At 74.8% G+C, this 55,343-nt stretch carries 53 protein-coding genes, 1 tRNA gene and 2 pseudogenes (2 of these 56 cut by a window edge); 22 read left to right on the plus strand and 34 right to left on the minus strand.

Annotation, left to right across the window (positions count from 1 at the left end; genetic code table 11):
• Positions 1-292, plus strand: partial view of an SDR family NAD(P)-dependent oxidoreductase gene (locus tag PUR56_RS28950; protein WP_329951103.1) — the 3' portion only. 545 nt of this gene lie to the left of the window's left edge; 292 of the gene's 837 nt are visible here — the last part of the coding sequence; the start codon falls outside the window, past its left edge; its stop codon occupies positions 290-292.
• A 40-nt stretch (positions 293-332) separates the two neighbouring features.
• Here the strand turns inward: PUR56_RS28950 and PUR56_RS28955 are convergent, their stop codons facing one another.
• On the minus strand, positions 333-1,181 hold the full coding sequence (locus PUR56_RS28955; protein ID WP_380362985.1) for an SAM-dependent methyltransferase: 849 nt from the start codon (positions 1,179-1,181) through the stop codon (positions 333-335).
• 324 nt (positions 1,182-1,505) lie between these two features.
• Here PUR56_RS28955 and PUR56_RS28960 point away from each other — a divergent pair.
• Both PUR56_RS28960 and PUR56_RS28965 read left to right on the plus strand, forming a co-directional pair.
• Positions 1,506-1,895, plus strand: a pseudogene (locus tag PUR56_RS28960) (hemin transporter); the annotation flags it as partial.
• 129 nt (positions 1,896-2,024) lie between these two features.
• A pseudogene (locus tag PUR56_RS28965) lies at positions 2,025-2,351 on the plus strand (LutC/YkgG family protein); the annotation flags it as partial.
• 10 nt (positions 2,352-2,361) lie between these two features.
• Here PUR56_RS28965 and PUR56_RS28970 read toward each other — a convergent pair.
• Together PUR56_RS28970 and ddaH are read right to left on the minus strand one after the other, a co-directional pair.
• The gene (locus PUR56_RS28970) at positions 2,362-2,772 is read right to left on the minus strand and encodes a PPOX class F420-dependent oxidoreductase (protein ID WP_329951104.1); all 411 of its coding nucleotides are present in this window, start codon (positions 2,770-2,772) and stop codon (positions 2,362-2,364) included.
• 185 nt (positions 2,773-2,957) lie between these two features.
• Positions 2,958-3,785, minus strand: a complete 828-nt coding sequence (gene ddaH / locus PUR56_RS28975) for a dimethylargininase (RefSeq protein WP_329881819.1) — start codon at positions 3,783-3,785, stop codon at positions 2,958-2,960.
• 515 nt (positions 3,786-4,300) lie between these two features.
• Here ddaH and PUR56_RS28980 point away from each other — a divergent pair.
• Entirely contained in the window at positions 4,301-5,083 is a 783-nt protein-coding gene (locus tag PUR56_RS28980) for an SGNH/GDSL hydrolase family protein (protein WP_329951105.1), read from the plus strand.
• A 118-nt stretch (positions 5,084-5,201) separates the two neighbouring features.
• Here the strand turns inward: PUR56_RS28980 and PUR56_RS28985 are convergent, their stop codons facing one another.
• Positions 5,202-5,609 carry a ribosomal maturation YjgA family protein gene (locus PUR56_RS28985; protein WP_329951106.1) on the minus strand — a complete coding sequence of 136 codons (408 nt, stop codon included), beginning with the start codon at positions 5,607-5,609 and terminating at the stop codon, positions 5,202-5,204.
• A 295-nt stretch (positions 5,610-5,904) separates the two neighbouring features.
• Here PUR56_RS28985 and PUR56_RS28990 point away from each other — a divergent pair, with 295 nt between their 5' ends.
• Positions 5,905-7,359 carry a DUF2252 domain-containing protein gene (locus PUR56_RS28990; protein ID WP_329951107.1) on the plus strand — a complete coding sequence of 485 codons (1,455 nt, stop codon included), beginning with the start codon at positions 5,905-5,907 and terminating at the stop codon, positions 7,357-7,359.
• Positions 7,360-7,418: 59 nt separating this feature from the next.
• Here the strand turns inward: PUR56_RS28990 and PUR56_RS28995 are convergent, their stop codons facing one another.
• From PUR56_RS28995 to PUR56_RS29005, 3 genes are read right to left on the minus strand one after another with little or no spacing between them, the layout of a single operon-like run.
• Positions 7,419-8,114 (minus strand): alpha/beta fold hydrolase, encoded by a 696-nt coding sequence (locus tag PUR56_RS28995; protein ID WP_329881815.1) that lies wholly within the window; start codon positions 8,112-8,114, stop codon positions 7,419-7,421.
• Between the two features lie 59 nt (positions 8,115-8,173).
• Positions 8,174-9,772 carry an MFS transporter gene (locus PUR56_RS29000; protein WP_329951108.1) on the minus strand — a complete coding sequence of 533 codons (1,599 nt, stop codon included), beginning with the start codon at positions 9,770-9,772 and terminating at the stop codon, positions 8,174-8,176.
• On the minus strand, positions 9,769-10,332 hold the full coding sequence (locus PUR56_RS29005; protein ID WP_329881813.1) for a helix-turn-helix domain-containing protein: 564 nt from the start codon (positions 10,330-10,332) through the stop codon (positions 9,769-9,771). Before PUR56_RS29005 ends, PUR56_RS29000 begins: the two co-directional genes overlap by 4 nt.
• A 231-nt stretch (positions 10,333-10,563) precedes the next feature.
• Between PUR56_RS29005 and PUR56_RS29010 the strand changes: the two genes are divergently transcribed.
• Both PUR56_RS29010 and PUR56_RS29015 read left to right on the plus strand, forming a co-directional pair.
• Complete coding sequence (locus PUR56_RS29010; RefSeq protein ID WP_329951109.1) at positions 10,564-11,856, plus strand: DUF5685 family protein; 1,293 nt, start codon at positions 10,564-10,566, stop codon at positions 11,854-11,856.
• A 160-nt stretch (positions 11,857-12,016) separates the two neighbouring features.
• Positions 12,017-13,201 (plus strand): alpha/beta hydrolase family protein, encoded by a 1,185-nt coding sequence (locus PUR56_RS29015; RefSeq protein ID WP_329951110.1) that lies wholly within the window; start codon positions 12,017-12,019, stop codon positions 13,199-13,201.
• On the opposite strand, the gene PUR56_RS29020 is transcribed toward PUR56_RS29015, so the two are convergent.
• The 6 genes from PUR56_RS29020 to PUR56_RS29045 form a co-directional block, all read right to left on the minus strand.
• Positions 13,174-13,362 (minus strand): hypothetical protein, encoded by a 189-nt coding sequence (locus tag PUR56_RS29020; RefSeq protein ID WP_329951111.1) that lies wholly within the window; start codon positions 13,360-13,362, stop codon positions 13,174-13,176. The two genes, PUR56_RS29015 and PUR56_RS29020, sit on opposite strands and share 28 nt — an antisense overlap.
• A complete protein-coding gene (locus tag PUR56_RS29025) occupies positions 13,355-13,519 on the minus strand; it encodes a hypothetical protein (RefSeq protein WP_329951112.1) in 165 nt (54 codons plus the stop codon). Before PUR56_RS29025 ends, PUR56_RS29020 begins: the two co-directional genes overlap by 8 nt.
• Positions 13,520-13,601: 82 nt before the next feature.
• Complete coding sequence (locus PUR56_RS29030; RefSeq protein WP_329951113.1) at positions 13,602-14,864, minus strand: cytochrome P450 family protein; 1,263 nt, start codon at positions 14,862-14,864, stop codon at positions 13,602-13,604.
• A gap of 234 nt (positions 14,865-15,098) precedes the next feature.
• On the minus strand, positions 15,099-15,500 hold the full coding sequence (locus tag PUR56_RS29035; RefSeq protein WP_329951114.1) for a pyridoxamine 5'-phosphate oxidase family protein: 402 nt from the start codon (positions 15,498-15,500) through the stop codon (positions 15,099-15,101).
• A gap of 222 nt (positions 15,501-15,722) precedes the next feature.
• Positions 15,723-16,358, minus strand: a complete 636-nt coding sequence (locus PUR56_RS29040) for an MBL fold metallo-hydrolase (protein ID WP_329881806.1) — start codon at positions 16,356-16,358, stop codon at positions 15,723-15,725.
• Positions 16,355-17,440: an S-(hydroxymethyl)mycothiol dehydrogenase gene (locus PUR56_RS29045; protein ID WP_329881805.1), complete on the minus strand. Its 1,086-nt coding sequence runs from the start codon at positions 17,438-17,440 to the stop codon at positions 16,355-16,357. The genes PUR56_RS29040 and PUR56_RS29045 overlap by 4 nt, the downstream gene beginning before the upstream one ends.
• 446 nt (positions 17,441-17,886) lie before the next feature.
• Here PUR56_RS29045 and PUR56_RS29050 point away from each other — a divergent pair, with 446 nt between their 5' ends.
• Positions 17,887-19,128 carry a cytochrome P450 gene (locus PUR56_RS29050; protein WP_329951115.1) on the plus strand — a complete coding sequence of 414 codons (1,242 nt, stop codon included), beginning with the start codon at positions 17,887-17,889 and terminating at the stop codon, positions 19,126-19,128.
• Positions 19,125-19,583, plus strand: a complete 459-nt coding sequence (locus PUR56_RS29055; protein ID WP_329951116.1) for a ferredoxin — start codon at positions 19,125-19,127, stop codon at positions 19,581-19,583. The genes PUR56_RS29050 and PUR56_RS29055 overlap by 4 nt, the downstream gene beginning before the upstream one ends.
• Positions 19,584-19,671: 88 nt before the next feature.
• Here PUR56_RS29055 and PUR56_RS29060 read toward each other — a convergent pair whose 3' ends face one another.
• Complete coding sequence (locus PUR56_RS29060; protein WP_329951117.1) at positions 19,672-20,901, minus strand: aminoglycoside phosphotransferase family protein; 1,230 nt, start codon at positions 20,899-20,901, stop codon at positions 19,672-19,674.
• 132 nt (positions 20,902-21,033) lie between these two features.
• On the opposite strand from PUR56_RS29060, the gene PUR56_RS29065 reads away from it, so the two are divergent.
• Positions 21,034-21,594 carry a hypothetical protein gene (locus PUR56_RS29065; protein WP_329951118.1) on the plus strand — a complete coding sequence of 187 codons (561 nt, stop codon included), beginning with the start codon at positions 21,034-21,036 and terminating at the stop codon, positions 21,592-21,594.
• A gap of 113 nt (positions 21,595-21,707) precedes the next feature.
• On the opposite strand, the gene PUR56_RS29070 is transcribed toward PUR56_RS29065, so the two are convergent.
• Entirely contained in the window at positions 21,708-22,649 is a 942-nt protein-coding gene (locus PUR56_RS29070; RefSeq protein WP_329951119.1) for a PhzF family phenazine biosynthesis protein, read from the minus strand.
• A 135-nt stretch (positions 22,650-22,784) separates the two neighbouring features.
• Positions 22,785-23,882, minus strand: coding sequence for a DUF5937 family protein (locus tag PUR56_RS29075; RefSeq protein WP_329951120.1), 1,098 nt, complete (start codon positions 23,880-23,882; stop codon positions 22,785-22,787).
• Between the two features lie 100 nt (positions 23,883-23,982).
• Here PUR56_RS29075 and PUR56_RS29080 point away from each other — a divergent pair, with 100 nt between their 5' ends.
• From PUR56_RS29080 to PUR56_RS29095, 4 genes are all read left to right on the plus strand, one after another.
• On the plus strand, positions 23,983-25,383 hold the full coding sequence (locus PUR56_RS29080; RefSeq protein WP_329951121.1) for an MFS transporter: 1,401 nt from the start codon (positions 23,983-23,985) through the stop codon (positions 25,381-25,383).
• 175 nt (positions 25,384-25,558) lie between these two features.
• Complete coding sequence (locus tag PUR56_RS29085; protein WP_329951122.1) at positions 25,559-26,362, plus strand: MBL fold metallo-hydrolase; 804 nt, start codon at positions 25,559-25,561, stop codon at positions 26,360-26,362.
• A 6-nt stretch (positions 26,363-26,368) separates the two neighbouring features.
• A complete protein-coding gene (locus PUR56_RS29090) occupies positions 26,369-26,800 on the plus strand; it encodes a nuclear transport factor 2 family protein (RefSeq protein WP_329951123.1) in 432 nt (143 codons plus the stop codon).
• Between the two features lie 187 nt (positions 26,801-26,987).
• Entirely contained in the window at positions 26,988-28,274 is a 1,287-nt protein-coding gene (locus tag PUR56_RS29095) for an NAD(P)/FAD-dependent oxidoreductase (RefSeq protein WP_329951124.1), read from the plus strand.
• Between the two features lie 156 nt (positions 28,275-28,430).
• Here the strand turns inward: PUR56_RS29095 and PUR56_RS29100 are convergent, their stop codons facing one another.
• The 3 genes from PUR56_RS29100 to PUR56_RS29110 all read right to left on the minus strand — a co-directional run bounded on the left by PUR56_RS29100 (position 28,431) and on the right by PUR56_RS29110 (position 30,816).
• Positions 28,431-28,601 carry a hypothetical protein gene (locus tag PUR56_RS29100; RefSeq protein WP_329951125.1) on the minus strand — a complete coding sequence of 57 codons (171 nt, stop codon included), beginning with the start codon at positions 28,599-28,601 and terminating at the stop codon, positions 28,431-28,433.
• A 286-nt stretch (positions 28,602-28,887) separates the two neighbouring features.
• Positions 28,888-29,289 (minus strand): DUF7848 domain-containing protein, encoded by a 402-nt coding sequence (locus tag PUR56_RS43625; protein ID WP_443034586.1) that lies wholly within the window; start codon positions 29,287-29,289, stop codon positions 28,888-28,890.
• Positions 29,290-29,601: 312 nt separating this feature from the next.
• Complete coding sequence (locus tag PUR56_RS29110) at positions 29,602-30,816, minus strand: helix-turn-helix domain-containing protein (protein ID WP_329951126.1); 1,215 nt, start codon at positions 30,814-30,816, stop codon at positions 29,602-29,604.
• Positions 30,817-31,204: 388 nt separating this feature from the next.
• Here PUR56_RS29110 and PUR56_RS29115 point away from each other — a divergent pair, with 388 nt between their 5' ends.
• Together PUR56_RS29115 and PUR56_RS29120 are read left to right on the plus strand one after the other, a co-directional pair.
• Positions 31,205-31,801, plus strand: coding sequence for a hypothetical protein (locus PUR56_RS29115; RefSeq protein WP_329951127.1), 597 nt, complete (start codon positions 31,205-31,207; stop codon positions 31,799-31,801).
• Positions 31,802-32,027: 226 nt separating this feature from the next.
• Positions 32,028-32,762 (plus strand): XRE family transcriptional regulator, encoded by a 735-nt coding sequence (locus PUR56_RS29120; RefSeq protein ID WP_329951174.1) that lies wholly within the window; start codon positions 32,028-32,030, stop codon positions 32,760-32,762.
• Between the two features lie 17 nt (positions 32,763-32,779).
• On the opposite strand, the gene PUR56_RS29125 is transcribed toward PUR56_RS29120, so the two are convergent.
• The 6 genes from PUR56_RS29125 to PUR56_RS29150 form a co-directional block, all read right to left on the minus strand.
• On the minus strand, positions 32,780-32,980 hold the full coding sequence (locus PUR56_RS29125; RefSeq protein ID WP_329881789.1) for a hypothetical protein: 201 nt from the start codon (positions 32,978-32,980) through the stop codon (positions 32,780-32,782).
• A 61-nt stretch (positions 32,981-33,041) separates the two neighbouring features.
• Positions 33,042-33,266 (minus strand): hypothetical protein, encoded by a 225-nt coding sequence (locus tag PUR56_RS29130; protein WP_329881788.1) that lies wholly within the window; start codon positions 33,264-33,266, stop codon positions 33,042-33,044.
• 33 nt (positions 33,267-33,299) lie between these two features.
• Positions 33,300-33,371 (minus strand) — tRNA-Pro (locus tag PUR56_RS29135).
• A 153-nt stretch (positions 33,372-33,524) separates the two neighbouring features.
• Positions 33,525-35,138 carry an alpha/beta hydrolase gene (locus PUR56_RS29140; protein WP_329951128.1) on the minus strand — a complete coding sequence of 538 codons (1,614 nt, stop codon included), beginning with the start codon at positions 35,136-35,138 and terminating at the stop codon, positions 33,525-33,527.
• Positions 35,139-35,360: 222 nt separating this feature from the next.
• On the minus strand, positions 35,361-35,489 hold the full coding sequence (locus PUR56_RS29145; protein WP_329951129.1) for a hypothetical protein: 129 nt from the start codon (positions 35,487-35,489) through the stop codon (positions 35,361-35,363).
• A gap of 448 nt (positions 35,490-35,937) precedes the next feature.
• Positions 35,938-37,227 (minus strand): MFS transporter, encoded by a 1,290-nt coding sequence (locus PUR56_RS29150; RefSeq protein ID WP_329951130.1) that lies wholly within the window; start codon positions 37,225-37,227, stop codon positions 35,938-35,940.
• A gap of 401 nt (positions 37,228-37,628) precedes the next feature.
• On the opposite strand from PUR56_RS29150, the gene PUR56_RS29155 reads away from it, so the two are divergent.
• The 3 genes from PUR56_RS29155 (at position 37,629) to PUR56_RS29165 (ending at position 41,973) form a co-directional block, all read left to right on the plus strand.
• Positions 37,629-40,097: a molybdopterin cofactor-binding domain-containing protein gene (locus PUR56_RS29155; protein WP_329951131.1), complete on the plus strand. Its 2,469-nt coding sequence runs from the start codon at positions 37,629-37,631 to the stop codon at positions 40,095-40,097.
• Positions 40,098-40,196: 99 nt separating this feature from the next.
• Entirely contained in the window at positions 40,197-40,664 is a 468-nt protein-coding gene (locus PUR56_RS29160; protein ID WP_329951132.1) for a (2Fe-2S)-binding protein, read from the plus strand.
• Between the two features lie 118 nt (positions 40,665-40,782).
• Positions 40,783-41,973, plus strand: coding sequence for an alpha/beta hydrolase family protein (locus PUR56_RS29165; protein WP_329951133.1), 1,191 nt, complete (start codon positions 40,783-40,785; stop codon positions 41,971-41,973).
• 91 nt (positions 41,974-42,064) lie between these two features.
• On the opposite strand, the gene PUR56_RS29170 is transcribed toward PUR56_RS29165, so the two are convergent.
• The 6 genes from PUR56_RS29170 to PUR56_RS29195 all read right to left on the minus strand — a co-directional run bounded on the left by PUR56_RS29170 (position 42,065) and on the right by PUR56_RS29195 (position 50,657).
• Complete coding sequence (locus tag PUR56_RS29170) at positions 42,065-42,664, minus strand: TIGR03086 family metal-binding protein (protein WP_329951134.1); 600 nt, start codon at positions 42,662-42,664, stop codon at positions 42,065-42,067.
• 151 nt (positions 42,665-42,815) lie between these two features.
• Entirely contained in the window at positions 42,816-43,571 is a 756-nt protein-coding gene (locus PUR56_RS29175; protein WP_329951135.1) for an SDR family NAD(P)-dependent oxidoreductase, read from the minus strand.
• 516 nt (positions 43,572-44,087) lie between these two features.
• Positions 44,088-44,852 (minus strand): transglycosylase family protein, encoded by a 765-nt coding sequence (locus PUR56_RS29180; protein WP_329951136.1) that lies wholly within the window; start codon positions 44,850-44,852, stop codon positions 44,088-44,090.
• 670 nt (positions 44,853-45,522) lie between these two features.
• Positions 45,523-46,191 carry a response regulator transcription factor gene (locus tag PUR56_RS29185; protein ID WP_329881779.1) on the minus strand — a complete coding sequence of 223 codons (669 nt, stop codon included), beginning with the start codon at positions 46,189-46,191 and terminating at the stop codon, positions 45,523-45,525.
• 183 nt (positions 46,192-46,374) lie between these two features.
• Positions 46,375-48,099, minus strand: a complete 1,725-nt coding sequence (locus tag PUR56_RS29190; protein WP_329951137.1) for a sensor histidine kinase — start codon at positions 48,097-48,099, stop codon at positions 46,375-46,377.
• Positions 48,100-48,203: 104 nt separating this feature from the next.
• Entirely contained in the window at positions 48,204-50,657 is a 2,454-nt protein-coding gene (locus tag PUR56_RS29195; RefSeq protein ID WP_329951138.1) for a SpoIIE family protein phosphatase, read from the minus strand.
• A gap of 248 nt (positions 50,658-50,905) precedes the next feature.
• Here PUR56_RS29195 and PUR56_RS29200 point away from each other — a divergent pair, with 248 nt between their 5' ends.
• From PUR56_RS29200 to PUR56_RS29210, 3 genes are all read left to right on the plus strand, one after another.
• Positions 50,906-51,247, plus strand: coding sequence for a DUF4326 domain-containing protein (locus PUR56_RS29200; protein WP_329881776.1), 342 nt, complete (start codon positions 50,906-50,908; stop codon positions 51,245-51,247).
• Positions 51,248-51,347: 100 nt separating this feature from the next.
• Positions 51,348-52,658 carry an outer membrane protein assembly factor BamB family protein gene (locus tag PUR56_RS29205; protein WP_329951139.1) on the plus strand — a complete coding sequence of 437 codons (1,311 nt, stop codon included), beginning with the start codon at positions 51,348-51,350 and terminating at the stop codon, positions 52,656-52,658.
• Positions 52,659-52,734: 76 nt separating this feature from the next.
• Complete coding sequence (locus PUR56_RS29210) at positions 52,735-53,370, plus strand: uridine kinase (RefSeq protein ID WP_329951175.1); 636 nt, start codon at positions 52,735-52,737, stop codon at positions 53,368-53,370.
• Between the two features lie 15 nt (positions 53,371-53,385).
• Here the strand turns inward: PUR56_RS29210 and PUR56_RS29215 are convergent, their stop codons facing one another.
• The 3 genes from PUR56_RS29215 to PUR56_RS29225 form a co-directional block, all read right to left on the minus strand.
• Positions 53,386-54,213 carry a DNA-formamidopyrimidine glycosylase family protein gene (locus tag PUR56_RS29215; protein WP_329881774.1) on the minus strand — a complete coding sequence of 276 codons (828 nt, stop codon included), beginning with the start codon at positions 54,211-54,213 and terminating at the stop codon, positions 53,386-53,388.
• 42 nt (positions 54,214-54,255) lie between these two features.
• Complete coding sequence (locus tag PUR56_RS29220; protein ID WP_329951140.1) at positions 54,256-54,720, minus strand: universal stress protein; 465 nt, start codon at positions 54,718-54,720, stop codon at positions 54,256-54,258.
• Positions 54,721-55,002: 282 nt separating this feature from the next.
• On the minus strand, positions 55,003-55,343 hold the end of the coding sequence (locus PUR56_RS29225) for a zinc metalloprotease (protein ID WP_329951141.1). It continues 673 nt past the right edge of the window; 341 of the gene's 1,014 nt are visible here — the last part of the coding sequence; its start codon lies beyond the right edge, outside the window; its stop codon occupies positions 55,003-55,005.

Consider the following 55,343-nt stretch of genomic DNA (forward strand, 5'->3'; position numbering starts at 1 on the left):
CTGCGCGACCAAGGCCGCCGTGCACACCCTGCTCCGGTCGCTGCGCTACCGGGCCGAGGACGAGACCCCGTGGCTCCGGGTCCAGGAGGTGGTGCTGCCCCTGGTGGACACGCCGATGACGGCCGGCCGCGAGGGCGCCGCCCGCAAGATCCCGCCGGCCCTGGCCGCCCGGGCCGTCGTCCGCGGGCTGGAGCGCGGCCGGCCGGTGATCGCGGTCGGCGTCTCACGGACGCTGCTCGCACTGCTGCGGGTCCACCCGGGGACGGCCTACCGGATCCTGCGGAACAGCTGAGGCGAACGCGCCGCCTCCCCCGGCCCGGCGGCGCCGCGGTTCAGCGCTTGACGGCCACGCCCCCGTACATCGCGATGCTCGCGTCCCGCACCGGCGCGGCGTCCGGGTCCGGGTTCCAGTGGTGGACCAGCGTGACCCCGGGGTCGAGCAGGTCGTAGCCGTCGAAGAAGGCGAGGGTCTCGGCCTTGTCCCGGATCTGGAGCGGGATGCCCCGGGCGTTGTACTCGCGACCGACGCCGCCGACGCCGACCGGGTCGGTGTCGCCGGTGAAGACGGTCAGGGCGAGGAAGCTGCCGGGGGCGAGCCGGTCCATCAGCCGGCGGACGATGCCCTGCGGGTCGTCCCCGTCCAGCACGAAGTGCACGATCGCGATCAGCGAGAGCGCCACCGGCCGGGAGAGGTCGAGCACTTCGCGCAGGCGCGGCGAGTCCAGGATCGAGTCGACGTCGCGCAGGTCGGCGTCCAGGTAGGCGGTGCGGCCCTCCGGGGTGCTGGACATCAGGGCGCGCGCGTGGGTCAGCACGATCGGGTCGTTGTCGACGTAGACGACCCGCGCATCCGGCGCGACGCCCTGGGCGATCTCGTGCACGTTGGGCGAGGTGGGGATGCCCGTCCCGATGTCCAGGAACTGCCGCACGCCGTGCTTCTCCGCCAGGTGGCGGACGACGCGCTCCATGAAGGTGCGGGTCGTCCGCATCGAGACCGGGAGGGCCGGCCAGGCCTTGACGGAGGCGTGGGCGGCGACCCGGTCGGGCTCGAAGTTGGTCTTGCCGCCGATGAGGTAGTCGTAGACCCGCGCCGAGTGCGGGACGTCCATCCGCAGGTCGACGCCCGTCCACCCGGTCTGTTCCCCGCCCCGGTCCCCCGATACCCAGTCAGCGCGCGACATCCTCGCCCTCCCCTTCGACCCCGTTGTCGTTTCCGTGTCACCCGTGCCCGGCCCCGGCGATCAGCCGGGCGGCGGACCCATGGTGCGCATGGTAACCGTAATCCGCAGGTGGTGGCCGCGAGTTCCGGGCCCCGGGGCGGGCCCCCGGGCGGCCCCTCGGACGGGCCGCCGAGCGGCCTCCGGCCCGCTTCTGCGGCCACGTCGGCCCCCTGCGCCGCACCGACCCGACCCGCACCGCCCCCACCACCGTCCGGATCACTTCCCTGATCGCTGCCCTGATCGCTGCCCGCGCGGGCAGCGGGCCCGGCCCGCACCCCGTGTGCAGCGTCGGCCGGCATCGGCAACACCCCGATCACCGCCATGCTGGCCCACCTGGCCGCCACCGGCTCCACCCGCCGGGTGGTCACCGTCCACGGCGACCGCGACCAGCTCTCGCACGCCTTCCGCGCCGACCTCACCCGGCTCACCGCCAAGCTCCCGGCCGGCACCGCGCACGTCTTCTACGAGCGGCCGCTCGGCGACTGGCCCGCCGACCGCACCGGCCTGGTCGACCTGTCGACGGTCGAGGTCCCGACCGGGACCACCGCCTACCTGTGCGGCCCGCTGCCCTTCCTCCGCTCGGTGCGGGGGCAGCTGCTGGCGGCGGGCGTCCCCGCCGCCGACATCCACTACGAGGTGTTCGGTCCGGACCTCTGGCTCGGCCGGGACGCCTGAGCACGACCGCCCCGCCCGGCCCCGCTCCGGCGCCGCGCCCCCGCGGCGTGGTGCCCTGCCGCCCGGCCGGCCCGCTCGGTACGATCACCGACGGGCCGGCCGGTCCGGCGCCGGGGCGGCCCCGGCGGAGCCCTCACCGCCGCACGGCTGGACGCCGTCGACAGCGTGGTGACCGGCTGCGCCCTGGCGATCGCCGAGACCGGCACGCTCGTCCTGGACGGCGGCCCGGGGCAGGGCCGCCGGCTGCTCAGCCTCGTCCCGGACCACCACGTCTGCGTCGTCCTGGCGCCCGGCCAGGTGGTCGCGTCCGTCCCGCTCGCCCTCCCCCGACTCGACCCGGCCCGACCTCAGACCTGGATCTCCGGCCCGTCCGCCACCAGCGACATCGAGCTGAACCGGGTGGAGGGCGTGCACGGTCCGCGCACCCTGGAGGTCGTCCTGGCCACGCCCCGGTGACGGGCCGGGCTCACCCGACGTCGCGCGCGAAGGTCCCCCGCTCCCCCAGGTTCCAGGCGACGACCCGGCGCGGGCGGACGCGGATGATGTCCCGGCTGAAGTAGCCGGGCGCCACCGGCGGCACCTCCACCGCCAGCGTCTCGGCCTCCCCCCTGATCTCGACGCCGCGCCCCCACCCGCCCGCGACCGGGTCGTCGGCCGGGGCCATGTCGTCCACCAGCACGGCGACCTCGGGGCGGGCCTGCGCGTTCAGGTACTTCCGGCTGCGGGCCATGTCGGGTCCGCCGATGTCGATGGTGCCGTCGTCGTTGAGCCGGAAGCCCACCGGACGGACCTGCGGGCGGCCGTCGGGGCCGATGGTCGCCAGGCGCGCCAGCGGTTGGGCGGCCAGGTAGGCGAGTTCCCTCGCGGTGAAGATCATGCCTGGACCCTAGAAGCTCAAGCGTGGTTGAGGTCAAGCTCTCCCGGTCAGCCTGACCGGCCGGTTCTGCCGGGCCGGAACGGGCCTCCGGAACGGGCCTCCGGGGCGGGCCTCCGGGCGGGAGGTCAGGTCGGCCGGGCGCCCGGCCGGGTCGGGCGGATCCGCGTTGCCCGGCCGGGCCCGCCCTACGCGGGGCGCAGCTCCAGGGTGCAGCACTTGGGGCCGCCGCCGCCCTTGAGCAGCTCGGAGACGTCGACCGGTACCGGCTCGTACCCCTGCTCGGTCAGCCGCGCGGCCAGCGCCTTGGCGGCCTCCGGCAGGAGCACTCGGCGCCCGTCGGAGACGGCGTTCAGCCCGAACACCTCGGCGTCGGCCCGGTCGGCGAGGATCGCGTCCGGGTAGAGGCTGCGCAGCAGTGCCTGGCTGTCCGGGGTGAACGCCTCCGGGTAGTACATGACCTGGTCCTCATCGAGGACGGCCAGCGCGGTGTCCAGGTGGTAGAAGCGCGGGTCGACCAGGGTCAGGCTGAGCACCTGGACGCCGAAGAGCGCGCGGGCCTCGGCGTGCGCGGCCGGGTCGGTGCGGAAGCCCGTGCCGGCCAGCACCCGGCGACCGGCCACCAGGTGGTCGCCCTCACCCTCGTTGACGTGCCCGGCCCGCTGCACCTCGCGGTAGCCGGCGGCCCGGAACCAGGCCTGGTGGGCGTCCGACTCGCCGGCCCGCTCGGGGTGGCGGAAGGTCGCGACCAGCGCCCGGCCGCCGAGCACGGTCGCCCCGTTGGCCGTGTAGACCATGTCGGGCAGCCCGGGCACCGGATCGATCAGCTCGACGGTGTGGCCGAGCCGCCCGTACAGCGCGCGCAGCCGCTCCCACTGGAGGACGGCGAGCTCGGTGTCGGTGGGCCGGGACGGGTCCATCCAGGGGTTGATCGTGTAGTCGACCGTGAAGTACGTCGGCCGGCACATCAGGTAGCGCCGCGGTTTCGCGGCGCGCTCCGGGATTCGGTTCGGCATGCGGCGACCTCCGCCGTCCGGGGGTGAGGGGTTCGGGGTGCTCGGTGCTCGGTGACGGCTGCGGGGCGGTGGCCGCCGGGCGAGGTGTCCGGTCGGGCGCCGGGACCGTGCCGCGCAGTCCAGAGGGCCGCTGCCCGGACGGCGCCGTTCGTACACCCGCGCGGGAACGCCGGACGACGCAGTCCCCCGCGCACCCGGCGCATCCGCCGGCGCGTCCCCCGGCGCACGGGGAGCGCACCCACCCGCCCGACTCCGACCGGCCCGAAGGGCGGGCGGCCCGCCGGTCACCGGGCCGCGGAAGCGGAAGGGCCGCCGCCCCGCGAGACCGGCAACCGGTCTCCGCCGTAGACCTCCTGACGCCCCGCCCGGTCGTACGGCCCGCCCCGTCGCCGACCTCCCGGACCACCCCCGCCCACCGCCGGAGGGCTCCCCGAACGGTACGTGGCCGATCTCACGTACCGCCACCGGCCACCTACGGTGGCGTAGGTTACTTGAGACAGTGAACTATCTCCTTCATGCCGAATCTCCAGGAGACCCTTGACCTCAGTTCGTACGTCGCCATCGGGGACAGCTTCACCGAGGGCCTGAACGACCCCGGCGTCGGCGGTGCCTTCGCCGGCTGGGCCGACCGGCTCGCCGGGCTGCTCGCCGACGGGCAGCCCCCGGGCGACTTCCGCTACGCCAACCTCGCGGTGCGCGGCCGGCTGCTCGACCAGGTCATGGCCGAGCAGGTGCCGCAGGCCCGGCGCATCCGGCCCGACCTGGTGACCTTCTGCGCCGGCGGCAACGACATCCTGCGACCCGGCAGCGACCCGGACGAGGTGGCCGAGCGGTTCGAGGCCGCCGTCGTCCAACTCGTCGAGGCGGCAGGGACGGTACTCATCTGCACCGGCTTCGACACCCGCGGCGTGCCGCTGCTGAAGCACCTCCGCGGCAAGATCGCCACCTACAACAGCCACATGCGGGCCGTCGCCGACCGGCACGGCTGCAAGGTGGCCGACCTCTGGTCGCTCCGCGCCGTCCAGGACCGCCGGGCCTGGAGCGAGGACCGCCTGCACCTCTCCCCGGAGGGCCACCAGCGGGTCGCCCTGCTGGCCGCCCGCTCGCTGGGCCTGCGCACCGCGCAGGACCCGGAGGCGCCCTGGCCGGTCCTGCCGGTGGCGTCCCCCGCCGAGCAGCGCCGCGAGAACCTGCAGTGGGCCCGCGAGTACCTGATCCCCTGGGTCGGCCGCCGCCTGCGCGGCGAGTCCTCGGGCGACCACGTCGAGGCCAAGCGGCCGGAGCTCATGCCGCTCTGACGCCCCGTCGGAGACTCGACCGGACCACCGGCCCCCGGATCCGTCCGGAGCCACCGCCGCGCCACCGCCGCGCCACCGCCGCGCCCCGACCGGCGGTGGCACCCGGCCCGCGGCTGCCTCAGACCCGGCGGCCGGGCGGGCCGGCCCGCCCCGCACCCGCGTGCACGAGCGCGGCCAGGACCGCACCGACCAGGTACCAGAGCAGGTCGGGCGGGTTGAAGGTGGAGCCGAGCACCAGCCGGGCGAGCGCACTGCGGTGGGCCAGCTCCTCCGGGACCCCGGTGAGCTGGAACAGCTCGACGGCCCAGCTCAGCCCGGCCGCCCACGCCCCGGCCGCGACCGGCCGCAGGCCCGGCGCCGCGGTCACGGCCAGCGCGTACACCAGCACCGTGTACAGCGCGTCCCCGGCGTACTTGGCGACCTCCCCGCCGACCGCGGCGCGCACCCCGAGCCCGGCCGCCACCGCCAGCACCGCCGCCACCACGGCCACCGCACGCACGGCGCCGCGCCCTCGAAGATCATCCATTCCGGTACCCTAACCAGCCGCCGGACCCGGCACCGACGGCCGGCGCCGCTCCGCCGACGTCGGGGACTCGACCGCGGCGGCGACCGCGAGCCGGGGGTGTCGCCACGGCCTCCCCGCAGCGCCTTCCGCGCCCCCGCCCCCGCCTCCCGCGGACCGTTCGGAACCGCCGCCGCCCCGCCCGACGTCCCTCCCTCCCGGCGGGCCGCGCCTGCGGCCCGGTAACCTGCTGGCCGGTCCGTGTGGGACCGGGTCCGTGCGGGTCGCGGGCGGGAACGACAGAACAGGGCGGGGCACAGTGACGCAGCTGACCGATGCGGTGAACGGGTCCGGGGTGGCGGCGGACACGACGGAGGCCGGGCAGGGCCGGGGACGGCGGTTCGCCGTCGAGGGCTTCGCGCCGCGCCAGGACGGCCGGTCCCGCGACCGCGGCAAGGACCTGCGCACCCGCACCCCGCGCGAGCGGCACGCCGAGTTCGCCCCTTCCGGCGACCGCCCGTCCGCCGTGGCGGCGATCGAGGCGTCCAACGCCGGCCGCCTCACCGATCTGGTGCCGATAAGGCTGGGCCGGATGGCCGCCACCCCGTTCGCCTTCCTCCGCGGCTCGGCCGGTCTGATGGCCGCCGACCTCGCGGTCACCCCCACCAGCGGGATAACCGCCCAGCTGTGCGGCGACGCGCACGCGGCCAACTTCGGCCTGTACGGCGACGCCCGCGGCCACCTGGTGATGGACATCAACGACTTCGACGAGACCGTCCCGGGCCCGTGGGAGTGGGACCTCAAGCGGCTCGCGACCAGCCTGGTGCTGGCCGGCCGGGCGGTCGGCGCGGACGAGACCACCGCCCGCCGGGCCGCGTTCGACGCGGCGGGCGCGTACCGCCGGACCATGCGCACGCTCGCCAAGCTGCCGGCGCTGGACGCCTGGAACGCCGTCGCCGACGAGCAGTTGGTCTCCTTCGCCCAGGCGCACGACCTCACCGAGGTCCTGGAGAGGGTCGGCGCCAAGGCGCTCGGCAACACCAGCGCACGCTTCGCCGCCAGGTCGACCGTGCGGGCGGAGGACGGCGGCCACCGCTTCACGGCGGCGCCCCCGGTGCTCAGCGAGGTGCCGGACGACACGGCCTCCGCCGTCGCCACCGCGCTCGGCGCGTACGTGCGGACGGTCCCGGCCGAACTGCACCCGCTGCTCTCCCGCTACCGGGTGCAGGACGTGGCGTTCCGGGTGGTGGGCACCGGCAGCGTCGGCACCCGTTCGTACGTGGTGCTGCTCACCGACCACCGCGAGCAGCCGCTCGTGCTCCAGGTGAAGGAGGCGCGGCCGTCCGTGCTGCTGCCCCACCTGGCCCGCGCGGGCTACCCCGTGACGACGCCGGAGGTCCACGAGGGCCGCCGGGTGGTGCTCGGCCAGAAGCGCATGCAGGTGGTCAGCGACACCCTGCTCGGCTGGACCACGGTGGACGAACTCCCCTACCAGGTGCGGCAGTTCCGCAACCGCAAGGGCAGCGTCGACCCGGCCGCGCTGCTGCCCGCGCAGCTGGACGACTACGCCCGGATCACCGGCGCCCTGCTGGCCCGGGCCCATGCACACACCGCGGACCCCGGCCTGATCAGCGGCTACTGCGGCAAGAACGAGGCGCTGGACGAAGCGGTCGCCGGGTTCGCGGTGGCGTACGCGGACCGCACCGAGGCGGACCACGCCGAGCTGGTCGCGGCGATCCGTGCGGGCCGGCTCCCGGCCGAGCACGGGGTCTGACGCCCCCCCGGGGCCCGGCCCCGGTCCGGCCGGACCCGCGGGAGCGGCCGGCCGGGGCCTCAGGACCCCGCCGGCTCCAGGAACGGCGCGACCGCCGCCACGAACTCCGCGGGCCGGGTCCGGTGCACCAGGTGCCCGGCCTCGACGGTGACCGCCCTCCCGTCCGGGAGCAGCCCGGTCAGCTCGGCTATCCGGTCCTGCGGCACGTGGCTCGCCGGGCCGCCGGCCACCACCAGGGTGGGCGCGGTGATCGCCGTCATCCGCTCCAGCCAGCGCGGGTCCGGCCGGTCCATCCGTCCCTTGACCGCCTTCACCACGGCCCAGTCGAAGTCGATCGGGCCGGCGGGCCGGTCGGGCACGGGGCTCGCCGGGCGCGGGTGGGGGGCGGGGACGTCCTCCAGCACCAGCCGGGCGACCCGCTCGGGCCGCTCCTGGGCGACCAGGTAGGCGACCACGCCGCCCATCGAGTGCCCGAGCAGGTCGACCCGCTCCAGCCCGAGGGCGTCCAGGAAGCCGAGCACGTCGTCGCGCATCAGCTCGACGGCGTACCGGCCGGGTCGGCCGCTGTCACCGTGGCCGCGCAGGTCGAGCGCGTAGACGCGGTGGTGCGGGGCCAGGGCGGGCAGGACGTCGTCCCAGTCGGTGGCCCGCTCGCCGAGCGCGTGCAGCAGCACCAGCGGCGGGCCGTCGGCCGGTCCGCTCTCCCGGTAGGCGAGGGACAGCTCGGGAAGGTCGACCGTGCGATGAGCAGTCATGCCGCTCACCGTACGGCGCCCCGGCCGGCCCGGGGACGGAGCGGCCGTTCGCCCGCCGCTCAATTCCCCGGTCCCGCACCGGAGGCGGATCCGGACGGCGCGCCGGAGGCCGGAGCCTGGGCCGCTCCGGGCGCCGAGGCCGACGCCCCCGCCCCCGATCCGGGTCCCCCCTCCCGCGTCTCCTCCGCCGGCCGCTCCGGAGCCTCACCGGTCCGCGTCCCGCCGTCCCGTCCCGCGGCCCGGCCGGCGAGCATCGACGCCACCACCGCCAGGCCGGCCACCGCCGCACAGACCGCGGTCGCCCACGCGTACGCGGCCCGGTGTCCGCCACCGTCGCCCGTCGCCCGCAGGTAGACGCCGGAGAGTGCGGAGATGCTGACCGCCGCCGCGATCCGCTGCGCCATCTGCAGGATCGCCCCGCTCACTCCGGCCGCCTCGGACGGCGCGTGGCGCAGTACGTACGCCTGGTTGGTCGCCGTCATCAGTCCGACCGCCGCGCCGCCCAGCAGCTGCAGCAGCGCGAGGAGCCACGGCAGCGGCCCGGCCGGAGCCCAGTGCGCGACCAGGCCGCCGGCCAGCATCACCAGCGCCGAACCGGTCATGCCGGCGGTGACGGTCCGCCGGCCGAACCGCTGGACCACCCGCCAGGCGACCGCCGAGGCGAATCCCATGGCCACCGCCGAGGGCAGCGAGACCAGGGCCGCCCCCATCGGCGAGAGGCCGAGGCCGTCCTGCAGGAACATCGTCAGCACCAGCCCGGCCGCCAGCGAGGAGCCGAACTGGGCCATCGCCACCGCCGTGCCCAGCGCGTACGGCGCCGAGCGGATCAGCGCCGGGTGGATCAGTGGGTGACCGCCGGCCCGGGCGTAGCGCCGCTGCCACCAGGCCAGCGCGCCGAGCAGCAGCACCGCCCCGGCGGCGAAGCCGAGCCAGCCGGTCCAGCCGGGCGGCTGGACGAACGGCAGCATCAGCGCGAGAGTCAGCGCGGCGACCAGCAGCAGGCCGACCAGGTCGAGGTCGGCGTGCCGCGCGCTGGGGCGCGGGCGCGGCAGGTAGCGGGCGGCCAGCAGCACGGTGGCCAGCCCGAACGGGACGTTGAGCAGGAAGGTGATCCGCCAGCCGTACTCCGGTCCGACGACCGCCAGCACCGCGCCGCCGACGGGCGGGCCGAGTGCGAAGGCCAGCCCGCCGGTGACGGCGTAGAGGCCGAGCGCACGGGCCCGCAGCTGGCCGCCGAAGACGTCCTGGAGGGTCCCGATCATCTGCGAGTTCACGAGTCCGGCGCCGGCACCCTGGAGCAGCCGGGCGGTCACCAGCACCCACGGTTCGGTGGCGGACGCCGAGAGCAGGCTGACGACGGTGAACAGGGCGAGCCCGGAGACGAAGAACCACTTGCGGCCCTTGACGTCGCCGAGCCGCCCCCCGGGTATCAGGGCCAGTCCGAAGGCCAGCGAGTAGCCCGCGACGATCCATTGGAGGTGGGCGGGCTGGGCGTGCAGCGACTCGCGCAGCGCGGGGATCGAGGTGTTGAGCACCGACTGGTCGAGCAGGGTGGTGAAGCCGCCCGCGACGCAGACCAGCAGCACGCGCCGCCCGGCGGCGTCGAAGCGCTCCTTGACCGGCGGGGTGGACGCCGCGCGGTCGGTGGTGGCCGTCACGGCACGACCACCACCAGCGCGTACCGGGCGTCCTCCGGGCCGGGGCAACGGAAGCGGGTGGTCTCGGCGACGAACCGCAGGCAGTCGCCGGCCGCCAGCGGCTGCGCCTCCCCGTCGACGGTCAGGTCCAACCGGCCCTCCAGCAGCCAGAGGTGGTGCTCCACGCCGAGCGCGCAGGGCCGGTCGTAGGCGATGTCGGCGCCGGCCGGCAGCCGCCCCTCCACGATCTCGGCGCGCAGCGAGCCGTGCGGCGGTGAGACCGACCGCCGGACGAACCCGGTCGCCTCGTCCCGCCAGACCCACTGCTCGTCGGCCCGCACCAGCCGCGCGGGCGCCGACTCCACCTCGGCGAGCAGCCGCGACATGGTCCGCCCGTAGACGGCGCAGAGCCGTCCGAGCAGCGCCGCCGTCGGGCTCACCTCCGCCCGCTCGACCCGGGACAGTGTCGACCGGCTGACGTCCGCCTGCCGCGCCAACTCCTCCAGCGTCCACCCGCGTTCGACCCGCAACTCGGCCAACCGCCCTGCCAGCCGCTCGTCGGCGGCCGTCTCGATTCCCATATCCGCGATCCTATCCCGGATATGGGATCCGCTTCGGGGCTTCCCGCCTGCCGTCCCACGGCGGGGTGGCGGAGCCGCGCACTCCCGCCGGTCGGCGCCGGCGCCGGGGGACGGCACGGTGGCCGACCCGGGCTTCACGGTGGCCGACCTGGGCTTCTGCGACACCGGCCGCCGATCATATGATGTCCGCGACCATGGGCCGGACGGCCCACGCGCATCACGGGGGATCACATGTTCGGCATCATCAGACCGTGTCGGCACCGGCTCTCCAAACGGTTGCAGGCCACGTGGATGGCCCACCTCTGCGGGCTCTGCCTCGCCCTGCGGGACGACCACGGGCAGCTGGCCCGAACCGCCACCAACTACGACGGTCTGATCATCTCGGTCCTGGTCGAGGCCCAGGCCGCCGCCGACGCCCCCGGCGGGCGGCGGACCGCCGGGCCCTGCCCGCTGCGCGGCATGCGGACCGCCTCCGTCGCGCGGGGCGAGGGCGCCCGGCTCGCCGCCGCCGTCTCGCTGACCCTCGCCTCGGTGAAGATCCGCGACCACGTCGAGGACCGGGACGGCGTCTTCGCCCGCCGCCCGGTCGCCGCCGGGGCGCGCGCGGTGACCCGGCGGTGGGACCGGCGGAGCGCGGGCAGCGCGTCGGTGGTCGGCTTCGACACCGCCGTCCTGCTCGACGCGGCGGCCCGCCAGGGCGAACTGGAGCGCGGACTGCAGGTCGGCGGGTCCGTCCTGCTGGTCACCGAGCCCACCGAGAGCGCCACCGCCGCGGCCTTCGCGCACACCGCCGTCCTGGCCGGCCGGCCGGGCAACGCCGCACCGCTGACCGAGGCCGGGCGGCTGTTCGGCCGCCTCGCGCACCTGCTGGACGCCGCCGAGGACGAGGCCGCCGACGCCGCGAGCGGCGCGTGGAACCCGCTCACCGCGACCGGGACCGCCCGCGCCGAGGCCGAACGCCTCTGCCGCGACGCCGTGCACGGCATCCGCCTCGCACTGGCCGAGGTCGAGCTGACCGACCGCACCCTGGTGCACGTCCTGCTCGCCCACGAGACCGAACGCGCCGTCGAGCGGGTCTTCGGCCCCGCCGCGCACACCGCCGCCTGCCGCACCAGGACCGGCTCCGGGGCGGCCGGCGCACCCGGCACCGCGCCCGCCGGCTCCAACCCGTACCAAGCACCGCCCCGGCACGACCCGGACCAGGCCCCGCCGCAGGGCCCGGGCGCGCCCGTCCCGCCCTGGATCCCACAGGGCCCCGGCTTCACCCCGCCCGGCGCCCCACCGCCGGACCGCCGCAACCTGCTGGCCGGCTGCGCCATGTGGGCCCTGATGGCCTGCACGTGCCAACTGTGCTGCTGCGAGCACGAGGACCCGTTCTCCCGCGAACGCCGCGAGGGCTGGTGCCACCAGTGCGACTGCTCCAACTGCTCGGACTGCTGCGACTGCTGCCAGTGCTGCGGGGAGAACAGCAGCTGCTGCTCGGACTGCGGGTGCGGCTGCGACGGGTGCGGCTGCGACTGCTGAGCCCCGGCCGGCCGCCACCGGCCCGCCGCCCCCCACCACGGGCGGACCCGGCCCCGGACCTCCGGCGTACGGGCGGCCGCGCCGGGTCCGCCTCCCGGCGTAGCCGCCGTCCACCGGCGGGCCGACGTGCCGCCCGGAGAACCCGACCTAACGTGGCGTCATGTCCAAGACCACTCGGTGGCGTTCCGCCGCCCTGCTCGGCCTGCCCGTCGCCCTGCTGCTGACCCTCGCCGGTCCGGCCGCCGCCGCGGCACCCCCCGCCCCGACCCCCGGCGCCGCCGGCCACCGCCCCCCGGCCGGCGGCGCGCCCCGGGTCCCCGCCCCGACCGGACATCAGCCGGTCGGCGTCACCGACGTCCGCCTGGTGGACGACAGCCGGCCCGATCCGTGGCGGACCGGCACGCCGTCCCGCGAACTGATGGTCACCGTCCGGTACCCGGCCGGCACCACCCGCGGCAGCCACCCGGCCTACGTGTCACCGGAGTTGTCCCACGCCCTGTACCGGGGCCTCTTCGACGCGAGCACCGTGCGGACCAACGCCCTGGCCGACGCGCCGCCCGCCCGCGGACGCCTCCCCCTCGTCGTGCTCTCCCCCGGCTTCGGCAACAGCCGCACCTCGCTGACCGCCCTGTCCGAGGACCTCGCCTCCCGCGGCTACGCGGTCGCCGTCGTCGACCACACCTACGAGACCTCCGTGCAGTTCCCCGACGGCCGGATCGAGCCCTGCCTGATCTGCGGGGAGCCGGAGGACCCGTGGGCCTTCGGGGTGGACGTCTCCCGCAGCCGGGCCCGCGACCTCCGGTTCGTGATCGACCGCTTCACCGCCCCGGGCAGGGGCCCGGTGCGCGGCCTCTCGATCGACCCGGCGCGGATCGGCGCCGCCGGCCACTCGCTCGGCGGGGCCGGCTCCCTGGAGGCGATGCGCGAGGACGGCCGGATCCGGGCCGCCGCCGACCTGGACGGCACCGTCTTCGTCCCGCCCGCCGAGGGCCTCTCCCGGCCGGTCCTGCTGCTGAGCGCCCGGCTCGGCGGCTCGGCCGAATCCGCGGCCAACTGGGAGGACACCTGGAACCGGCTCGGCGGCTGGCGCCGCTGGCTGGACCTGCCCGAGGCAGGACACCTCTCCTTCTCGGACGTGCACTGGCAGGTCGACGCGTTCGGCGTCCGCGACCAGCTGCCGCCGGAGCTCGCCGACGAGAGCTTCGGCACGATCCGCGGCACCCGCGCGCTGGCCGCCACCCGCGCCTACCTCGGCGCGTTCCTCGACCGGCACCTGCGCGACCGCCCGGGCCCGCTGCTCGACCGGCCGTCCCGCGCCTACCCCGACGTCCGCTTCGTGAAGTAGCCCGCCTCACCGGCCGGTCCGGCCGGCGCCGCGCCCGCGACGGGCCCGGCGGCGCCGGCCGGCACCGCCTCCCGCAACTCGCCCCCGGCGTGCTCCGGACCGCGCACCCAGAGCGGCAGCACCTCGGCTCCCCGGGTACGGCCGCCACCGGCCTCAGACATCCCGGGCCACCGATCTCGCCCCCGCCGACCGCCGGTCGGCCGCCAGCGAATCCTCCAGCCGGGCCAGCAGCACCCGGAACCGGTCGGTGTCCTCGGCCGTCATCCGGCCCTCCGCCAGGGCCCGCACGCCCTGGTCCCCCGTCGTTCCCTCGTTCATGCCCCGACGTTAGGCGACGGCGATCAACGCGCGATAAACACCCGTCACTCCCGCCGCCTCCCGCCCCCGGGGCCCCGGGGTGTCAGCCGTCGGCCCGGCCCGCGCCCGGGGCGGACGGGACCAGGACCACCGGCAGGTGCCGGTGCCCGTTGGAGATGAAGGACTCCACCGGCGCCAGGCCGGCCCCCGCCGCCAGCGCCAGGTCCGGGAACCGCTCGAAGAGGGCCGGCAGCGCGATCTGCGCCTCCATCCGGGCCAGCGGAGCGCCCAGGCAGAAGTGCGCACCGTGGCCGAACGCCAGGTGGTCCTTGGTGGGGCGCCGCAGATCGAAGACGTCCGCGTCGGCACCGTGCACCTCGGGGTCCCGCCCGGCGGCGGCGAACGCGGCCAGGATCGGCTCGCCCCGGCCGATCAGCACCCCGCCCGCCCGGATGTCCTCCACGGCGTAGCGCAGCGGCAGGTTGGCGACGGGGGACTGTACCCGCAGGGTCTCCTCGATCACGTCGCTCCACCCCGCCTTCCCGCTCAGGACCAGGTCCAGCTGCTCGGGGTGGGTGAGCAGCAGGTGGATGGCGTTGTCCAGCAGGTTGACCGTGGTCTCGTGCCCGGCGCTGAGCACCAGCAGCAGGGTGTCCAGCAGCTCCTTCTCGGTGAGCGAGCCGCCGTCGCCGTCCGCGTCGCGCGCGGCGATCAGCCCGCTGGTCAGGTCGTCGCCGGGCGTCTCGCGCTTGATCGCGACCAGCTCGGAGAGGAGCACGTACACCCGCTCGCCGTTGGCGTGGGCGTCCTCGGGGGTGATGGTGGTGTCGAAGAAGCCGTCCACGCACCTCCGCAGACCCTCGTGCAGGTGGTCCGGCACCCCGAAGAGCTCGCAGATCACCTGGATCGGCACCGGGTAGGCGTAGCCCTCGCGCAGGTCGACGACCCGGCCGGGCTCGGCGACGGCGGCCAGGCCGTCGAGCAACCCGGTGACGATCCCCTCGACGCGCGGGCGCAGCGCCTCGGTGCGCCGGGCGGTGAAGGCGCCGGCCACCAGGCGGCGCAGCCGTCGGTGGTCGGCGCCGTACGCGGTGAACATGCTCTCGACCGCGACCCAGAGCATCAGCGGCCAGTCGGCGGGTATCTCGCCGGCGGCGAAGGCGGTCCAGTGCTGCCGGGCGTTCTTGGACACGTTCGGGTCGGCCAGCAGCTGCTTGACGAGCCGCTGGCTGCCCACCGACCAGGCGACCACGCCGCCGGGGAGTTCCACCTGGGCCACCGGACCGTCCTGATGGACCCGGCGGGCCTCGCCGTGGATGTCACGGCCGCCCGGGTCGAGCCGGACGGGGCAGCGGTCGCGTTCCACGGAGGGCCTCCTGAGGCGTCGTCAGGCGCTGCGGGGGGTGCGGCCGGAACCGTGCCCCGGGGCCCCGGGTGCACTCCGGGGCGATCCCGCCACAGCTTGCCAGCGGACGGTGGACCCGACAAGCACGCCTCCCCACCGCCGGAGGCGGTGGGGGACACGCCGGCGGACACGCCGGGGGCCGGGGGACGGGCTCGCCGGGGGACCCCGGAGGTACGTCCGGCGGCCGAGGCGGTCTCAGGCCCGGCCGAGCACCCGGTCGACGGCGATCTCGATGACCACCCGGTCCGGGTTCACCCGCGGTTCGCGGTAGCGCTCGGTGTAGCGCCGCACCGCCTCGGCGACCTCCGCCGGCTCGTCCCGGACCACGGCCACGCCCTCCAGCGTCGACCAGCGGGCCCGGTCCACCTGGCAGACCGCCACCCGCATGCCCTCCGCCCCGGCCGCCAGCACGTTCTGCACCTTCCGGCTGGTCCGACTGCTGATCACCCGGGCGATCCCCGCCTCCGGCTCGTACGTCACCCCCACCGGCACCACGTGCGGCGTCCCGTCGGGCCGCCGGGTGGTCAGCGTGGAGATGTGCCGCTCCTGCCAGAAGGCGAGGAAGGCTTCGTCGAGCTCGCGTGGATCATGGGCCATGCCCGCGATCGTACGTCGCCGGACCGGGCGCCCCGCCCACCGGACGCCCCGCCCACCGGGCACCGGCTTCCTCCGGCGCCGCCGGTCCCGGCCGCCCGGCGGGACCGGCCCGTGCGGGTCCGGCCCGCACCGCCGCGGCCGGGCACGCGCGCGGCCCGGTGCGGGGCGCACCGGGCCGCGTCCACGCCGCCGCACGGTCACCCCTGCGGCGGCTCCCCCGGATCAGTGCCCGCGGGCGATCCACTCCGCGAGGGCGGGTGCCTCGGCGCCGATGGTCGTCGGGTCGCCGTGGCCGGTCCGGACGACGGTCTCCCCGGGCAGCGTCAGCAGCCGGTCCCGGATCGAGTCGATGATGGTCGGGAAGTGCGAGAACGAGCGGCCGGTGGCACCGGGCCCGCCGTGGAAGAGGGTGTCGCCGGTGAACACCGTGCCCAGGTCGGGGGCGTAGAGGCAGACCGCCCCCGGGGCGTGGCCGGGCGTGTGGAGGACGGTCAGCGTGGTGCCGGCCACCTCGATGCGCCCGCCGTCGGCGAGCTCGCCGTCCGGGAGGCGGTCGGGGTGGGTCAGCTTCCACAGCGGGAGGTCGTCCGGGTGCAGCAGGACCGGCGCGCCGGTGCGCTCGGCGAGCGCGGGAGCGGCGTCGATGTGGTCGTTGTGCGCGTGGGTGGAGACGATGGCGACCAGCCGTCGCCCGCCGAGCGCCGCCTCGATCGCCTCGGCGTCGTGGGCCGCGTCGATCACCACGGCCTCGGCGTCGTCGCCGACGATCCAGACGTTGTTCTCCACCTCCCAGCTGCCGCCGTCGAGTTCGAAGGTGCCGGCGGTGACCAGCCGGTCGATCCGGGCCGCGCCGCTCACAGGACCACCACCGAACGGAGCACGTCGCCGTGGTGCATGCGCTCGAACGCCTGCTCCACCGCGTCGAGTTCGATGGTCTCGGTGACGAACGCGCCCAGGTCGAGGCGGCCCTGGAGGTAGAGGTCGATCAGCATCGGGAAGTCCCGCGAGGGCAGGCAGTCCCCGTACCAGGAGGACTTCAGCGCGCCGCCGCGCCCGAACACGTCCAGCAGCGGCAGCTCCAGCTGCATCTCGGGCGTCGGCACGCCGACCAGGACGACCGTGCCCGCCAGGTCGCGGGCGTAGAAGGCCTGCCGGTAGGTCTCCGGCCGGCCGACGGCCTCGACGACCACGTCGGCGCCGTGGCCTCCGGTCAGCTCACGGATCGCCTCGACCGGGTCGGTGTCCTTCGAGTTGACGGTGTGGGTGGCGCCGAGCTTCTCGGCGGTGGCGAGCTTGCGGTCGTCGATGTCCACCGCGATGATCTTCGCCGCGCCGGCGAGCCGCGAGCCGAGCACGGCCGCGCTTCCCACGCCGCCGCAGCCGATCACGGCGACCGTGTCGCCCCGGCCGACGTTGCCGGTGTTGATGGCGGCGCCGATGCCCGCCATCACGCCGCAGCCGAGCAGGCCGGCGACGGCCGGCTCGGCGGCCGGGTCCACCTTGGTGCACTGGCCGGCGGCGACCAGCGTCTTCTCCGCGAACGCACCGATGCCCAGGGCCGGGGACAGCTCGGTGCCGTCCAGCAGGGTCATCCGCTGCTTGGCGTTGTGGGTGTTGAAACAGTACTGGGACCGCCCGCGCCGACAGGCGCGGCACTGGCCGCAGACGGCGCGCCAGTTGAGGATCACGAAGTCACCGGGAGCGACCTCGGAGACGCCCTCGCCGACCGACTCGACGATGCCTGCGGCCTCGTGGCCCAGCAGGAACGGGAACTCGTCGTTGATGCCGCCCTCGCGGTAGTGCAGGTCCGTGTGGCAGACACCGCAGGCCTGGATCCGCACCACCGCCTCACCCGGCCCGGGATCGGGGACGACGATCGTCGTCACCTCTACGGGCGCGCCCTTGGCACGCGCGATGACTGCCTTGACCTGCTGGGCCATCCGATTCCACCTCCGTCGGCCGGCGCGACTCTGCAACCGGCTTGACCTGCGTCGACGCGAGTCCGACGACTCGCCCACGAAGCCTAGCGTCCGGCCCGGCGGCCTTCCGTGGAACGGCTCCGGTGATCCGGCTCACCACGGGATCGGAGGCACCCGGGGCCGGGTTCGGCGCGGGGGCCGGGAGGACGGCGGAACCGGTCCTCGCGGCGGGCGGAACCGGCCGCCCGCAGGGGCGCGCGAGCGTTGCCGAGCGCCCGTCAACGTGCTCTCGGCGCCCCGGCCTTGGCTGGAATCGTAGCTGACTGTGGCCCGTCGCCCACGTACGGTCGAACCGAACCTGGCCGACCGGCACATCGTCAACCGCCCTGCCGTCCCCGCGCACCGCCCGGATCCACCCCCCGCACGGCCGCCGCCCCGCGGCCACCGCCCTGGAGTCTGGAGTACGGATGTCCGCCGAGAACAGTGCCACCGGTGCCGGAACCGGCACCGACCCGAACCCCGGAACCGCGTCCGCCGTGCTGCCGCCCCTGCACTGCCTGCGCCTGCTCGCACCCGGCCCGCCCCGGCTGGCCGCGCTGCCCACCGGCACCCCGGTCTGGCTGGTCAGCCGACACGCCGACGTCCGCAAGGTGCTCACCGACCAGCGCCTGGGCCGGTCCACGCTCTACGCGCCCGGCGCCCCGCCGGTCTCCCGCACCCCGAACCTGCTCGACGACCCGTCCAGCATGCTCAACATAGACGGCGCCGAACACCAGCGGCTGCGCCGCACCGTCCAGCGCGCCTTCACCCCCCGGGCGACGGCCCGCTGGCGCCCGTGGGTGGCCTCGGTGATCGAGAGTCTGCTCAACGAGCTGATCGACCAGGGCTCCCCCGCCGACGTCGTCGCCGGCTACACCCGCCCGCTGCCGGTCGCCGTCATCAGCCGCCTGATGGGCCTGGACGGCCTCGACGGCAAGCGCCTCGCGCACTGGAGCGACCACGCCCTCTCCACCTCCGCCTACTCGGCGGAGGCGATCCGGACCGCCATGGACGAGTTCGCCGCCTTCGGCGCCGACCTCATCGCCGAACGCCGCGCCGCCCCCGGCGACGACCTGGTGAGCGGCCTGCTCGCGGCCGCCGCCGAGACCCCGGGGATCACCGAGCAGCAACTGGTCTCGCTGGTGATCGGCCTCGTGGTGGCCGGGCACGAGACCACCATGACCTCGCTCGGCAACGCCGTCGTCTACCTGCTCGGCGACGGCCGGGACGCCTGGGGGCAGCTCGCCTCGGACGAGCGGAGCGCCGCCGCCGCGACCGAGCAGCTGCTGCGCGCCGTCCCGCTCGGGGACGCCGACGTCCTGCCCGGCCTGCTGCGGCGGGCCGTCGAGGACGTGGAGATCGGCGGCGTGCTGATCCCCGCCGGCAGCGTGGTCGCCGCCAGCACCGACGCCGCCAACACCGACCCGTCGGTGTTCACCGGGGACCTGCTCACCGAGCTGTTCTCCCCGCTCGCCGGGCCGATGCTCACCTTCGGCGCCGGTCCGCACCACTGCCTGGGCGCCTGGCTGGCCCGGATGGAGCTGGAGCTCGCGCTGCACCGGCTGGCCCGCCGGCTCCCCTCGCTGCGGCTCGCCGAACCGGCGGACGCCATCGACTGGCGGCGCGGTCTGCTGACCCGCAGCCCGCAGAGCCTCCAGGTCGCCTGGTGACGGCCGCCGGCCGTCCGGCCACCGAGCCGGGCACCGAGCCGGGCCTTCGGACGGGCTCGGGGCCGGGACCGGCTCACGGCCCCGCCACTGCTGCTTCGGCCACCACTGCCACCACTGCCACTGCCGCCCAGGTCGCCACGCACGCGGCCGAGCCGGTGGTGGTCGTCCGGGTGAACCGGGACCGGTGCATCGGCTCGGCCATGTGCGCGAACACCGCACCCGGCTCCCTGACCCTCGGCGCCGACGGGCTCGCCCGGCCGTTGAACGGCCCGTTCGCGGACGCCGACGACGACCTCGCCGCGGAGTTCTCCGGGGAGTTCTCCGGCCACCTCCCCGAGGGTCTCGCCGGAGAACACCTGACACCGGAGCTGGCCGACGCGGTCGACTTCTGTCCGGTGGAGGCACTCGCCCTGTACGCCGCGCACGACGGCCGCCCGATCAGCCCGACCGACTGATCCCGGGCCGGCCTGAACGCCCACGGCCGTCGGAGCCCCCGGCCCGGAGCGCCGACGGCCGCACGGCGGACACCGCACCCGTCGGGCGTCAGCCCGCCGCCCGCAGTGCCTGCCGGACCTCCGAGGCCGGGTCGCCCTCGTGGTACGGACGCTCGCTCACCTCGATGTGGTCCAGGAACTCCTGGTACCGGAGCGCGTACGCGAGGTGGTAGAGCGGGCCGACCAGGTCCAGGGCCCGCTCCGGCTCGCAGCCGGGTAGCTGTGCCCGCCACGCGCCCGCCCACTCCCGGGCCACCTGCGCCCACCCCTCCTCGCTCACGAACGCGCGCGGCCGCATCCCGTCCATGGCCGGGTGGCCGAGGCAGGAGTCCGCGTAGTCGATGACCACCGGATCCCCGCCGTCGGAGCGCCAGTTGCCGGGGTGGAAGTCACCGTGGACGAGGGTCTCCGGCAGCCCGCAGGCGGCCAGCTCCTCGACCAGGGCGGGCAGCCGGGCGGCGAGCACCCGGGCGGCGGCGAGCTCGTCGGCCGTCAGGTCCGACTCGGCCTCCAACCGGTCCAACAGGCCGTCGACCCCGGCGGCGAGCGCGCGCGGGGTCCGGTCGCGCAGACCGGCCGCGGCGGCCCGGCCGTCGGCCGCGAGCACCGCCTGGGCGGTGACCAGCCGCGACACGGCGCCGGCCACCTCCGCCTCCGAGGGGCCCCAGCAGTCCTCTCCGGCGACCTCGTCCAGGAGCAGCCGGCCGGCGCCGGGGTCGGCGGCGATCACCGACGGCACCAGCGCCGGGTCCACGGCCCCGAACAGCGCGATCACGTCCGCCTCGCGGGCGTTGAACGCCGGGTTGATCACCTTCAGCCAGGCCGGTCCGGCGGCGGTCGGGAAGCGGAACAGCCCCGACAGGTTCCACGTCCGGACCTGCTCGGCCCGACCGGTGGCCGGGCGGCCGGCCGCGGCCAGCTCCCGTTCCGCCCAGGCGAGCGCCTCGCGCAGCCCGGACGGCGTGGCCCAGCCCGCCCGCCGCTCGGCGGGTCCGAGGAGTGCGGCGACGTCGGGCTCCGCAGGCCGCGGCGCCGCCGCGGCCGGGCGCTCCCACGTCTCCACGTGGTAGACGGTGTGCCCGCCGCCGCCCCCCTCACCGCCCGTCACCCCGGTGAGCCGGACCACCACCACGGGCACCCCGACCTCCGCCGCGACGCGTTCGGCCACCGGCCCGGCCGACGACCACCACGCCTCCGCCAGCTCGAAGGGGCCCACCGGGCCCAGGTAGTCGTCCCCGTGGGTGAGGTGGACGCTGACCGTCCGACCGTTCGCTCGCATCCGGGCATGTTCCCCCAGCTCATCCCATCCGCGCGAGCGATTTACCGCCCCGTCCGGGGCCGGTGCGGATCATGGCCGGTTCTCCGGGTGCGGGGCAGACGCGGCGGGCGCGGCTGCCTACGCTACCCAGCCATGCAGACAACCACTTCGGCGACGAAGCGCACGGGGCTCGTCGCCGCACTCGTCCTGTTCCTCAGCCTGATGGGCTTCGGTGGGCAGGCCACCGCCGCGCCCGCCGTCCTGGCGCCGCACTTCGCCCTGAGTGTGGACCACGCCACGGTGACACCCGGCCAGGTCGCCAACCTGACCGTGACGTTCACCAATCCGCAGACCACTGCCGTGCAGTTCCTCTACCTGTGGCTGCCGATGGTCGAGGTCAGCCCGCAGCCCGCAACCGGTGCGCGCGCGGAGTTCGTCGGATGTACCGGCGACGTGAGCCTGTGCGACTACCAGAGCAGCCGGGTGATCCTCAACCTGACCTCGCCCCAGGTGCCGATCGATCCGGGGACCAGCCGGACCATCACGCTGTCCTTCCGCTACCCCGCGACCTCCGACTGCACCGTCCACCCGGTCGTCGACTTCGCCCCGCACTACTTCCACTACGAGTACGCACTGGGCACGCTGTCCCACGACGGCGCGGAGGTCCCCACCCCCGCCGTCACCAGCACGCTGGTGTGCCCGCCCACGGTGTAACACCCCACCGCGCGCTCGCACCCACTTGTCCCCGTTCGTCCCTGCTCGGTCCCCGTTCGTCCCCCGCGGGGGCGAACGGGGACCGCCACCGGCCGGGCCGGCCGCCGCACCGCCTACCGGATCGCCACCGCCGCGCCGGACACCCGCACGCGGGTGTCCTCCTCGCGCAGCTCCACCCGCAGCACGCCCGGGCGGCCCAGGTCCTCGCCCTGGTGCAGGGTGAGGACCACCGGGTCCGCGACGGCGCCGAGTTCGCGCAGGTAGGCGCCGAAGGCCGCGGCCGCCGCGCCCGTCGCCGGGTCCTCGACCACACCGCCGACCGGGAACGGGTCCCGGACGTGGAAGACCTCGGGGCCGGCGCGCCAGACCAGTTGGACGGTGACCAGGTCACGCGCGGTCATGAAGGCGGCCAGGCCGTCGAAGTCGTAGGCCAGGCGGGCCAGCCGGTCGCGGGTGGCGGCGGCCAGCACCAGGTGCCGGGCGCCCGCGTAGGCGATCCGGGGCGGCAGCGCGGCGTCCAGGTCCCCGGGCGCCCAACCGAGCAGCGCGAGCGCCTCGGCGACGTCCGCCCCGCCCACCTCCTCGACGTACGGCTCGACGCTGGTGAGGGTGGCGCGCAGCGTGCCGTCCGCGCCCTTGTCGACCTCGACCGGGACCTCGCCCGCCGCGGTGACGAAGACGTACCGTCCGGGACCGACCTGCTCGGCGAGGGCGACGGCGGAGGCGACGGTGGCGTGGCCGCAGAAGGGCACCTCCGTCAGCGGGCTGAAGTACCGCACGGTGTAACGCCCCTCGGCCCCGGCCTCGACCTCGGCCTCGGCCCCGCCCGCCCCGGCGGGGACCAGGAAGGCCGTCTCCGAGTAGCCGACCTCGGCGGCGAGGGCGAGCATCCGCTCGGCGGAGAGCCCGGAGGCGTCCAGCACCACGCCCGCCGGGTTGCCGCCGCCCGGGTCGGTGGCGAACGCGGCGTAGCGGAGGATCTCGGGCCCGGCGGCCCCGGCGGATGCGGAGGTCTCGGGAGTCAGGGGGGTCGCCGACAAGGCGTCACTGGTCATGTCCGCAAGAACGTGGCAGGTCACGCCGCTGTTCCCGATCGCCGTCCCCGTCCGGCGGCCGACCCCTCACGCGGCCCGCCGGCCCCGGTGTTCCGCACGCCGCACCGTCAACGCGGCACCGTCAACGCGGCGCCGTCAGCGCAGCACCGCCTCCAGCAGGTCGGTCCCGAGCCGGGCACTGCCCGCCAGGTCGAGCCGGTAGAGCATGTACCGCCCGCGCCGGTGGGTGACCAGCAGCCCGGCCTTGCGGAGCACCGCCAGGTGCCGGGACACCTCGGGCGCGCTGAGCTGCCAGGCCGCCGCCAGCTCGCCGGTGGTGTGCGGCCCGCGCGCGATGGTCCGGGCCAGCCGCAGCCGGACGGGGTGGGCGAGCGCCTCCAGCCGCTGCTGGACGACGGCCAGCGAGACGGGCTCGGGCACGCCGTCCTCGGCCAGGGGGTACTGCACCACCGGCCGCCACCCGGCCGTGTGCACCACCACCAGGTGCGGCCGGCCGAACGCCGTCGGGATGAAGGTGACGCCGCCGGCGCCGGCCCCGTTGGTGGCGTTGTCCTGCAACTTGTCGACGACGATCCGGCGCCGTCCCCCGCCGGCGTCCTCCAGCGCCACCGAGGAGGAGACCGCCGCCAGCGCCTCGGCGGCGCCGCGCCGCACCAGCAGGTCGGTCTTCCGCCGGGCGTCGGCCGCGAGGTCGGGCAGCACCCGCCGCCAGGCGTCGGCGAAGAACGCCTCCGCGCAGTCCTCCAGCATCCGCCGGACCAGGGCGCGGACCGCCGTCGGGTCGGTGAGCAGCCGGTCCGCGAAGTCGGCCTGCCGGGGGCCGCGCGCCAGCGCGAGTTCGCGGGCCCGCTCCTGCGCCACCGGGTCGGTGAGCGGCGAGGTGATCCGGTGGGCGAGGCGGGAGGCCCCGCAGGTCAGCACCAGCGCGGCCCGGACGTACTGCTCGTCGTCGATCCGGTCGACGGCGTCCAGTTCGTCGGCGAGGGTGGCGCCGGGGATTCCGGGGACGAGGAAGTCGGCGCGCGAGGAGCGCCAGAGGAAGTCCGCCTCGGCGAGCCGCTCGGCGAGTGCGGGCGGGATGGACGCCGTGGTGCTCGCCGCCCACCCGTGCCGCTCGGGATGGTGCGCCGGCTCGCCGAGGACGTGCAGCATCGCGCTCATCTCGGCCAGCGGCGAGGGGGTGAAGATCAGGCGCTCGTCGGGCAGGGAGGTGATGTCGATGGTCAGGCTCACGCCCTGATCCTGCCACCCGCCCGCAGGCGGACCCGCGTCGATTGACGGTACTCGTCAATCGACGTGCCCGCGCGCGGGGTCCGGGCGGACGGTACCGGCCATGACCCCGTTCCAGAGCCCGGCCCGGCAGCAGCCCGCGCCACCCGTCCCGACCGTCGTCCCCGACCCCCGCACCGTTCCCGTTCCGGCTCCGGCTCCGGATCCGGCGGCCACTCCGGCAGAGCCTCCGGCCGGTCGGCCGGGCCCGAGAGGCCCTGCGGGCCCGGCCGCCCTGATCTCCCTGCTCACCGCCGCCGGCGGTCGCCGCTACGCCGCCGCCCTCGTCGTCGACGCCCTCGGCACCGGCCTGCTCCGGCCGTTCCTCCTGCTCTACGGCATCGGCGTGCTGGCCCTGGACGCCGGGACGGCCGGCCTGGCCATGTCGGCCGGCATGGTCGTCGGCCTGCTGGTCCTCCCGCTCACCGGCCGCTGGATCGACCGGGGCGCCCGCAGCCTCCCGGCGGCGGCCACCCTGCTGGTCCGGGCGGCCGGCGCGCTGACGCTGCTGCTGTCCGACGGGGTGGCCGGCTTCACTGCGGCCGCCGTGCTGCTCGGCGTCGGCAGCCAGTCCTGGCCGACCACCCACGCCGCCGTGGTCTCGACGCTCACCGAGGGCCGCACCCGGGACGCCGCGCTGGCGGCCGGCCGGACGCTGCGCAACGCCGGTCTGGGCGCGGGCGCGCTGGTCGCCACCCTGGCGGTGGCCGGCGGCTCGGGCACGATCCGGCTGCTCGCCGGGGTGACCGCCGTCGCCTGCCTGGTCGCGGCGGTCCTGGTCCACTCCCTGCGGGTCGACACGAGCCGGCCGCCCGGCGCGGCCGACGCCCCGGGCACCGGCGGCACCGTGGCCACCGGGAAGGCCGGCGGCGCTCCCTCCGGCCCGGCCGCGACGGGCCCCGAGCTGCGGCGGATCACCCTGCTCAGCCTCGCCAACCTTCCCTACTCGTTCTCCTTCGACGTGCTGGAGGTGGCGCTGCCCGCCCTGCTGGTACTGCACCTGCACGCCTCCCCCGCCTGGTCGTCCGGGGTGTTCGTGGGCAACACGGTGCTGGTGATCACGCTCCAGCTGGCTCTGGTGCTCCGCCTCGCCGACCGGTCCCGACGCGCGGTGCTGGCGGCCGGCGGCGCCGCCCTCGCGCTCTCGTACCTGGGGTTCTGGGCGGCCGGAACGCTCGGCGGCACGGCAGGCGCCGCGACCGTGGCGGCCGTCTCGGTGCTCTTCACCCTCGGCGAGATCCTCTACTCCGGCTCCGGGACGGCCCTGGTCGCCGCCACCGCACCGCCGCAGCAGCTCGGCCGGGCGCTGGCCCGCTGGGAGCTGTCGATGGGCGTCGGCCGCGCGCTGGCTCCGGCGGCCCTGACGGCCCTGCTGGCCGTCGGCCCGGGCGTCCTCTGGGGGGTCCTCGCCGCCACCACCCTGCTCGCCGCCGCGGCCGTCACCCGCCTCGCCCCGACCGGGTGACCCCCGACCGCCCGGCCGTTCGACCGTTCGGCCTCCCGCCCCTCAGCCGCCGGGCCGTCCACCCGCCGGCCCGCCCCGGGGTGCGGGCGGGCGCGCGGTCGCCGATGCTGGGCGGCGACGCGTGGACGCACTCCGCGCGGGACGACGCGCCCGGCCGCGAGGAAGGACACCCCGCATGAGCGCCCTCGACTTCGAGATCATCGACAGCCCCGACAGCTCCCTGAACAAGACCTCCGTGCTGGTGACCGGCCCGAGTGACGCCCTGCTGGTGGACGCGGGGTTCACCCGGTCCGACGGGCGCCGGCTGGCCGAGCGGGTGAAGGCCACCGGCAAGCGCCTCACCACGGTGTTCGTCAGCCACGGGGACCCGGACTTCTACTTCGGCGCCCAGGAGGTGCAGGACGTCTTCCCGGAGGCCCGGTTCCTGGCCTCCGCCCTGACCGTCGAGCACATCGACGAGACCTTCGACACCAAGCTCGCGGCCTGGGAGCACCTGGGCCCCGAGCTGCCCACCCGGCTGGTCCGCCCCGAGGTGCTGCACAACGACGAGCTGGTCTTCGAGGGACACCGGTTCGAACTGCGCGGCGCCGACTTCCACCTGCCCGACCGGCACTACCTGTGGCAGCACCACCACCGCGCCGTCCTGGGCGGGGTCCTGCTCTTCCAGGGCCTGCACGTGTGGACGGCGGACACCCCGACCCCGGAGCAGCGCGCGGCCTGGATCGGCCTGCTCGACGACATGGCGGTGCTCGAACCGGAGTTCGTGGCGGCCGGCCACCGGACGGCGGGCTCGCCCACCGACACCGGTCCGATCGACCACACCCGGGACTACCTGCGGGCCTTCGAGACGGAGGTCGGCCGGGCGCCGGACGCGGCGTCCGCCAAGGAGGCGCTGGAGCGGAGGTTCCCGGAGCTGGGCATGACCTTGGCGGTCGACCTCGGGACCAAGGTCGCCAAGGGCGAGATGACCTGGGGCTGAGACGCGATGATCGAGATCCCGAGGTCCACCGCCGCGTTCGCCGAGTCCGACGCGCCGGCCGACGTGGTCCGCCGCCAGTACCTGGCCTCGGCGCGCGGCGATCTCGCCGCGCTGCGGGCCACCCTCGCCGAAGACGTCGAGTGGACCGAGATGGCGGGCTTCCCCCTGGCCGGCACGTACCGGACGCCCAAGGGCGTCACCAGCGGGGTGATGGAGCGGCTGGCCGCCGACTGGGAGGGCTGGACCGCGCACGACGACCGCTACGTGGTGGACGGCGAGAACGTGGTCGTGCTGGCCCGCTACACGGCCGTCCACCGGGTGACCCGCCGGTCGCTGGCGATCCGGGTGGCGCACCACTTCACGGTGCGGGGCGGCCGGATCGTCCGGTTCGAGCAGTTCACCGACACCGCCCTGGTCCGCGACGCGATGTCACCGTGACGCCCTGACTCCGCCCCCCATCGCTCCGTCCCCACCGTTCCGGACCGTCCGTACGCGGTGGGGCCGCCACCCGGTCCTCGTCACCCGTTCGGGGGAGCCCGCGCGGCGCGCCCGAGTGCGGTCTCGACAGCCCCGCCGGGCGACGGCAGGCTGTCCGTGATTCCGGCCGGAGAGCGAGGAGTTCACCATGAGCACGGACAGCACGGACAGCACGGGCACCACCGGCGGTACCGGCGGCACGGGCGACGGCGGGACGGAGCACCCGTACGTCATCGTCGGCGCCTCCCTCGGGGGCGCCAAGGCCGCCCAGGCACTGCGCGAGGCCGGCTACCGGGGCGGCATCGTCCTGATCGGCGACGAGCACGAGCGCCCGTACGAGCGGCCGCCGCTCTCCAAGGGCTACCTGCTCGGCAAGTCCGCGCGGGAGAAGATCTACGTCCATCCCCCGCAGTGGTACGCGGAGCACGACGTGACCCTGCGCCTGGGCACGGCGGTGACCGCGATCGACCTGGCGGCGCACACCGTCACGCTGGCCGACCACAGCCGGGTGGAGTACGCCAAGCTGCTGCTGACCACCGGTTCGGTGCCGCGCCGGCTGCCGGTGCCCGGCGCCGACCAGGACGGTGTGCTGTACCTGCGCCGGGTCGAGGACAGCGACCGGATCCGGGCGGCGTTCCGGTCCGGCGGGCGGATCGTGGTGATCGGGGCCGGCTGGATCGGCCTGGAGACGGCGGCGGCGGCCCGGGCGGCGGGCGCCGAGGTGACCGTCCTGGAGGCGGCCGAACTCCCGCTGCTCCGGGTGCTGGGCCGCGAGGTCGCCCAGGTCTTCGCCGACCTGCACCGCGACCACGGGGTGGACCTGCGGTTCGGCGCGAAGGTCGCGGAACTGACCGGCGAGGACGGGCAGGTGACGGGTGTCCGGCTGGCCGACGGCTCGTCGGTGGCGGCGGACGCCGTCGTGGTCGGCATCGGCATCGCCCCGGACACCGGACTCGCCGAGGCGGCCGGGCTGGAGATCGAGAACGGCGTCAAGACCGACGAGCACCTCCGGACGTCGGACCCGGACGTCTACGCGGCCGGTGACGTCGCCAACGCCTTCCACCCCCAGCTCGGCCGGCACATCCGGGTCGAGCACTGGGCCAACGCGGTCAACCAGCCGCAGACGGCGGCGCGGGCGATGCTCGGCGAGGACGCCGCCTACGACCGGGTGCCGTACTTCTTCTCGGACCAGTACGACCTGGGGATGGAGTACGTCGGCTACGTGGAGCCGGGCGGCTACGACAAGGTGGTGTTCCGGGGCGACGTGAAGGCGAAGGAGTTCATCGCCTTCTGGCTGAAGGACGGCCGGGTGCTGGCGGGCATGAACGTGAACATCTGGGACGTCGTCGATCCGATCCGCAACCTGATCCGGTCACAGCGGACGGTGGACGTGGACCGGCTGACGGATCCGGACGTTCCGCTCGGCGACGTCTGAGACACGTCCGGCACTCCGGCTCGATCAGCCGACCGTCCGTGATCCTCACGCCGGTTCGGCACGGAGCCCCCGGACAGCGCCCCCTGTCCGGGGGCTCTGCTCCACCCTTCCGTCCCGGTGGCTGCTATGCCACGATCCGGCTGCCGGGACGGGAGCTCAACGCCCTTTGCGCCCCAGACGGGCAGCCGTGGTGTTGGCGTTGTTGGCGTGAGTGATCGACTTCCCGGCGGCCTTGCCGTTGTCGCTCTTCTCCCGCGCGTCGTTCGTGTGGGCCTTGGCGGCCTGGCGGTGCTGATCGCTCAAGGGCGGGTCGGGATCGCGAGCCATGGTCCGGTGTCTCCTATCCGAGTCGGGGGTTGAACGCCGTCAGAAGCAGCACGGCGAAGAGCGCGATGCCGGCCAGCGAGACGGCGACCGCCAACGGGCCCGGTGACGGGCCTCGGTAGTCCTCCATGCCGTCGTCATCCACCGTGCTCGGCCTCACGGTGTCGTGCGGCGTGGATCCGGGCGTCGACAGCCCGGGAGTGGTCTTCGGCCTCCTCGGAAACCTGCTCCAGCGCTGCCCACGCGGCACACACCGGGCAGTTGACGACCTCGGGCCCGGTCTCCGTGATCACAGCTCGTCCTTCGGCACCATGACCCACGGCGTCGTCACGACGTGCGCGTAGCTCCGGTGATCCTGGTGGTCTCGCAAGTGCTTCCCGGGCCACTGCTGTGCGACCTCGAACGACTCCGTGACCGGGCTCTGCGCCGCGCACGGCCGGCCGTCCTCGGACTCCCCTTCGCACCGGTAGCGGTGCAGGACCGGGGGCCGGTCGGGTTCCACGTCGATCCGCAGCACCCAGTCCATGAACCGCCACCGGCCGCGAACCGGGCGGGGAGCGTCGGACGACGATGCCAGCGTGCTGCTCTCCGCCTCCGCGCCCGCTTGGATGACCCTCGCCAGCCCGTTCCGTGGGATTCGGAGGAGGTGGGTCCACGGGTCGACGGGCTCCAACAGCCTGCGGGCCGTCATACCGACCGCCGGCTGACACAGGTGACGCACTCGCAGTGCGCGAGGATCGCGTCCCGCTGGAGGGCTTCGCCGGTCGAGGTGAAGTCGCTTCGCGGCGCCGACCGGTAGTCGTCCAAAGGGTGCCAACCGCTGGGCACCTTGACCGTCCCGCCCGACCGTCCGGGGAACGGTCGCCTCGGGTCGTCAATCTGCCCTTGCTTCCGCTGTCTTGCCGCCGCCATTCGTTCGCCCCTTCACGCAAAGAGCCCGTTTCGTCACACGACGCTACGGGCTCGTTACGGGGAGGAGGGGCAGAGTATCTGCCCCCTGTTCTCAGGCGGCCATCCCGATGGCATCGGCAAGTCTCCGGCCGGCCGCGTGATCGGCGGGGCCACCGTCGATCAAGGTCCGCACCATGGAACGGGTTTCCTCGTTCCATCGCGCCGTCTCCGGGGCAACCGCCACAGCGGTGGTCAACCGCTCCGCGACCTTGTCCGTCTCCCCCCTCAGCGCGTGTGCCCGGGCCACCTCAATGAGGTGCCTCCCCCGGCGCGGAACCGCCACTACGTCAGCGTCGGGCAGCCGTCGTGCCCACCGAAGGGCCGTACCGCTCTGCCGCAGTTCCACAGCCACCGTCACCGAGTGCAGCGCAGCAGCCTGCCGGGATCCTGATGTCGGCGCGCTCCAGTGACCGACCGGCAGCATCTCGGAGACGGCGGACGCACGGTCGATCCACCTCCAGGCGTCACCACCTTCCCCCGCAACAGCGTGAGTGATGGCAGCGTGATAAGCCATGTCAGCCCAAGCGCAGGCGAGAGCAGGGCTTTCCGTTCTCACGGGGTCCAACAGCCTGAGTGCGTCCTCGGTGAGGGTCTGTGCGCTCTCCCACTGTCCCGCCTTGCGGAACGCCTCCACCAGGAACCAGCACGCTTGACTGATGGCCGCTGGAGAACCGGACGCGCGCGCCGTGGCGAGGGCCCGCTCCGCCACCCGCCAGACGAGGTTGCCATCCCCCTGGAATGCGGCGTACATCTGCGTCAGGTTCAGCGCGGAGGCGTACATGATCTCCGCACGGCGTCGATCGACACACTCCGGATGCGATGCGGCCACGGAGGCGGCCGAGACGAGCGGAGGGAGAAGCTCTGCCAGCGCCGTGCGGTGATCGCCCCGCGTCATCCTCGTCCGCCATGCCTCCGAAAGCTGTACCGCGATGTGCTCCAGCTGCGGAGCCGGCCCGCCCGCGGTACCGAGCGGCGCGCTGTCAACGGCTCGGCGAACCGAGGCCAGCGCGGGGTGCTCTATCTCGGAGTACAGTGACCGGGGCATGCTGACGTCGCCAATAAGCGCCGAGAGATCATCGATCCCCAGGTGTTGGGCGATGCGCATCAGCACAGGAAGGCGCGGCGGCAACAGGACGCCGATCTCGATTTGCTTCAGCCAAGAGGGCGACCGGCCAAGCAGCGCCGCGAACACGACTCGGCTCTTCCCGGCGCGCTCCCGGTAGTACTGGATACGCCGGCCGACAGGCAGGGCGGGATCTAGTGCCATGGGCTCAGCGTAGAACGCCGAGCGTCCGCCAGTCTCTATGGATCGAACACAACCTTCAGCCTCAACACCGGCCTCCCACACCACCCCCCGCCCATGGCACTCGTGAGACTGCTTTCGGGGCGACTGCGAGCGATCCGGGCGCGGAGGGGCGTCGGACACGGGAGGCGTGGGGGTTCCCGGCAGCTTCGACAGCCGAGCCGAGATGATCGCTCCGACGCTGCGGGTGATCCTCTCCGGGAGCGGAGCAGAGACGCGCCCGCCCGGACAACGCTGGCCAGCCCGTTCCGTGGAATTCGAAGGAGGTGGGTCCACGGGTCGACAGTCGGGCGAACGCTTGGCCTCCAGATAGTCGGTCCGGTTGGGTTTCGGCCGGGACTACAGTGGACGCATGTTGGGACATCTGGAGTCGGCTGGACTCCATGACCTCTTTCCGATCACCAATGCCGACTCGAAGGCCGATCTGATCCAGCGCATCCGTGAGGCTCGGTTGCGGATCACGATGTTCGGTCTGACGCGCAACTTCTATGGCAGTGAAGAACTTCTGAACCTCTTTGTCTCCAAGTCGCACGAGGTTCCGATCAGGGTCTTCATCATGGATCCTTTCTGCGCCTCCAGGAAGGACCGGTATCGACTGGAGCCGGCGGAGGCAGCCATGGAGGATCCCGCACGGTACATGCGCGAGGTGCTAACCCCCTTGACCGAGGCTGCCCGGCGCGGCGGTGACTTCAAGATCTACCTTTTCAACTTTCCTTGCTCATTTGCCATGGAAATGATCGATGACACGATGCGGGTCATGATCTACGGGCACGGAAAGCGCGGCACGGACGGGCCGATTCTCGTCTTCGGGAAGGGAGATACTGCGACCGGTCCCACGCCGTACTGGCAGTATTTCGAGAGCCAGTTGGCATGGATCCAGCGACTCGCCGACGCCGAGGAAGCGCCGGAACCATGGCGGTCGAAGGGGATTCGCGTCACGCAGTGTTAGGTCACTGTGCGGCAGTCGGGGCACAGCTTGCCTGCCACCGACACCGGCCTCCCGCACAACCTCTCCCACCCCTGGCATGAGCACCCCTTACAGTCCATAACGTCACGGGGTGGACAAGGTTGATCGTGGCGCGTTCGGCACGGCCGTTTCGACGCCGACCGGGCGTCACTACCACTGCCTTGACAGGCCGTCATTTAGGTTTCCCAGAGCCCCCTTTGGGGTTTAGATTCAGAGGTATGACCTCAGTCAGGACGAACCTGCCCGCCAGCTGTGCGACGTGGGCGAGCAGTTGGGCGAACCCAACGACGCCAGCAAGCGGCTTGTGCAACGCTGGGAGTCCGGGGAGGTTCGTGCGCCTCGACCCGTGTACCTTCGAGCGCTGGAGGCCGTGACCAACGTGTCCGCCGACCACCTTGGCTTCACGTCGGCTCAGCTACCCCCGCGAGTCACGGACGACGGGACTGGAGGACACGACATGACCTCCGACCGCCCGTTCCCGACTCCTCAGCCGTTGCCCGCCCCCACGGGGGACGACTACAGCGGGGTCTGGCTCAGTCACTACGAGTACTTCAGCAGTAGCCGTGAGAACACGTACTCGGGGCTGCACCACGTGGTGCTCACCCAACGGGGCAACCGGCTTGCGGCGTCGTCGCTACCGGGCGCCTCGTCGAACGCCGATTCGCCACTTCACCTGGACCTGACCATCGACCGCAACGTGGTCACGGGCACCTGGACCGAGCAGACTGCCGACGACGGCTACTACCGGGGGGCCCGCTACCACGGCGCGATTCAACTGCTCGTGGACCTCACGGGGCGGCGCATGACCGGCAAGTGGATCGGATTCGGGAAGGAGTTCGACGCCAACACCGGCCCGTGGGAACTCAGTTTGCTGGATCGGTCGACCGCTGATGACGCCATTCGTCGGTTCAGCGTCGTCCCGACGCTGCCCGACCCCGTCTGAACCGGGGTGAAGTGAGATCAGCCGCCGATCCGGGTTCGCCATCCACCCCGTTCGCGGAGGCAGGCACCTGATCCAGGAGAACGGAGCCGATGCCGCGCGCCACCCAGGTAGCCGGTGTTCTCCACACGCAGCACCTGGCCGTCGTCGCCAGCAGCGTGGCCGTTCGTCGGGTCGCCGATGGTCACCGCCAGCAGCGTGAAGCCGACCTCATCAGACATCGTGACGTCGGTTGTGCCGCGTTGCCCGGTACTTCCAGGCGCATCATGGAGGCAGCAGGAGTCAGTCCGTTCGGCCGTCTCCGGGTGACTGCTTCTGGCGTCGCCGGACCTCGGCGAGCTGCTGACTCTCGTCAACGGCGGGCGGCTGCGTTACGTGGGACACGCCGTCGGGGTCTTCGGTGGCGACAGACTCACCGTTCCGCGCCGCGTCCATCAGCCGTCGCATCCGTTCCATGCGGAGCCGCCGGAGTGCTTGACGGTCGCCCGGGGTCTGTTCGTCGGCCATGCCGGCCAGCGTACCCGCACGGCTCTCAGAGTGCCTGGTCGGCAGGGTTCGAACCTGCGACGTCCCGCTCCCAGAGCAGGCAATCCACCGTTGAGATACGACCAGTAGCCACCGAACGTTCCGCTGACCGAGGTCTGACGCCCCGCGTCCGCTCCCCCTCCGACGAAGCGGCCCGCCCCGGGAATCGGATCCCGGGGCGGGCCGTCGGTCCTCGGCGCGTCGGCACCGCCGTGCGGGGCGCCGAGGACCGGCACGGTGTCAGGCGACGGGCGGGAACGCCTCGGCGTCGGGCTTGAGCAGCTGACCGGGCGCGGGCGCCTTCTGGTTCACCAGGTAGTCGGTGACCAGCACGTTGAGCGCCTTGCTGCGGCCGACCGCGCAGTGCTCGACCACGTCGACGGAGACCAGCACGGCGTTGCCGAGCTGCCGCTGCATCCGCTGCGAGAACTGGTAGTTGGTCGCCGGGTCGTAGAGGTTGCCGATCACCATGACCGGGGTGGCGGTCCGGCGGTTCCACGGGCCGGTGAAGCGCTCGGCGTCACGTGCCGGGGCCGGCCAGCTGGAGCAGGTGGGGCCGTCGAAGGCCTGGTAGCGGCCGAAGGTCGGGGACTCCTTCTCCCAGGCCCGGGCGAGACCGACGAACACCCGCGGGTTGGACGGGTGCGGCTTGTCCTGGCAGTTGACGCCGTAGTACGAGTCGTCCGACGAGTACGGGGTCTCCGGCAGGGCCTCGCGCAGCGCGTTCGGGGCGGTCACCGCGAGCACGTTGGCCGCCTCGGAGCCGGCCGGGGCGGCCGCTGCCGCCAGGCCGTTCACGGCGGGCGCCCGGAGTACGTCGTCCAGCGCCTGGATCGACTGGGCGAGCGGGGCCTGGAGGCGCTGCGCGTAGAGCGAGCTCGCCACCTGGCTGGTGAAGCTGGAGAGGGTCACCCGGGAGCCGTTCGGCAGCGTGACCGGGCTGGTGCGCAGGTGGTCGCGGATCGCGTCGAACCTGGCCCGGGTGTCGCCCGCACCGAAGGCGCAGCGCGGCGCGCCCGCGGCCTCGCAGCGCTTGAGGAACTGGTCCAGGGCGAGTTCGAAGCCGGCGGCGCGCTGCTTGTCGTACTCGACGCCGTCGCGCATGCGCAGGTTGGGGTCGACGTTGCCGTCGACGATCACCGCGCGCACCTTGTTCGGGTACATGCCCGCGTAGGTGGCGCCGATCAGGGTGCCGTAGGAGAAACCGGCGAAGGTCAGCTTGGCGTCGCCGACGGCCCGGCGCATCCGGTCGAGGTCCCGGACGACGTTGATGGTGGACATGTGCTCGATCAGCGGGCCCGCGTTGCGGGAGCAGGCGTCGCTGTAGTCCTCGGTGGCGTCGATGGTCTCGTTTATCTCGGCCCTGGTGACGGGTACGCCGACCATCCGGTCGTTGACGGCGGCGGCCTCCTCGTCGGTGGTGAAGCACTTGAGCGGGTTGCTGCGCGCGACCCCGCGCGGGTCGAATCCGACCATGTCGAAGCGGTCCTGCACGTCCTTGCCGAACCGGGGCGTGGTCGCCCACAGGTAGCCGCTGCCGCCCGGACCGCCGGGGTTGAGGAACAGCGAGCCGATCCGCTTGGCCGGGTCGCCCGCCCGGCGGCGCATCATGGCGATGCCGATGGTCTCGCCGTCGGGGTGGTCGTAGTCGATCGGCACCGGGTAGACGGCGCAGTCGTAGATCTTGGGATCCGGCTGCGTCGGGTCGGGGTTGCAGGGCTTCCAGTCGACCGATGCCACCTTGGCCTCGGCATTCGGGCCGGGATCCGGCGCGGCCACGGCTGCGGCGGCGCTGCCTGCGACGAGGGCGAGGGCACTGGCGACCGCCAGGGCCGCGCTGGTGAGACGGGACACGAAACCTCCTCAGGTTCTACAAACCCGCACAGCCTGTCAGCCCTCGGTCAAGAGGGGAAGACCACGAACGGCAGAAGATTCTTCCGGTTGTCCGTCGACACGGCGTCAATCTCCCGTTGGATCGGCCGATTGACGGGACATCACGCGGTGTTGCCCTCACACCGCGCCGTGGCCGGTCCTGCCGCTCTGCACCGGCGCGCCGGCCGGGTACACCCTCTTCGGCTACCGGTCGGCGGACAACGTCCGGGCGCCGCTGCTCGCCTTCCACACCTTGGTCGTGCTGCGGCCGCCCGGCAGGGCGGCGGCCGGAGCGGCGATCGTCGCGGCCGTCCGGACGGCCGGCGCGCTCACCGCCGTGTCGCTCCGGTTCTCCCTGGCGCAGACCGCGATCTGTCTGGGCGTGGCCCGGACGTTCGGCGAGCGGACCGGACAACTCGTCGTCCGAAAACGACAGTTGTCCGCCATCGGCAGCACCGGCCGGGAGACCCCGGAGAAGATGCGGGGCCTGTTGCACGTCCTGCGGATCGCCCCCGACCCGAGCGACGGCCGGGGACCCCCGAGCCTCCGCCGGAGGTGTCGCCCGCGCCGCACCCGCCGGACGCGCCGGGCGCCCCGCCCACCCTGGGCGCACCCGACGTACCGGGCGAGCCGTACGGCCCCGCGCCCGGACCGGCCCGGCTGCCCGAACTCGTCGAGCGCACCCGCGCGATGGGCCTCGCGGTGGAGCTGAATGCGGTCGGCACACCGCACCCGCTCGCGCCCGCCGTCACCCCACCGGTCCAGGAAGCGGGTTCACGCCTCACCGACCGGCCGCGGCCGGAGCCGGCACCGGGCCGGCCGGTACCGGGCCCGTCCGCCACGGGCGGTCCCGCTCCGCCCGGCGCACGGCCGGGCCCATCGCGCAGCCGGCCGCCAGGAAGATCCCGCCGAGCAGCAGCCAGCCCGGCGCGCCCCCGTCCAGCAGCAGCGTCGTCAGCAGCAGCGGACCGGCCGTCCGCGCCACCGCGACACCCGTCCCGAAGAAGCCCTGGTACTGGCCGAGCCGGTCGGCCGGGGCCAGGTCGAAGCCGATCTGCCAGGACCCGGCCGACTGCTTCATCTCGCCGAGTACCAGGAGCGCCGTCGCCGCCACCAGCAGCACCGCCGTCGCCCCGACCGGAACGCCGGCCGCCGTCACCGCGAACACCGCGCAGGACGCGAGCAGGATCGCCCCCGACCGGCGGACGGCACGGACGGCCGACCGGAGACCGGTCACGGCCCGCGCCGTACGGACCTGGAAGAGCGTCACGCCCACGGTGTCGAGCACGAAGAGCGCCGGCCCGAGCCAGCCGAGCCGTGGCTCCCGCTCCGCGATCCAGAGCGGGAGCACCAGGCTCAGCAGCGGCATCCGCAGCAGCAGCACGGTGTTGACCAGCGTCACCACGGCGTACCGGCGGTCGGCCAGCACCGCGAGCCCGGGCCCGTCGCGGCCCGCCCGGCCGGCCTCCGGCACGGCCTGCGGAACGGCCTCCGGCACGACCTCCGGCAGGCGGCGCAGCACCAGTCCCGCCACCAGGAAGCCCAGTGCGGTGAGCGCGAACGCGGCAAGGAAGGCCGTCCTGGTGCCGACGGTCAGCGCGACGCCGCCGAGTGCGGCACCGACCGCCAACCCGGCGTTGAGCGTCGACTGGAGCCGGGCGAGCACCCCGGTCCGCTCCTCCCCGGGGACGAGCCCGCCGATCAGTGCCTGACGGGCGGCGGCGAGTCCCGACTGCGCCGTCGCGTAGAGGCAGGCCGCGCCGAGGAACGGCAGGAAGGAGCGGACGACCAGGAAGGAGGCGACGACGGCCGCGGTGGCGAAGGCGAGCGTCACCGCGACGCCGCGCGGCCCGCGCCGGTCGGCGAGGTGGCCGAGCGGAACGCCGGCCAGCGACCCGATCCCCCAGGCCACCGCGAGGCCGAGGCCGAGCCGGGTCGGCGAGAGGCCGACGATCCGGGTGAAGTACAGCGCCGAGCTCGTGTAGTACGCGCCGTCGCCGATCGCACTGACCAACTGGGCTGCGGCGAGGATCCGTCGGGGTCCGACGGCCGGAAGGGGGCGAGGTTTCACGATGCTCCTGGAAGGCGGTCCCGGTCGTTCGACCTCAGGCTAGGGCGCCGGCGGACCACCGGGCAGCGCCAATGACCGTGCGATTCCCTGGGCCACTTGGCGACCGGCGGACCTGGGAGCTGTACCTCCGCCGACGCCCCGACCACCCGCGCCGGACCCCTGCGGCGGACCCCCGTGCCCGACCGCCGACGCGTGTCGGACGGTGCGCGGGGACCGGCGCCGACCGCACCCGCGCCCGCCCCGGGAACGCACGTGCGCCCCCGCCCGAGCATCACCCGGACGGCGGTACCGGGCACACTCCGGCCGTGCCGCGTACCGTCCGTGCCCGCCCCATCCGAGCTCCGGTCAGTTGTCCGATCCGGACTAAAGTGCCCGTGTTGACCGGCCAGTAAGGCGCTCCTATGCTCATCCGCGTTCGCGAACGTGGACACGACCAATCCTGTCCGCGCACACGAACACCGTTCACGCTCGCGTCCGCGAAACCGTTCCCGTTCGCGTACCCGAAGACCGTCCGGCACCGGGGCCGGGGCCCACGAAGGCCCGCCCCGCCGGAGCCGTCACCGGCTCGAAGGGCTCCCGCCATCAGCACCTCCACCGCACCCCCGGACGGCATCGCCGAGCAGCCTCCCTCGTCCACCGGACGCCGCCGCTTCCTGACCTACCTGCTCGCCGCGCCCACCCTCACCGTCGCCGCCCGGGCCGGTCTGGACGCCGCCGCACCGACCGCCGCCCGGGCCGCGGTCCGTGCCGCCGCGCAGGTCGCGGCCCCTGTCCCCGGACCCGCCGCCGGACCCGCCGGCGCGCCCTCGCAGTTGCTCGGCCTGCCCGGCGTCCCGGACATCCTCGACCTCGGCGACGCGCTGCTCGTCGCGGGCCTGCCCACCGCCCACCTCCTGGTCCTGGAGATCACCGCCGCCGGCCGCGCCGTGCTGCACCTCCCCAGGCTGGAGGTCGGCCAGGGCCTCACCACGACGGTCGCGATGCTGGTCGCGGAGGAGCTCGACGCCCGGCTCGGCGACGTCGACATCCCGCTCTCCGACGGCCGCCCCGACCTGCTGTTCGGTCAGCTCACCGGTGCCTCCAACTCGGTCCGCACCCTGTACGACCCGGTCCGCGCCGTGGCCGCCGCCGCCCGCGCGCGGTTGGTCACCGCCGCCGCCCGCCGCTGGTCGCTGCCGGCCGGCACGCTGCGCACCGCCGACTCCGCCGTCCTCGCCCCCGACGGCCGACGCGCCGGCTACGGCGAACTCGCCGCCCCAGCCGCCCTCGTCGCCGCCCCCGCGGTGCCCCCCACCCCCAAACCCGCCGAACAGCGACGCCTGGTGGGCCGCCCCACCGGCCGGATCGACGCCCGCGACATCGTCACCGGCCGCGCCCGGTACGCCGGCGACCTCGCCGTCCCCGGCGCGGTACCCACCGTGGTCGCCCGCCCCACCACCATCAACGGCACGCTCGCGAGCCTGGACGCCTCCGCCGCCCGCACCATGCCCGGCGTGCTGGGCGTGGTGACGATCCCCAGCGGCGTCGCCGTGCTCGCCGAAACCTTCGACCAGGCCCTCAAGGCCCGCGACGCGCTCCGGACCTCCTGGCACCCCGGGCCCGTCGCCGCGCTCTCCGACAACGACATCCGGGCCGCCCTCCGCGCCGCCCACGCACCGTTCCTCGTCCCGCCCCTGCTCACCCAGTACGTGGACGGCGAGTTCGACTTCGCCTTCGTCAACCACGCACCGATGGAGGTGCTGACGGCGGTCGCCGACGTCCGCCCGCACCGCGCGGAGATCTGGTTCGCCTCGCAGACCCCGATCGTGGCCCAGCAGACCATCGCCGCCGAACTCGGCCTTCCGCAGGACGCGGTGACCGTGCACGTGGTGCGCGGCGGCGGCTCCTTCGGCCGGCGGCTCTTCTTCGACGCCGCGCTGGAGGCCGCCCTGATCTCCCGGGCCGCCGGCCGCCCGGTCAAGCTGATGTGGACCCGCAACGACGACATGCGGCACGGCCGGATGCGCCCCGCCAGCCACCACCGGATCCGCGCCACCTACGGCCTCGGACAGGTGCTCAGCTACGAACACCGGGCCGCCACCGTCACGACCGACTTCGGCCACGGACTCGGCGAGGCCCTCACCGCCGCCGGCTTCCAGCTCTCGGCCGCCGGAATCTCGCTCGCCCAGGCGTTCTTCCTGCTGAGCGAGAAGAACCCGTACAACGTGGGCCTCCCGACGCAGTTGCTCGCCGAGGTGCCGCTGAAGATGCACACCGGCAGCTGGCGGTCCGTCTACTCGGGCACCGTCCGGGTCGCCGACGAGATCATGACGGACGAGCTGGCCCGCCGCTTCGGTCAGGACCCGGTCGCCTTCCGCCGGGCCCTGCTGCGCGACGCCCGCGGCCGGGCCGTCCTCGACAAGGCCGCCCTGGCCGGCCGCTGGGGCCGTCCCATGCCGGCCGGCCACGCCCAGGGCATCGGCTACCACGACGAGAACGGCGGCCGCGCCGCCTACCTGGTCGAGCTCGACGCCACCGACCCTCGGCAGCCGCGCGTCACCAAGGCCGTGATCGCCGCCGACGTCGGCACGGTGATCAACCCCACCGGCCTGGAGGCGCAGCTGACCGGCGCGCTGGTGGACGGCATCTCGGTGATCCTCCGGGCGGGCAACCACATCGACCACGGCGCCGTCCGCGAGGGCAGCTTCGGCGACTTCCGCTACGCCCGCCAGCGCCACACCCCGCCGGTGGTGGAGATCCACCTCCTGCCGCCGAGCGGACCGCCCGGCGGCGCGGGCGAGCTGGGTGTGCCGGCCGCGTCGGCCGCGGTCGCCAACGCCTACGCCCGGGCGACCGGGACCAGCCCGCGGTCCTTCCCCGTCAACTTCTGAGCCGCGCCCTCCCGCCTCGCGCACCTCTTCGCCCGAACCCGGCCCACGAACCCGGCCCACGAACTCCGGCCCACGAACCCGAAGGACACCCCGTCCCCCATGCCCAGCCACACCTTCGTCCTCAACGGGCAGCCGGTCACCGTCGAGGCCCCGGACGACATGCCCATGCTCTGGGTCCTGCGCGACAAGCTCGGTGTCACCGGTCCCAAGTACGGCTGCGGCGTCGGTGTCTGCCGGGCCTGCACCAGCCACCTGGACGGCGACGAGTTCCAGCCCTGCACGGTGGCGGTGAAGGACTGCGCCGGCCGGCGTGTCACCACCATCGAGGGGCTCGCCGACGGCGACACCCTGCACCCCGTCCAGGAAGCCTGGCTGGAGTGCGACGTCGCCCAGTGCGGCTTCTGCCAGCCCGGGCAGATCATGACCGCCGTCGCCCTGCTCCGCCGCACGCCGGCTCCCACCGACGCCGACGTCGACCAGATCCAGAACATCTGCCGCTGCGGCACCTACCCCCGCATCCGGGAGGCCATCAAGCGCGCGGCGGCCCGGACCGCGTCAGGCACCTGAACCGGCCCGGGCCGGGGGCTCCGGCCGCGCGCCGTTCCCGCAGGAGACACCCCTAGCCATCGATGGTCTAGTCCACCTAGGGTGAGCTGCCGTCAGGATCACCGAACCGAAGGGTGGGATGACGATGCTCCGGCGCCGTTCCCTGCTGACCGTCGCGGGCCTGGGCGGCGCCGCGCTCGCCCTGCCCACCGCCGTGGCGCAGGCCGCACCGGCCGCCGCACCCGCTCCTGCGGCCCGGCCCGGTACACCCCGGCCGATCGACCTGCCCGAGCCGACCGTCCGGCGCACGGTCGGGACGGTGTCGCTGCACCTCGTGGACCAGGACCGGCAGGACCCCTTCGTATCGGGACCGCGCGAACTGATGGTGCAGCTCTGGTACCCGGCGCTCGGGAACGGCGGTGCACCGCGCGCCGCGTACACCACGACCCGGGTGGGCGCGGCCTTCGAGGAGTCGCTGCCGGTGGATCCCGGCACCATCGCGGCCCTGCGCCCGACCGCCCGCACCGGGGCGCCCGCCGTACCGGACCGGCTCCCGCTGCTGCTGCTCGGCCACGGCCGCCAGGGCGGGCGGAGCAACTGCACCGCGCTGGCCGAGGAGTTGGCGGCCCACGGCTACCTGGTCGCGGCGATCGACCACACCTACGACGCGGCCGCCGTGGAGTTCCCGGACGGACGGCTGGTGCGCAGCGTCCTGGAGGCGGATCCGGCCGACTGGGACGCCGCCGAGCGCAAGGAGGTCTCCGCCCGGGTCGGCGACCTGCGGTTCGTGGCGACCGAGCTGACCACCGGGCGGACCGCCCGACGGGCCGGGCTGCCGCGCGCCGACCGGCGCCGGATCGGCGCCTTCGGCCACTCCATGGGCGGTTCGGCCGCCGCCGAGGCGGTCCGTCAGGACAGCCGGTTCGTCACAGGGCTCAACCTCGACGGCGGCTTCTTCGGCTCACCGGTCGCCGACGAGGGCCTGGACCGGCCGTTCCTGTTGCTCACGTCGCTGGCCGACCACGACACCTGGCAGCGCTGGCGCCAGCACCAGCGCGGCTGGGGGCGCCAGTTGCAGTTGCGCGGTGCCGGGCACCTGAGCTTCACCGACCTGCCGCACGCCGCCGGCCCGGGCCACCTCGCGGATCACCTGCCGGCCGACGTCTACAGCGACCTGTTCGGCACCGTCGCACCGGAGCGGGCCACGGCGGTGACCCGCGCGTACGTCCGGGCGCACTTCGACCGCTTCCTGCGCGGTCGGCCGTCCCCGTTGCTGGAGGCGCCCTCGCGGCGCCATCCGGAGATCGCGTTCGTCTGGAGCCGGGGCTGACCGGACCGGGAGGGGCGCGGGACCGGCCCGGGACGCGTCCGCACAGGACGCGTCCGTCCGGGACGGCCCGCCGGCCCCGGCGCCCCGCGCGTCAGCCGGCGGACTCCGGGTCGCGCCCGAAGAACGCGACGAGCCGGTCGTACACCGGCGCATCCTCGTCGACCTTCACCTCCGCGCCGAACGAGCGGCCCTCCTCCTCACTCCCCCGGTACTCCGGCCGCAGCGCGCCGCGCCCCCAGGCCAGGGACGCCCGGGCGACCTCGTGGTCGAGGCCGTCCGTGGACTGACCGGTGGCCTTCGCCAAGTCCCACGCGTGGACGGCGAACTCGGCGATCTGCTGGTCCACGGGGAAGCGGGCGGGCAACTCGCCCGCGCCGGGCACCTGGATGACCCCGTCGAGGTCCCCGGCCTGTCGCCAGGCGGCCACCAGCCGATCCGCGCCGGCCTCGAAGCGGTGCAGCCAGTCCTCATCGACCCGCTCGAAGGACGCCGACCAGTCCGGGGTGCCGCCCTCGGCCCGGACGGTGAACTGCTCCAGGTCGAACAGGAGATGGCTGATCAGCTGTCCGACGTCCCAGGACCGGCAGGCGGTCGGGTGACCGGCCTGCTCGGCGCCGGCGCCGTCGATCAGGCCGGCGGTCTGGGCGAGCGCACGGGCGAGCAGCTCGATCGGGTCTTCCGCTCCGGTCATGACGCACCTCTCGGATCACTCGGGACCCGCACCCGGGCGTGCGCCCGCGTGCGGGTCCCCGCATACGTGGTCGGACCGGGCGATCGTAAACGGGACCACTGACAACCGGCCCGGAGCAACACCCCGGGCCGGTCGCCCGGGTGCCGTTGCGTCAGACGGCGAAGCCGCCGTCGACGGCTATCTCGGCACCCGTGACGTAGCGTCCCTCCTCCCCTGCCAGGTGGGCCACCGTCGCGGCGACGTCGGCGGCCCGGCCGAAGGAGCCGAGCGCGGTGAACCCCGCCTGGAAGGCGGCCGACGGCCCGTCCGCCGGGTTCATGTCGGTGTCGATCGGGCCCGGGTGGACCACGTTGGCGGTGATCCCGCGCGGGCCGAGCTCACGGGCCAGCGCCTTGGTGAGTCCGATCACCGCGGCCTTGCTGGTCGCGTACAGGCTGCCGCCGGGGAAGGCGGTGCGCTTGGCGATGCAGCTGCCGATGGTCACGATCCGACCGCCCTCGGTCAGGTGGGCCGCGGCGGCCTGGGCGAACAGGAACGGCGCGCGGACGTTGACCTCCAGCACCCGGTCCACGTCGTCCAGACCGATCTCACCGATCGGCCCGAGCACGCCCACCCCGGCGTTGTTCACCAGGATGTCCAGCCGCCCGAACCGCTCGGCGACCGCCGCGACCACGGCCCGCACCTCCTGCGGGTCCGCACTGTCCGCCCTGACCGCCCACCCGCGGCGCCCCATCGCGGTGATCTTCGCCGCCACCGCCTCGGCCCGCTCCGCGCTGCCGAGGTAGGTCAGTGCGACGTCCGCGCCGTCCTCGGCCAGCCGGAGCGCCACCGCCTCCCCGATGCCCCGGCTGCCACCGGTCACCAGGGCCACCTTGCCGTCGAGCTTCGCCAGCACAGTCGTCGTCATATCGTCGGAACTCCTTGCCTCGTTCGTGGACATGACTCGATCCTCGGGCCTCGCCGTCCGGGACTCCGGCGGTATTCGGACGTCGCGTTCAACGTTCAACAATCAGCACACGACCCCCCGCCTCCACGTCCGGCCCGGCCCGACCGGCGGACACGCCGAACGGCCGCCCCCGGGCAGGGGACGGCCGTTCGGAGGTTCCGGAAGCCACGTCTCGCGGGCGTCCGCGCCCGGACCGCCGGGCCCGGAGGACCTGCCCGGGGGCGGTCCGGCCTGCCCGGGGGCGGTCCGGGCCGTCCGGGCGACGGGCCCGGATTGCGGCAGCGGAGCGCCGAGCACGACCCGGGGGGCGCGGCGCCACCGGTGCACCGTTCGTCAGGGCGCGACCCTCCCGGAGCGCCGGCCTTCAGCGGCGGCCTTCAACACGCGGGCCTCCGGGGCACGGACCCCCGGGGCACGGACACCGGGCGCACGGGCTCCCGGCGCACGGGTCGTCAGGGCTGCACCGCTCGCCCCGGCTCAGACCGTCAGGGTCTGGCCCGGGAAGATCAGGTTCGGGTTGCCGCCGATCGCCCGGGCGTTCTTGGCGTGCAGGCTCGTGGCGTCGGTGCCGAACTTGGCCGCGATCCCGCTCAGCGTGTCACCGCTCCTGACGGTGTAGCTGCCGCCGCCGGTGTTCTTCTCGGACGCGGCGGGCCTGGCCGGCTTCGCGGCCTCCTGGGCCGGCGCCTTCCGGGACTGCGGCTTCTGGTCCTGCGCCTGCTGCGGCTTGGCGGCGGGCTTCGCGGCAGGCTTGGCCGGCTGCTCCTTCGCCGGCTGCTGCGCCTTGGGCGCCGGAGCCGCGGTGTCGACGGCGGCCGGGGCGCCGCCCCTGGCGAGGCCCGCCTTGGCCGAGCAGACGGGCCAGGCGCCCGGGCCCTGCGAGGAGAGGACCTTCTCGGCGACGGCGATCTGCTGCGCCCTGGACGCCTGGTTGGCCTGGGCCGCGTACGCGGTGCCGCCGAACGCCTTCCAGGTCGAGGGGGTGAACTGCAGTCCGCCGTAGAAGCCGTTGCCGGTGCTGATGCTCCAGTTTCCGCCGCTCTCGCACTTGGCGACGGAGTCCCAGGCGGAGGCGGGTGCGGCGGAGGCCGAGGTGGCCGTGACGAGGCCGGCCACCGGCAGGGCCGCGACGGCGGCTCCGGCCACGACAGCCATCCGGACACGGTTGCGCTTGGTGGCGCCGGTACCCGAAGTGGCGTTGTCGGCAGCGGTGGCAGCGGCGGTCTCGTGACGGGGATCCATGGAAGTCCTCTCGACAAGCCCCGGGCAGGCATGCGGAACCAGGCCCCTGCCGGGGCCGGTTGTCGCTCCCTCACTCGATGGGCGGTCGCACACGTGTCCGACGTGGCGCGCCGCCCCGGCCACCCCCGCTCGCCGACGGCCTCTTCGAGCCGGCCGGTTCGGCGGACACGGCCCTCGCGCCGGTGGTCAGTCGGCGGGCCGTGCGTCGGGGGTGAACCCGGGTGGTGCTCGTTGCACCGCCAATGAAGCTACGGGCGCTACCGGGCCGCTTCAAGCAGTTCTTGGACGCCGCAGGTCAGTTGACTGTTACCGGCGGTATTGATCATGAAAGCGTCCCCGATTCGACCGGATTCGACCGCATATTCAGGCCCAAACGATCGATTTCCGTGCCCTCGCTCACACCGAACGGGATGTGAGGGTTCCCACATCGTCCACAGGGAGCCACCGCCGCCCGACGCTCCGTCACCGCGGTGATCGGAGTTCCCGGTTCCGCGGGCCGTCGACGTGGCGTTCACCACGCCCACTACCCAGCGTCACCAAAAAGCCACTCAGATCACCGCACGCGATCGGTCCGTACCAGGACGACATGCGCCGTCAGAACCCGTGCGGCGGACGGCCGAAGGCGTTCTGACCGCCCTTCGGGGGCGGCCGGCGCCCCGTCAGGAACCCGCTACCGCGCGCCGTCCAGGCCCGCGTCCCGGGCCAGCAGCGCCGCCTGGACGCGGTTCTCGCACCCTAGCTTGGCGAGGATCCTGCTGACGTACGTCTTCACCGTCGCCTCGCTCATGTGGATCCGGGCGCCCGCGTCCGCGTTGGACAGCCCCTCCCCCAACAGCGCCAGCACCTCCAGCTCACGCCCGGTCAGCACCTCCAGCCGCCGCCGGGCATCCGCCCCGCGCGCGGCGGCCGGGCCGGACCGCCCGGCGGCCAGCGAGTCCACGATGTGGCGGGTGGCGGCGGGCGAGAGGAAGGCGTGTCCGGTGGCGGCCGCACGGACCGCCTGGATCAGCTCGGCCGGCGCGGTGTCCTTCAGCAGGAAGCCGGCACCGCCGTCGCTCACGGCGCGCAGCACGTTGTCACGCTCCCCGAAGGTGGTGAGGATCAGCGCCCGCGCGCCGGGGGCGCTCCTCGGCAGCTCGGCGAGCGCCGTCAGCCCGTCCATCACCGGCATCTGGATGTCCAGCAGGACGACGTCCACCCGGTGCGCGCGGGCGAGTTCCAGGGCCTGGCGGCCGTCGGAGGCCTCGGCCACCACGTCGATGTCGTCGGCCGAGGACAGGATCATCCTGATTCCGGCCCGGATGAGCGGCTCGTCGTCGGCGACGAGGACTCGGATCACTGCTGGTCATCCCCTTGGGCTGGTCCTGACGGCGTGGCACAGGATCCCCCCGGTGCTGCCGGGGACCATCCTCACACCTCCGCGCACCGACGCGGGACCGGCCGACGCGGGACCGGCCGGACCTCCCGGCCCGGCGGGTCCCGCACGACGGCTCCGCGTGGAGGCTCCGCGTGGCGGGCGGTGTCAAGGCGACACGTTGTAGTGCTTCTTCTCCACCAGCACACCGTCCTTGAAGCAGAACCGGACGACGTTGTCGCCCTCCCAGCCGTCGCCGTCGGTGTCGGAGAGGAAGTAACGGCAGGAGGAGTCGGCCGGCGGGGTGGGTCCGCCCCGCTCCAGGTCCTTGGTGAAGAAGCTGTTGCCCGGCGGGAGCATCCGCCTCACGTCCGCCTCCGCCGTGCCCACCTCCACCGAGTCGTACAGCGGCCGCCGCACGGTCGAGTCGTCGGTGGCCCGGATGAAGGCGACGACGCCCCACACCACCAGCCCGAGCACGGCGAGCAGCACCACGGCCCCGCCGATCGCGCAGCCGATCGCCGGGCTCCGCCGCCGAGGCGGTGCGGCCTCGACCGGCGGAACGCCGTCCAGCGCCCAGTCCGGCACCTCCCCGGGAGCACCCGTGCCTCCGCCGACGGGACCGCCGGCGACGCCCCCGGCCCCTTCCGCCCCCTCGTACGGCAGCACGGCGGCCAGCCGGAACCCGGCCTCCGGCGTCGGCCCGGCGTGCACCATGCCGCCGACCAGCCGGGCCCGCTCGCGCAGTCCGGTCAGCCCCTGCCCGCCGCTGACGACCGTGGTGGCGCGCCCGGCGCGCACGCCCACGGGCTCGGGCGCTCCCGGATTCACCACCTCCACCACCAGCGCGTCCGGCTCGTACCGGAGCGCGATGTTGATCGGCGCGCCCGGCGCGTGCTTGTGCGCGTTGGTGAGCGCCTCCTGAACGATCCGGTAGGCCGCGTGCCCGGCGGACGCGGCGAGCGGGCGTCGCTCGCCGTCCCGGACGAAGGCGACCACCGTGCCGGCCGCCCGCGAGGACTCGACCAGCTGCTCGATCCCGTCCACCCCACCGGCGCCGCCGACGCCCGGCCCGACGCCCGGCCCGGCGCCCGCTCCCGCCGCCGCACCCGCGACGGCCGGCGCGGCGGTCGACTCGTCGTGCAGCACGCCGACCACCTCCCGCAGCTCCCGCATCGCGGCGACCGCGGCCAGCCGGAGCACGCCCACCGCCTCGCGCTGCCGGTCGCTGAGGGTCCGGTCGACCTCCAGGGCCCCGGAGTGGACGGAGATCAGGGCGAGCTGGTGGCCCAGGCTGTCGTGCATGTCCTGGGCTATCCGGTGCCGCTCGCGCAGCCTCGCCTGGTGGGCGACCATTGCCCGCTCGCGCAGCAGCTGCTCGTTGCGCTCGCTCAGCGCGTCCATCAGCGCCCGGCGCTGCGCCCGGTACCGGCCCCAGAGCGCGGGCAGCACGGCGAGCAGCAGGAAGCCGCCCAGCGACAGGCCGACCACCAGCTTGACCGGCGCCTGGTCCATGTCCTTCACCACGCTGGACGCGGTGATGAGGACGAAACCCACCGTGAAGGAGCCGGCCAGGACACCGACCCTGGTCACCCGGGCACCGGCCGACCAGCCTGCGCAGACGAGCAGCGGCAGCGGCCCCCCGCACCAGCCGCTGGCCGCCGCGGTCGCCACCAGGACGGTCGCGGGCAGGCCCCGGCGCAGCAGGAAGAGGACGGCGACGAGGGGAGCGACCGGGACGGCCAGGCCGCTCCTGCTGAGCACCTCGATCATCAGGGCGAGCCCGCCGAGCAGGATCGCGCCGATCCCCTCGCGCAGCACCAGCCCGAGCCGCCACGGACCGGGCAGTGCGGTTCGTACCGCCTTCGACCAGGCTCTTGCTATGACGTCCACCCGGTGAGGCTAACGAACCGGACGGCGTGACCGCCGCCACCCTTCGTCGCCGGCCGGTCCGACGAAAGTCGCGCACCCGGCGGACGCTCGGCGGGGCCCCCGCCTCACCGGTAGGCGGTGAGCAGCAGCGCCACGTCGTCGACCCGGTGCGTCGAGCCCACCTCGTGCAGCAGCCGCTCCGCCAGCCGGTCCAGGACCTCGACGCCGTCGCCGGCCGACCCCGCCGCCGCGCCGTGGCCCGCGACCGCGGCGCGCAGCCGTTCCACGCCCTCGTCGATCGCCGCGGCCGGGTCCTCCACCAGCCCGTCCGTGTACAGCACGAGCAGTGAGCCGGGGGCCAGCCGCAGTTCACTGACCGGGTACTCGGCCCGGTGGTCGACGCCGAGCAGCGGCCCGCCCGCCACGTACAGCGCCTCCGTACGCCCGTCCGGGTGGCGCAGCACCGGCGGGAGGTGTCCCGCCCGGGCCACCAGCGCGTGGCCGTCGCCCGGTGTGAGCCGGATCAGGCAGCAGCTGGCGAGCAGCCCGGGGTCGAGGTCGAGCAGCAGCTGGTTGGTCCGGGCGAGCACCTCGTCCGGCGGGTGGCCGACGGTGGCGAAGGCCCGGACGGCGCTGCGCAGCTGGCCCATGGTGGCGGCCGCGCCGACGCTGTGGCCCTCGACGTCGCCGATGACCAGGGTGAGGTCACGCCCGGTGACGATGGCGTCGTACCAGTCGCCGCCGATCTCCATGCCCTGGGTGCCGGGCAGGTAGCGGGCGGCGATCCGGACCTCGTCCAGGCGCGGCAGTCGGTGCGGGAGCAGCGCCTGCTGGAGGCCGCGGGCCAGGGCGAACTCGGCGTCGTAGAGGCGGGCGCGTTCCAGGGCCTGGGCGATGAAGCCGCCGAGGGCCGTGAGCAGGCCGCGTTCCTCCAGCGTGAACGAGCGGGCCCGGTCGAAGCCGAGGATGCAGCTGCCGACCGGGTGGCCGGAGGCGATCAGCGGCAGGAAGGCCCAGGCGCCCATCTCGTCCAGTTCGATGCCGGGGTAGGCGGCGGCGAGCTGCCCGACCGACTCGAAGAAGATCGGGGTGCCGGTGCTGAGCGTCTCGGCGCCGGGCACCCGGGCTCCGATCGGGGTGCCCTCGAAGTGGTCGAGGAAGCCGTCCGGGTAACCGCTCTGCGAGACGAGGTGCAGGCGCCGGTCCCGGACGGCGTAGATGGCGAGCTCCTGGCCGCCGAGGGCCGGCAGGATCTCGTCGGCGACCGCCCGGCAGACCTCGCGGACGGTGACGGCCTCGCTGAGCGCGCTGGCCAGCTGCAGCAGGTGGTACATGACGCCGAGGCCGGTCCAGGTGCCGGGCGCGGGCTCGGCGGGCGGTTCGGCCGCGCCGGGCGGGGGCACCGCGGCGACCACCCGGCCGGTGACGCCGTGGGCGTCCGGGTAGAGCGAGAAGGCGAGCCAGTGGTCCGGCGGACGCCGGGCGAGGAAGGCGGTGGGCTGCTGCGAGAGCAGCGAGGCCCGGTAGCGGTTCTCGTACACCGGGTCGGACAGCCAGGGCAGCACGTGCCAGGGGTGGTGGCCGAGCAGGTCCTCGCGGCGGGTCTGGAGCAGCAGCTCGACGCTGTGGTTGGCGAAGGTGATCCGGCCGTCCGGGTCGAGCGAGAAGACGCCGTCGCGCAGCCGTTCCACGGCGGCGGCGGCGGCCGTCCCGGTCCGGGTGTCGAGGACGGCACCGACTAGGCGGCTGCGACCGTCCGCACCGCTGCCGGGCACCCGGGCCCACAGCTCGACGGGGTACGGGTGCCCGTCCCGGTCCAGGACGCGCAGGCGGGCGGCGAGCACGTGGCCCCGGTCGAGGGCGCCGCGCACGGCGGTCCGGAACTCCGGCAGGTCTCCCGCGGCGATCCGGCCGGCCAGGGTTTCGGCGCGGCCGTCGAAGTCGCCGGGGGCGAGGCCGAAGATCTCGCAGAACTGGTCGTCGGCGGAGACCTCGCCGGTGACCACGTTCCAGTCGAACAGTCCGACCCGGGTGGTGGGCGCGGACGGCGGGGTCAGTTCCACCACGGTGGTGTCGCCGTTGGGCTCGACCGCGCCGCCGGCCGCCTCCAGGCCGGCCAGGCCGTTGGCGAGGCGGTTGGCGACCGTCCGCAGGTGGCGCCGCGCGCCCTCCGGCACCCCGTCGTCGGAGGCCGGCCAGAGCACGCTGAGCACCCCGTACGTGTCGTCGCCGGTGCGGATCGGGACGCAGGCCGAGGCGAAGTCGTAGGGCATGCCGACGGCCAGCTGGGGGAAGCGCCGCATCATGTCCTCGGTGTCGGACAGCGTGACCGTCCGCCCGGTGCGGTAGGAGACCGCTGCCGGCAGCGGCCCGGCGGCGGCGACCCGCCGGAACGGACTGATGATCGACAGCGGCACGCCGGCGATGGCGCAGAGCACCAGCGAGCGCCGGTCGCGCGAGCGGAGGTGGACGGTCGCGCCGTACGCGTCGGTGGTGCCCAGCACCCTCCGGACGGCGACCGCCAGCAGGGCGTCGCGTTCCTGGGCCGCGCCGTCCGGCCCGCCCGGCCCGGTCGCCACCGGGCCGGCGGGTCCGGCCGGATCCGCCCGGACGGGGGCAGCGTGCTCCCGGGGGCGGTGCGGGTCGGATCGCGCGTCCCGGGCACCACCGCCGCTCGGTCGCGGACCGGGCGGGTCCGCCGGCACACCCTGGCGCATCTTCTCTTGCTACGCCGGGCCCCAGGGGCTGTCAAGGCGAACCCACCGGACGCACCGGTCACACGGCCCCCGGGGTGCCCGTGCACCCCGTCCGCGTCACCATCGTCACCATGACCCGCAGCACCTCCGGCCCGACGTCCCCGACCACCGTGGTCAACCTCAAGGGCCACCGCGACGACCCCGCCTACGCCGACGTCGTCTACGTCGGCCGGGCGATGCACCGCGGCGGCTGGCACCTGGCCGCGTCGCCGCTGCACTGCCCGTGGCGGCCGGGGCCGGACCTGCCCAGGGAGCAGATGCTCGCCGACTACCGCGCCTACCTGCTCGCCCGTCCCGCCCTGCTCGCCCTCGTCCCCGGCCTCCGCGGCCACCGCCTGGGCTGCTGGTGCGCGCCGCTCCCCTGCCACGCCCAGGTCATCGCCGACCTCGCCGACCACGGCGTCCCCGCCTGAGCGGGCCGGCGCCGCCGCACGCGGGGCCGGCCGTGCGGTTTGGATATCCTCCGTGGACAGTGCAGCGCAGTGCTGCCCCGGGGGGAACGAGTACCGAGCCATGCCGTCCGTACCGTCCGAACGTTCCGAGAGTGCCGGGCGCGAGCCCGGCAAGGCGTCCTGGCAGTGGGACGGTGAGGGCGGCGGCACCGACGGCGGGCGGGCGGACGTGCTCAGTGGCGGGGGCGGCGGGGAGCGCGGACCGGGGCCGAACCGGCGGCGGCTGCTGCTGGGTGCCGGGGTGCTGGCCGCGGGCGCCGCGGTCTGGGGGGTGTCGCGGTCGTCGGGCGGGCCGGAACCGGCGCCGCCGAAGCCGCTGCCGCTGCCGACCCGGGTCAACGGGCCGGAGCCGCTCTGGACGTACCGGGGACCCGCGCCCATGACGCCGCTGCGGCTCGACGGCCGGCCGAACGCTCCGGTCCACCTCTCCGGGGACGCCCTGCGGGTGCTCGACCGGGACACCGGCGCCGTGACCCGCACGATGGAGTTCCCGGTGTCCAAGGGCGCGCCGGCCGACAGCCCGGTGATCGTCGGCGCCGGTCGCGTCTTCACCACCTCGCCCGGCCACATCGACGCCCGCACGCTGATCGGCCCGTTCGCCGACTGGAGCATGCCGTTGCCCGAGGAGCTGGGCGACCGGGTCACCCTGCTCGGCTGCGACGGAAGCCTGCTCTACGGCCGGGCCGAGAGCCGCCCGCTCGGCCCGGGCGGCAGGCTGTTCGCGGTGAACGCCACCACGCACACCGTGGTCTGGTCCCGCCCGGCCGCCGAACGCGGCGAAGGTCTGGTCGCCGCCCTCGACTGGTCCGGTCGCCTCCTGGCCCGGGACTCGGACCCGACCGCCGGGGTCTCCCTGCTGGACGGCGCCACCGGCCGCCGGCTCTGGGGGGCGGCGGGCAGCGCGGCGTGGTCCGCGATCGACCTGGAGAACCTGTACCTCCCCGACGGGGCGGCCGGTGTGCGGGCCCTGCGCCACGCCGACGGCGTCCCGCGCTGGTCGATCGCCCCCGGCCAGGGCGAGGAGTGGCGCGCCCTGCCTCCGGTGAGCGACGGCACCCAGGTCTACGTCCTGCGGGACAACGGGCTGGTCACCGCGCATGCCGTGGCCACGGGCGAGCAGCTCTGGCGGCACGAGCTGCCGTTCCGCCTCGACCGCCGCACCCGCCCCGTGCTGGCCGGCGCCGAGCTGATCGTCCCCGGCCCGGCCGCCGACGGCCTCCACCACCTGGAGACCGTGTCCGGCCGGGAGTCCCGGAGCTTCACCGACTCCGGCCCCGGCGTCGACGTCTGGTCGGTCTTCACGGACGGCGCGAACCTCTACGGCGGCCACGACAGCGTCCTGTACGCCATGGGCCCGCTGCCCGTCCCGTGACTGTTCGCCGAGGACGAACGGCGGCCGGCCCGGCGCCCGCCCACCCCCACGGCAGGATGACCTCGTGGACGACTCCGTGAAGATTCGCCCGATCTCGTTCGACCGCCTCGTCGAGCTGCTCGCCGAACGGATCGCCGCCGCACCCGGGGCCGACGGGCGCCGGCAGCGGGTGGCCGTCGACGGGGCGGCGGCGGCCCGGCCCGGCGCGCTCGCCGACGCCCTGGTGGAGCCGCTGCGGCTGCGCGGCCGCCCGGCCCTGCGGGTCTCGGCGGCCGACTTCCTCCGCCCGGCCTCGGTCCGGCTGGAGTACGGCAAGCAGGACGCCGACGCCTTCCACGACCTCTGGCTCGACGACGGCGCCCTGGCGCGCGAGGTGCTGGACCCGTTGGAGCCCGGCGGCACCGGCCGGGTGCTGCCGAGCCTGCGCGACCCGTCGACCGACCGTTCCACCCGCGCGCCGTACGTCACCCTGCCGCCCGGCGGCGTCCTACTGCTGGACGGTGCGCTGCTGCTCGGCCGGTGGCTGCCGCTGGAGCTGACCGTCCACCTGTCGCTCTCCCCGGCGGCGCTGGCCCGCCGCACCCCGTCCGAGGAGCGGTGGACGCTGCCGGCCTTCGCCCGCTACGAGGCGGAGACCGTCCCCACCGAGGCGGCCGACCTCACCGTCCGTGTCGACGACCCCCGCCACCCGGCCCTGGTCGAGCGCCCCTGACGCCGGACGGCCCGTTCACCGGCCGCGCCGTGCGCCCACCGGCCGGGCCGCCGGGGCCGGCCCGCGCTGGCAGTACGGGCACCAGAACGCCACCCGTTCCTGCGGCGGGACGCCCTGGCTCGCCGTCAGGACCTTCGTCCCGCAGCGCACGCACGGCCGGTCGGCCCGGCCGTAGACCCAGTGCTGGTGGCCGCGCCGGGTGTCCCCGGTGGTGACGTGGCCGGAGCGCAGCTTGTTGGCGTCGAGGAGCTGCCGGGCCCGGTCCACCAGCCGCTCGGGGCGGGTCAGTTCGCCGACCGGCGTCCACGGCGTGACACCGGCCAGGTAGCACAGCTCGTTGGCGTACACGTTGCCGATGCCGGCCAGGTTGCGCTGGTCGAGGAGGGCCTCGGCGAGCGGCCGGACGGGGTGGGCGAGCAGGCGGCGGACCGCCTCCGCCGGGTCCCAGCCGGAGCCGAGCAGGTCGGGTCCGAGGTGGCCGACGGCCCGCTCCTCGTCCCGGGTGCGGAGCAGCTCGACGACGGGCAGCCGGTAGCCGACGGCGGTGCCGCGTTCGGTCCCCAGAACGGCCCGGATCTGCCAGGCCGGTCCGCCGGCCCAGCGTTGGCCGGGGCGGTAGACCTCCCAGCGGCCGTCCATCCGCAGGTGGGTGTGGAGGGTGAGGCCGCCCGCCAGGCGGGTCAGCAGGTGCTTGCCCCGCGGGGCGACCTCCAGCACCCGGCGGCCGGTCAGGTCGGCGGTGGCGTGCGCGGGCACCCGCAGGTCCGCGGTGGTCAGCAGCTGTCCGGCGAGGGCCTCGTGCAGGCGGGCCGCCGCGCGGTAGACGGAGTCACCTTCTGGCATGCCTCCATCCTGCCTCCGTACGGCGGCCCGCCGCACGCCCGGCTACGCGGCGGTGCCCGCGCCGGCGGCCCCTTCGCGGACGACGACCACCGGGCAGGGCGCGTGCTCGGTGAGGTGGCGGCTCACCGAGCCGAGCAGCGCTCCCGAGAACCCGCCGAGGCCGCGGCTGCCGACGACGAGCAGCGCAGCTCCTGCGGCGGCCTCCAGCAGTGTCTGCGCGGCGTTGCCGGGCATGACCGACTCGGCGATCCGGACGCCGGGGTCGTCACCGACGACGCGGGTGACGCTCTCCGCGAGCGTCTTCCCGGCGAGTTCCTCGGGGTTGAAGTCGGGGGCCGGCACGCCCGCCCCGATCCAGCCGTAGAAGGCCGGGTACTCCCAGGCCGCGATGGCCTGGACGGTGCCGCCGACCAGCCGGGCGTAGTCGACGCCCCAGCGCAGGGCCTGCTCCGAGGCGGGCGAGCCGTCCACGCCGACGACGATCCGGGGGTTCGCGCTGTTGGCCATACCGCTGCTCCTTGCTCGACTGCTCTCCCGACTGCACTGCTGTCCCCTCGAACATAGATCAAAGCGGACAAACAGTCGCCATTTGCCACGCCGGGAGCCCCGAATGCTTTCGAACCCTGTGCGATCCGGGCCCGGCGCCGAGGAAGTCCAGGACGACCGGGCAGCCGGACCGCCGGACCGCCCGTCGGGCTGCCGGCCGGCCGGGCCGAAACGGCACCGGCGGGTGCGCGGCCCGATGGCCGTGCACCCGCCGGTGTTCCGGGCGGCGGTCGCCGCGGACCGTCAGGTCCGGTAGGCGGCCCAGGAGCTGGCCATCCTGGCGACCTGACCGGCGGTGAACTGCGTCATGCAGGAGTCGTACGTGTAGTCCATGAAGTTGTGGATCGGGTCGACCCCGGTGGTGGTGCAGGTGTCACGGCCGGCCGGGCACTGGTACGCGGCGCTCTTCTCGGCCGGGGTGTCCGAGACGTAGTCGCCCTGGCCGCTGCAGCCGCCCTGGAAGGTGTGGTAGAGCCCGAGCCAGTGGCCGACCTCGTGGGTGGCGGTGTCGCCCTCGTTGTAGTTGGTTGCCGAGCCGCCGGGGAACGAGGTGTCCAGGACGACCACGCCGTCGTCGGTCGGGT

It is taken from the genome of Streptomyces sp. BE303, assembly GCF_036290945.1.
GTDB lineage: Bacteria > Actinomycetota > Actinomycetes > Streptomycetales > Streptomycetaceae > Kitasatospora.

Bases quoted from the DNA above. Each gene is read 5' to 3' on its own strand.
- PUR56_RS29095 (WP_329951124.1), top strand. From the start codon at position 26,988: ATGAGCACGGACAGCACGGACAGCACGGGCACCACCGGCGGTACCGGC.
- PUR56_RS29115 (WP_329951127.1), top strand. From the start codon at position 31,205: ATGTTGGGACATCTGGAGTCGGCTGGACTCCATGACCTCTTTCCGATC.
- PUR56_RS29180 (WP_329951136.1), bottom strand. From the start codon at position 44,852: ATGGATCCCCGTCACGAGACCGCCGCTGCCACCGCTGCCGACAACGCC.
- PUR56_RS29130 (WP_329881788.1), bottom strand. From the start codon at position 33,266: ATGGCCGACGAACAGACCCCGGGCGACCGTCAAGCACTCCGGCGGCTC.
- PUR56_RS29090 (WP_329951123.1), top strand. From the start codon at position 26,369: ATGATCGAGATCCCGAGGTCCACCGCCGCGTTCGCCGAGTCCGACGCG.
- PUR56_RS29020 (WP_329951111.1), bottom strand. From the start codon at position 13,362: ATGTCTGAGGCCGGTGGCGGCCGTACCCGGGGAGCCGAGGTGCTGCCG.
- PUR56_RS29155 (WP_329951131.1), top strand. From the start codon at position 37,629: ATGCTCATCCGCGTTCGCGAACGTGGACACGACCAATCCTGTCCGCGC.
- PUR56_RS29215 (WP_329881774.1), bottom strand. From the start codon at position 54,213: ATGCCAGAAGGTGACTCCGTCTACCGCGCGGCGGCCCGCCTGCACGAG.
- PUR56_RS29175 (WP_329951135.1), bottom strand. From the start codon at position 43,571: ATGACGACGACTGTGCTGGCGAAGCTCGACGGCAAGGTGGCCCTGGTG.
- PUR56_RS29010 (WP_329951109.1), top strand. From the start codon at position 10,564: ATGTTCGGCATCATCAGACCGTGTCGGCACCGGCTCTCCAAACGGTTG.
- PUR56_RS29160 (WP_329951132.1), top strand. From the start codon at position 40,197: ATGCCCAGCCACACCTTCGTCCTCAACGGGCAGCCGGTCACCGTCGAG.
- PUR56_RS28980 (WP_329951105.1), top strand. From the start codon at position 4,301: ATGCCGAATCTCCAGGAGACCCTTGACCTCAGTTCGTACGTCGCCATC.
- PUR56_RS29025 (WP_329951112.1), bottom strand. From the start codon at position 13,519: ATGAACGAGGGAACGACGGGGGACCAGGGCGTGCGGGCCCTGGCGGAG.
- PUR56_RS29065 (WP_329951118.1), top strand. From the start codon at position 21,034: ATGCAGACAACCACTTCGGCGACGAAGCGCACGGGGCTCGTCGCCGCA.
- PUR56_RS29165 (WP_329951133.1), top strand. From the start codon at position 40,783: ATGACGATGCTCCGGCGCCGTTCCCTGCTGACCGTCGCGGGCCTGGGC.
- PUR56_RS28970 (WP_329951104.1), bottom strand. From the start codon at position 2,772: ATGATCTTCACCGCGAGGGAACTCGCCTACCTGGCCGCCCAACCGCTG.
- PUR56_RS29080 (WP_329951121.1), top strand. From the start codon at position 23,983: ATGACCCCGTTCCAGAGCCCGGCCCGGCAGCAGCCCGCGCCACCCGTC.
- PUR56_RS29110 (WP_329951126.1), bottom strand. From the start codon at position 30,816: ATGGCACTAGATCCCGCCCTGCCTGTCGGCCGGCGTATCCAGTACTAC.
- PUR56_RS29045 (WP_329881805.1), bottom strand. From the start codon at position 17,440: ATGGCCCAGCAGGTCAAGGCAGTCATCGCGCGTGCCAAGGGCGCGCCC.
- PUR56_RS28985 (WP_329951106.1), bottom strand. From the start codon at position 5,609: ATGGATGATCTTCGAGGGCGCGGCGCCGTGCGTGCGGTGGCCGTGGTG.
- PUR56_RS29005 (WP_329881813.1), bottom strand. From the start codon at position 10,332: ATGGGAATCGAGACGGCCGCCGACGAGCGGCTGGCAGGGCGGTTGGCC.
- PUR56_RS29220 (WP_329951140.1), bottom strand. From the start codon at position 54,720: ATGGCCAACAGCGCGAACCCCCGGATCGTCGTCGGCGTGGACGGCTCG.
- PUR56_RS43625 (WP_443034586.1), bottom strand. From the start codon at position 29,289: ATGACGGCCCGCAGGCTGTTGGAGCCCGTCGACCCGTGGACCCACCTC.
- PUR56_RS29050 (WP_329951115.1), top strand. From the start codon at position 17,887: ATGTCCGCCGAGAACAGTGCCACCGGTGCCGGAACCGGCACCGACCCG.
- ddaH (WP_329881819.1), bottom strand. From the start codon at position 3,785: ATGCCGAACCGAATCCCGGAGCGCGCCGCGAAACCGCGGCGCTACCTG.
- PUR56_RS29200 (WP_329881776.1), top strand. From the start codon at position 50,906: ATGACCCGCAGCACCTCCGGCCCGACGTCCCCGACCACCGTGGTCAAC.
- PUR56_RS29015 (WP_329951110.1), top strand. From the start codon at position 12,017: ATGTCCAAGACCACTCGGTGGCGTTCCGCCGCCCTGCTCGGCCTGCCC.
- PUR56_RS29035 (WP_329951114.1), bottom strand. From the start codon at position 15,500: ATGGCCCATGATCCACGCGAGCTCGACGAAGCCTTCCTCGCCTTCTGG.
- PUR56_RS29205 (WP_329951139.1), top strand. From the start codon at position 51,348: ATGCCGTCCGTACCGTCCGAACGTTCCGAGAGTGCCGGGCGCGAGCCC.
- PUR56_RS29070 (WP_329951119.1), bottom strand. From the start codon at position 22,649: ATGACCAGTGACGCCTTGTCGGCGACCCCCCTGACTCCCGAGACCTCC.
- PUR56_RS29125 (WP_329881789.1), bottom strand. From the start codon at position 32,980: ATGTCTGATGAGGTCGGCTTCACGCTGCTGGCGGTGACCATCGGCGAC.
- PUR56_RS29085 (WP_329951122.1), top strand. From the start codon at position 25,559: ATGAGCGCCCTCGACTTCGAGATCATCGACAGCCCCGACAGCTCCCTG.
- PUR56_RS28955 (WP_380362985.1), bottom strand. From the start codon at position 1,181: ATGTCGCGCGCTGACTGGGTATCGGGGGACCGGGGCGGGGAACAGACC.
- PUR56_RS28995 (WP_329881815.1), bottom strand. From the start codon at position 8,114: ATGACTGCTCATCGCACGGTCGACCTTCCCGAGCTGTCCCTCGCCTAC.
- PUR56_RS29170 (WP_329951134.1), bottom strand. From the start codon at position 42,664: ATGACCGGAGCGGAAGACCCGATCGAGCTGCTCGCCCGTGCGCTCGCC.
- PUR56_RS29060 (WP_329951117.1), bottom strand. From the start codon at position 20,901: ATGCGAGCGAACGGTCGGACGGTCAGCGTCCACCTCACCCACGGGGAC.
- PUR56_RS29100 (WP_329951125.1), bottom strand. From the start codon at position 28,601: ATGGCTCGCGATCCCGACCCGCCCTTGAGCGATCAGCACCGCCAGGCC.